Annotated in this window: 49 protein-coding genes and 1 pseudogene (2 of these 50 only partly in view); 34 read left to right on the forward strand and 16 right to left on the reverse strand. The window is 73.9% G+C overall.

The genetic code is table 11. The annotated features are described in order from the left end of the window. Positions 1-333: the 3' portion of an ArsR/SmtB family transcription factor gene (locus DMH08_RS00255; RefSeq protein WP_034517008.1), read on the forward strand. It extends 27 nt beyond the left edge of the window; only the last 333 of its 360 coding nucleotides appear in the window; its start codon lies off the left edge, out of view; its stop codon occupies positions 331-333. A 43-nt stretch (positions 334-376) separates the two neighbouring features. On the opposite strand, the gene DMH08_RS00260 is transcribed toward DMH08_RS00255, so the two are convergent. Together DMH08_RS00260 and DMH08_RS00265 are read right to left on the reverse strand one after the other, a co-directional pair. Further along, complete coding sequence (locus DMH08_RS00260) at positions 377-931, reverse strand: dihydrofolate reductase family protein (RefSeq protein WP_125610764.1); 555 nt, start codon at positions 929-931, stop codon at positions 377-379. Positions 932-1,058: 127 nt separating this feature from the next. Next, positions 1,059-2,006, reverse strand: coding sequence for an RNA polymerase sigma-70 factor (locus DMH08_RS00265; RefSeq protein ID WP_125610766.1), 948 nt, complete (start codon positions 2,004-2,006; stop codon positions 1,059-1,061). A gap of 200 nt (positions 2,007-2,206) precedes the next feature. Here DMH08_RS00265 and DMH08_RS00270 point away from each other — a divergent pair, with 200 nt between their 5' ends. Continuing rightward, positions 2,207-2,638 carry a hypothetical protein gene (locus DMH08_RS00270; protein ID WP_199747530.1) on the forward strand — a complete coding sequence of 144 codons (432 nt, stop codon included), beginning with the start codon at positions 2,207-2,209 and terminating at the stop codon, positions 2,636-2,638. A gap of 102 nt (positions 2,639-2,740) precedes the next feature. Next, on the forward strand, positions 2,741-3,571 hold the full coding sequence (locus tag DMH08_RS00275) for a phosphotransferase enzyme family protein (RefSeq protein WP_125610768.1): 831 nt from the start codon (positions 2,741-2,743) through the stop codon (positions 3,569-3,571). A 19-nt stretch (positions 3,572-3,590) separates the two neighbouring features. Here the strand turns inward: DMH08_RS00275 and DMH08_RS00280 are convergent, their stop codons facing one another. Further along, positions 3,591-4,316, reverse strand: a complete 726-nt coding sequence (locus DMH08_RS00280; RefSeq protein WP_125610770.1) for an SDR family oxidoreductase — start codon at positions 4,314-4,316, stop codon at positions 3,591-3,593. Between the two features lie 84 nt (positions 4,317-4,400). Here DMH08_RS00280 and DMH08_RS00285 point away from each other — a divergent pair, with 84 nt between their 5' ends. After that, entirely contained in the window at positions 4,401-5,261 is an 861-nt protein-coding gene (locus DMH08_RS00285; protein ID WP_125610772.1) for a LysR family transcriptional regulator, read from the forward strand. Positions 5,262-5,272: 11 nt separating this feature from the next. On the opposite strand, the gene DMH08_RS00290 is transcribed toward DMH08_RS00285, so the two are convergent. Beyond that, positions 5,273-6,106: a helix-turn-helix transcriptional regulator gene (locus tag DMH08_RS00290; protein ID WP_158642219.1), complete on the reverse strand. Its 834-nt coding sequence runs from the start codon at positions 6,104-6,106 to the stop codon at positions 5,273-5,275. A 128-nt stretch (positions 6,107-6,234) separates the two neighbouring features. Here DMH08_RS00290 and DMH08_RS00295 point away from each other — a divergent pair, with 128 nt between their 5' ends. The 3 genes from DMH08_RS00295 to DMH08_RS00305 all read left to right on the forward strand — a co-directional run bounded on the left by DMH08_RS00295 (position 6,235) and on the right by DMH08_RS00305 (position 8,849). Next, on the forward strand, positions 6,235-7,020 hold the full coding sequence (locus DMH08_RS00295; RefSeq protein ID WP_026401429.1) for a phytanoyl-CoA dioxygenase family protein: 786 nt from the start codon (positions 6,235-6,237) through the stop codon (positions 7,018-7,020). Between the two features lie 79 nt (positions 7,021-7,099). Next, positions 7,100-8,332 (forward strand): acetyl-CoA hydrolase/transferase family protein, encoded by a 1,233-nt coding sequence (locus DMH08_RS00300; protein WP_125610776.1) that lies wholly within the window; start codon positions 7,100-7,102, stop codon positions 8,330-8,332. Between the two features lie 160 nt (positions 8,333-8,492). Then, positions 8,493-8,849, forward strand: coding sequence for an STAS domain-containing protein (locus DMH08_RS00305; protein WP_125610778.1), 357 nt, complete (start codon positions 8,493-8,495; stop codon positions 8,847-8,849). A 126-nt stretch (positions 8,850-8,975) separates the two neighbouring features. Here the strand turns inward: DMH08_RS00305 and DMH08_RS00310 are convergent, their stop codons facing one another. Next, positions 8,976-11,177: a DUF4132 domain-containing protein gene (locus DMH08_RS00310; protein ID WP_158642220.1), complete on the reverse strand. Its 2,202-nt coding sequence runs from the start codon at positions 11,175-11,177 to the stop codon at positions 8,976-8,978. 138 nt (positions 11,178-11,315) lie between these two features. On the opposite strand from DMH08_RS00310, the gene DMH08_RS00315 reads away from it, so the two are divergent. Further along, positions 11,316-12,125, forward strand: a complete 810-nt coding sequence (locus DMH08_RS00315) for an RNA ligase family protein (protein ID WP_125610786.1) — start codon at positions 11,316-11,318, stop codon at positions 12,123-12,125. Between the two features lie 37 nt (positions 12,126-12,162). Here the strand turns inward: DMH08_RS00315 and DMH08_RS00320 are convergent, their stop codons facing one another. Beyond that, entirely contained in the window at positions 12,163-13,254 is a 1,092-nt protein-coding gene (locus DMH08_RS00320; RefSeq protein WP_125610788.1) for an alpha/beta hydrolase, read from the reverse strand. A 244-nt stretch (positions 13,255-13,498) separates the two neighbouring features. Between DMH08_RS00320 and DMH08_RS00325 the strand changes: the two genes are divergently transcribed. The 5 genes from DMH08_RS00325 (at position 13,499) to DMH08_RS00345 (ending at position 19,927) form a co-directional block, all read left to right on the forward strand. Next, a complete protein-coding gene (locus tag DMH08_RS00325; RefSeq protein ID WP_125610790.1) occupies positions 13,499-14,731 on the forward strand; it encodes an acyltransferase family protein in 1,233 nt (410 codons plus the stop codon). 24 nt (positions 14,732-14,755) lie between these two features. After that, positions 14,756-15,382: a TetR/AcrR family transcriptional regulator gene (locus DMH08_RS00330; RefSeq protein WP_125610791.1), complete on the forward strand. Its 627-nt coding sequence runs from the start codon at positions 14,756-14,758 to the stop codon at positions 15,380-15,382. 73 nt (positions 15,383-15,455) lie between these two features. Next, positions 15,456-16,340, forward strand: a complete 885-nt coding sequence (locus tag DMH08_RS00335; protein WP_199747531.1) for an alpha/beta fold hydrolase — start codon at positions 15,456-15,458, stop codon at positions 16,338-16,340. A 149-nt stretch (positions 16,341-16,489) separates the two neighbouring features. Continuing rightward, positions 16,490-18,046, forward strand: a complete 1,557-nt coding sequence (locus DMH08_RS00340; RefSeq protein WP_125610793.1) for an FAD-binding oxidoreductase — start codon at positions 16,490-16,492, stop codon at positions 18,044-18,046. Between the two features lie 489 nt (positions 18,047-18,535). Beyond that, a complete protein-coding gene (locus tag DMH08_RS00345; RefSeq protein WP_125610795.1) occupies positions 18,536-19,927 on the forward strand; it encodes a GntP family permease in 1,392 nt (463 codons plus the stop codon). 8 nt (positions 19,928-19,935) lie between these two features. On the opposite strand, the gene DMH08_RS00350 is transcribed toward DMH08_RS00345, so the two are convergent. Then, positions 19,936-20,418, reverse strand: a complete 483-nt coding sequence (locus DMH08_RS00350; protein WP_026401421.1) for an Lrp/AsnC family transcriptional regulator — start codon at positions 20,416-20,418, stop codon at positions 19,936-19,938. A 90-nt stretch (positions 20,419-20,508) separates the two neighbouring features. On the opposite strand from DMH08_RS00350, the gene DMH08_RS39905 reads away from it, so the two are divergent. The 3 genes from DMH08_RS39905 to leuD are packed head-to-tail and all read left to right on the forward strand — an operon-like array spanning position 20,509 to position 22,661. After that, a complete protein-coding gene (locus DMH08_RS39905) occupies positions 20,509-20,646 on the forward strand; it encodes a hypothetical protein (RefSeq protein WP_158642221.1) in 138 nt (45 codons plus the stop codon). 12 nt (positions 20,647-20,658) lie between these two features. Then, positions 20,659-22,059 (forward strand): 3-isopropylmalate dehydratase large subunit, encoded by a 1,401-nt coding sequence (gene leuC, locus DMH08_RS00355; RefSeq protein ID WP_125610797.1) that lies wholly within the window; start codon positions 20,659-20,661, stop codon positions 22,057-22,059. Next, the gene (gene leuD, locus DMH08_RS00360) at positions 22,059-22,661 is read left to right on the forward strand and encodes a 3-isopropylmalate dehydratase small subunit (protein WP_026401419.1); all 603 of its coding nucleotides are present in this window, start codon (positions 22,059-22,061) and stop codon (positions 22,659-22,661) included. Before leuC ends, leuD begins: the two co-directional genes overlap by 1 nt. Positions 22,662-22,697: 36 nt before the next feature. Here leuD and DMH08_RS00365 read toward each other — a convergent pair whose 3' ends face one another. After that, positions 22,698-23,888 carry a serine hydrolase domain-containing protein gene (locus DMH08_RS00365; RefSeq protein ID WP_125610799.1) on the reverse strand — a complete coding sequence of 397 codons (1,191 nt, stop codon included), beginning with the start codon at positions 23,886-23,888 and terminating at the stop codon, positions 22,698-22,700. A 25-nt stretch (positions 23,889-23,913) separates the two neighbouring features. On the opposite strand from DMH08_RS00365, the pseudogene DMH08_RS42710 reads away from it, so the two are divergent. Together DMH08_RS42710 and DMH08_RS00375 are read left to right on the forward strand one after the other, a co-directional pair. Next, positions 23,914-24,507: pseudogene (locus DMH08_RS42710) on the forward strand (aldehyde dehydrogenase family protein); the annotation flags it as partial. A 17-nt stretch (positions 24,508-24,524) separates the two neighbouring features. Continuing rightward, positions 24,525-24,743 (forward strand): hypothetical protein, encoded by a 219-nt coding sequence (locus DMH08_RS00375; protein WP_125610803.1) that lies wholly within the window; start codon positions 24,525-24,527, stop codon positions 24,741-24,743. A gap of 144 nt (positions 24,744-24,887) precedes the next feature. Here DMH08_RS00375 and DMH08_RS00380 read toward each other — a convergent pair whose 3' ends face one another. The 4 genes from DMH08_RS00380 to DMH08_RS00395 all read right to left on the reverse strand — a co-directional run bounded on the left by DMH08_RS00380 (position 24,888) and on the right by DMH08_RS00395 (position 30,388). Continuing rightward, a complete protein-coding gene (locus DMH08_RS00380) occupies positions 24,888-26,654 on the reverse strand; it encodes an ATP-binding protein (RefSeq protein ID WP_125610805.1) in 1,767 nt (588 codons plus the stop codon). Further along, complete coding sequence (locus DMH08_RS00385; RefSeq protein WP_125610807.1) at positions 26,600-27,106, reverse strand: hypothetical protein; 507 nt, start codon at positions 27,104-27,106, stop codon at positions 26,600-26,602. The genes DMH08_RS00380 and DMH08_RS00385 overlap by 55 nt, the downstream gene beginning before the upstream one ends. Positions 27,107-27,223: 117 nt before the next feature. Then, positions 27,224-28,777 carry a hypothetical protein gene (locus DMH08_RS00390; RefSeq protein ID WP_125610809.1) on the reverse strand — a complete coding sequence of 518 codons (1,554 nt, stop codon included), beginning with the start codon at positions 28,775-28,777 and terminating at the stop codon, positions 27,224-27,226. Positions 28,778-28,843: 66 nt separating this feature from the next. Next, complete coding sequence (locus DMH08_RS00395; protein ID WP_026401414.1) at positions 28,844-30,388, reverse strand: ABC transporter substrate-binding protein; 1,545 nt, start codon at positions 30,386-30,388, stop codon at positions 28,844-28,846. Positions 30,389-30,601: 213 nt separating this feature from the next. On the opposite strand from DMH08_RS00395, the gene DMH08_RS00400 reads away from it, so the two are divergent. From DMH08_RS00400 to DMH08_RS00415, 4 genes are read left to right on the forward strand one after another with little or no spacing between them, the layout of a single operon-like run. Then, a complete protein-coding gene (locus DMH08_RS00400; protein WP_233617333.1) occupies positions 30,602-31,681 on the forward strand; it encodes a D-2-hydroxyacid dehydrogenase in 1,080 nt (359 codons plus the stop codon). 50 nt (positions 31,682-31,731) lie between these two features. Beyond that, positions 31,732-32,565 (forward strand): alpha/beta fold hydrolase, encoded by an 834-nt coding sequence (locus DMH08_RS00405; protein ID WP_084549947.1) that lies wholly within the window; start codon positions 31,732-31,734, stop codon positions 32,563-32,565. Positions 32,566-32,589: 24 nt separating this feature from the next. Beyond that, entirely contained in the window at positions 32,590-33,456 is an 867-nt protein-coding gene (locus tag DMH08_RS00410) for a 2-hydroxy-3-oxopropionate reductase (protein ID WP_026401412.1), read from the forward strand. A gap of 47 nt (positions 33,457-33,503) precedes the next feature. Beyond that, positions 33,504-35,570 carry an alpha-amylase family protein gene (locus tag DMH08_RS00415; protein WP_125610811.1) on the forward strand — a complete coding sequence of 689 codons (2,067 nt, stop codon included), beginning with the start codon at positions 33,504-33,506 and terminating at the stop codon, positions 35,568-35,570. Positions 35,571-35,576: 6 nt separating this feature from the next. On the opposite strand, the gene DMH08_RS00420 is transcribed toward DMH08_RS00415, so the two are convergent. Next, a complete protein-coding gene (locus DMH08_RS00420; RefSeq protein ID WP_034517006.1) occupies positions 35,577-36,638 on the reverse strand; it encodes a LacI family DNA-binding transcriptional regulator in 1,062 nt (353 codons plus the stop codon). A 221-nt stretch (positions 36,639-36,859) separates the two neighbouring features. Here DMH08_RS00420 and DMH08_RS00425 point away from each other — a divergent pair, with 221 nt between their 5' ends. The 10 genes from DMH08_RS00425 (at position 36,860) to larB (ending at position 50,491) form a co-directional block, all read left to right on the forward strand. After that, positions 36,860-38,335 (forward strand): ABC transporter substrate-binding protein, encoded by a 1,476-nt coding sequence (locus DMH08_RS00425; RefSeq protein WP_199747533.1) that lies wholly within the window; start codon positions 36,860-36,862, stop codon positions 38,333-38,335. A 61-nt stretch (positions 38,336-38,396) separates the two neighbouring features. Next, positions 38,397-39,338 carry an ABC transporter permease gene (locus DMH08_RS00430; protein ID WP_026401409.1) on the forward strand — a complete coding sequence of 314 codons (942 nt, stop codon included), beginning with the start codon at positions 38,397-38,399 and terminating at the stop codon, positions 39,336-39,338. Continuing rightward, positions 39,335-41,206 carry a dipeptide/oligopeptide/nickel ABC transporter permease/ATP-binding protein gene (locus DMH08_RS00435; protein WP_233617320.1) on the forward strand — a complete coding sequence of 624 codons (1,872 nt, stop codon included), beginning with the start codon at positions 39,335-39,337 and terminating at the stop codon, positions 41,204-41,206. The genes DMH08_RS00430 and DMH08_RS00435 overlap by 4 nt, the downstream gene beginning before the upstream one ends. Beyond that, positions 41,203-42,054, forward strand: a complete 852-nt coding sequence (locus tag DMH08_RS00440; protein ID WP_125610815.1) for an ATP-binding cassette domain-containing protein — start codon at positions 41,203-41,205, stop codon at positions 42,052-42,054. The genes DMH08_RS00435 and DMH08_RS00440 overlap by 4 nt, the downstream gene beginning before the upstream one ends. Beyond that, on the forward strand, positions 42,051-43,259 hold the full coding sequence (locus DMH08_RS00445; RefSeq protein WP_125610817.1) for a family 1 glycosylhydrolase: 1,209 nt from the start codon (positions 42,051-42,053) through the stop codon (positions 43,257-43,259). The genes DMH08_RS00440 and DMH08_RS00445 overlap by 4 nt, the downstream gene beginning before the upstream one ends. Next, positions 43,256-44,614, forward strand: a complete 1,359-nt coding sequence (locus DMH08_RS00450) for an MFS transporter (RefSeq protein WP_199747534.1) — start codon at positions 43,256-43,258, stop codon at positions 44,612-44,614. Before DMH08_RS00445 ends, DMH08_RS00450 begins: the two co-directional genes overlap by 4 nt. After that, the gene (locus DMH08_RS00455; RefSeq protein WP_199747535.1) at positions 44,611-47,160 is read left to right on the forward strand and encodes an alpha-L-rhamnosidase; all 2,550 of its coding nucleotides are present in this window, start codon (positions 44,611-44,613) and stop codon (positions 47,158-47,160) included. Before DMH08_RS00450 ends, DMH08_RS00455 begins: the two co-directional genes overlap by 4 nt. A 10-nt stretch (positions 47,161-47,170) precedes the next feature. Further along, entirely contained in the window at positions 47,171-48,967 is a 1,797-nt protein-coding gene (uidA, locus tag DMH08_RS00460; protein WP_125610821.1) for a beta-glucuronidase, read from the forward strand. Continuing rightward, a complete protein-coding gene (larE, locus tag DMH08_RS00465; RefSeq protein ID WP_026401405.1) occupies positions 48,964-49,818 on the forward strand; it encodes an ATP-dependent sacrificial sulfur transferase LarE in 855 nt (284 codons plus the stop codon). Before uidA ends, larE begins: the two co-directional genes overlap by 4 nt. Next, a complete protein-coding gene (larB, locus tag DMH08_RS00470) occupies positions 49,811-50,491 on the forward strand; it encodes a nickel pincer cofactor biosynthesis protein LarB (RefSeq protein WP_125610823.1) in 681 nt (226 codons plus the stop codon). The genes larE and larB overlap by 8 nt, the downstream gene beginning before the upstream one ends. A gap of 15 nt (positions 50,492-50,506) precedes the next feature. On the opposite strand, the gene larC is transcribed toward larB, so the two are convergent. Both larC and DMH08_RS00480 read right to left on the reverse strand, forming a co-directional pair. Then, positions 50,507-51,742: a nickel pincer cofactor biosynthesis protein LarC gene (larC, locus tag DMH08_RS00475; RefSeq protein WP_026401403.1), complete on the reverse strand. Its 1,236-nt coding sequence runs from the start codon at positions 51,740-51,742 to the stop codon at positions 50,507-50,509. A 4-nt stretch (positions 51,743-51,746) separates the two neighbouring features. After that, positions 51,747-52,976 carry a lactate racemase domain-containing protein gene (locus DMH08_RS00480; RefSeq protein WP_125610825.1) on the reverse strand — a complete coding sequence of 410 codons (1,230 nt, stop codon included), beginning with the start codon at positions 52,974-52,976 and terminating at the stop codon, positions 51,747-51,749. Between the two features lie 100 nt (positions 52,977-53,076). Here DMH08_RS00480 and uxaC point away from each other — a divergent pair, with 100 nt between their 5' ends. Together uxaC and DMH08_RS00490 are read left to right on the forward strand one after the other, a co-directional pair. After that, on the forward strand, positions 53,077-54,483 hold the full coding sequence (gene uxaC / locus DMH08_RS00485) for a glucuronate isomerase (protein ID WP_125610827.1): 1,407 nt from the start codon (positions 53,077-53,079) through the stop codon (positions 54,481-54,483). Beyond that, positions 54,480-55,814, forward strand: coding sequence for a mannitol dehydrogenase family protein (locus DMH08_RS00490; protein ID WP_199747536.1), 1,335 nt, complete (start codon positions 54,480-54,482; stop codon positions 55,812-55,814). The genes uxaC and DMH08_RS00490 overlap by 4 nt, the downstream gene beginning before the upstream one ends. Before the next feature lie 49 nt (positions 55,815-55,863). On the opposite strand, the gene DMH08_RS00495 is transcribed toward DMH08_RS00490, so the two are convergent. Next, positions 55,864-56,829: the 3' portion of a PAS domain-containing sensor histidine kinase gene (locus DMH08_RS00495; RefSeq protein ID WP_051300373.1), read on the reverse strand. 273 nt of this gene lie beyond the right edge of the window; 966 of the gene's 1,239 nt are visible here — the last part of the coding sequence; its start codon lies off the right edge, out of view; it ends in the stop codon at positions 55,864-55,866.

The following is a 56,829-nucleotide window of genomic DNA, read 5'->3' on the forward strand; positions in this document are numbered from 1 at the left end:
GCATCCGAGCCGCACCTGCACAAACCGGGCGAGGAGCAGTTCGCCCTCGCCGCCGAGCTGCTGGCCCTCCTCGGCGACCGCACGCGCCTCGTCCTGCTGCACCGCCTGGCCGCCGGCGAGGCCGACGTGTCCACGCTGACCGAGGTCTGCGGCGCCGCGCGTCCCGCCGTCAGCCAGCACCTGGCCCGCCTGCGGCTGGCCGGCCTGGTCACCACCCGCAAGGAAGGCCGCCGGGTCGTCTACGCCCTCCGCGACGGCCACCTGCGCCGGCTGGTCGACGAAGCGCTCAGCGTGGCCGACCACCGCCTCACCGACAGGCCCGCACACGAGTGAGCACGCGTGAACGCCGCCCCGGCGGCGCTCCCGTCCCCGCCGGTCAGGGCCGTGCGTAGCGCCGGTACATGATTCCCGATGCGAACGAACGGTGCTCGACCAGGCGCAGCCGCAGTTTCTTCTCCACGGGCAGATACGGCTTGCCGCCCCCGACGATCACCGGCAGGGCGTACACCCAGAACTCGTCGACCAGGTCCAGCAGCGACGCGGCCAGTTCGGCGCCGCCGAGCTGGAGCGTGCCGTCGATCTCCCGCTTGAGGCGCGCCACCTCGGACACGGCGTCCGCGCGGCGGACGAGCGTGACCCCGTCGGGGACGGTCCGGAGGGTGTCGGAGAAGACGTACCGCGGCGTCTCCTTGTAGAGCCGGGCGAACTCCCGCTCGACGGCCGGGGCGCCCTCCTTGCCGAGGTCCTGCGTCCAGGGCTTCTCCATGGCCTCGAACAGCCGCCGCCCGAACAGGAACGCCGAGATGCGGCGGACATTGTCGTTCGCCGCCTCCTGGAAGTCCTCGGACGGCTCCAGGAAGTCCATCCCGCCGTCGCGGTCCTCGATGTAGCCGTCGATCGAGGTGTTCATCCAGTAGATGACCTTGCCCACGAACTCCTCCTCCGGTCCTAGGGGTCGCCCGGAGTCGAGACCCGACGCGGCACCGGAATTCATCGCGGGCCGAGCGACAGAATGTGGGACCGGGCCGATCCCCCGACCGCACCCGTGACCACGCCGGTCAGCGGCTCAGGGCGTTCTCCTGCCGCACATGCGACAGCTTCTCGGGGTTGCGCACGTGGTAGGCGCCGGTGACGTATCCGCTGTCGACCCGGACCGCCACCACGCCGTCGATCTCCCCGTCGACCCGCACCAGCAGGCCCGGCCCTCCGTTGACCTGCACCGGTTCGACCGACCTTGCGGCGTCGCGCTTCCACCAGCCGGCGGCCAGGAGGCGGGCCACGTTGTCCGCGCCCACGACGGGCCGCAGCAGCGCGTGCTTGATGCCGCCGCCGTCGCTCAGCGCGACGACGTCCGGCGCGAGGATGTCGAGCAGGCGCCGCAGGTCGCCGGTTTCGACCGCCCGCTGGAACGCCCGGAGCGCCGCCCGGGTCTCGGCCGGGGAGACCGGGCCGCGGGGCCGCCGCGCGGCGACGTGCGCCCGCGCCCGGTAAGCGAGCTGGCGGACCGCGGCCGGGCTCTTGCCGACGGCTTCGGCGATCTCGCCGTAGTCCACGCCGAACACCTCGCGGAGCACGAACACCGCCCGTTCGGTCGGCGCGAGGGTTTCCAGCACCAGCAGCATCGCCATCGACACGCTGTCGGCGAGCACGACGTCCTCGGCCACGTCCGACGCGGTCAGCAGCGGCTCGGGCAACCAGGGGCCGACGTAGGACTCCTTGCGCCGGGCGAGCGCCCGCAGGCGGTCCAGGGCCAGCCGGGTGACGATCCGCACCAGGTAGGCGCGCCGCTCCCGCACGGCGGCCAGGTCGACGTCCACCCAGCGCAGCCACGTCTCCTGCAGGACGTCCTCGGCGTCGGCGGCCGACCCGAGCATCTCGTACGCGACGGTGAACAGCAGGTTGCGGTGGGCGACGAACACGTCGGTGGCGGAGTCCATCGACGCCGCCCGGTCGGGACGATCGAGCGGCTCGGCCGTGCCCGTGGTTCGTCCGCTGCGTTCACTCATACCCGGCTCCCGCCTGCTGGTTCCAAGCCCTGATCCACCCACTGGACGCCGGTCCCCGCCGTTTTGTCACACCCGTGGCCGGGTGGCGTAGGTCACTTGTCCCGGCCGTTACGGGTGCCGGGGCGCCGACGTCTCGTGCCCGTCGGGCAGCACCTCCGAAAGGGAGCAGACATGGTGCCGACAAGGCCACCGCCGGTTTCGTGGCCGCCAAGAGAGCGCACGAGGAATTCCTCCTCGACGGCCCGCTCCCCGTCCGCATCCTGCGGGCCGCGCAGTTCCACGAGTTCGTCGGTCGGCTCCTGGAGTGGCGGGAGGGCGATACCGCCTACATCCCCGACCTGCCCACTCAGCTCGTCGCCTGCCGCACCGTGGCCGAGGCGCTGGTCGACCTGGCGTCCGCCCCCGACGCACCCGCCCCGGGGGCACCGATCGCCGAGGTCGCCGGCCCCCGCACGGAGACCCTGGCCGGGGCGGCCCGGCTCCTCGGCGCCCGCCGCGGAATCGAGGTCGTCGCCGTCGACGGCTCCGGCATGCCCGATGCCGAGACGGCGGCCGAGGGCGGGTTCCTGCCCGGCCCGCACGCCGCGCTCGCCGGCCCCACCTCCCAGGAATGGCTCGACACCCGCCCCTGATCGGGAGCGGGCCCGCCGGGCGTGTGTCCGCGATCAACCGGGGCCAATACTCTCGGTGAGGAACGCTCCGCCCGGCGCTACCCGGAAGCCCTGAGGAACGGCATGCAAGGTGAACACGGAGTCCCGGCCGAGGAGCCTCTCGACGGGGACGGGGTGACGCCCGGCATCGTCCGCGTCGCCGACACCGTCCGCCGTCCGGTGAGGCCCTTCACCGGGACGATCCACGCCTACCTCTCGCACCTTCACAGGGCCGGGTTCTCGGACGCCCCCGAGCCGCTGGGAATCGACGAGCAGGGGCGCGAGGTGCTGTCCTTCGTGCCGGGCGACGTCCCGCGAGAGCCGCTCCCGCCCTGGGCGACGGGCGAGCGCGTCCTGGCCGCGCTGGCCCGTCTCGTCCGGCGGCTGCACGACGCCGCGCAGGGCTGGGCGCCGCCCGAGGACGCCGTCTGGGCGACGCTGCCCGGGACGCGGCACATCCCGCTCGTCGACGCCGGCGCCGAACTGGTCGGCCACCGCGACTACTGCCCCGGCAACGTGGTGTTCCGCGACGGGCTCCCCGCGGCTCTCATCGACTTCGACCTCGCCCGGCCGACCACCCGGGTCTATGACATCGCCAACGCGCTCTACTGGTGGGCACCGCTGCTGCACCCCGAGGACCGGCCCCCGGGCCTCACGGACGCGGACATCCCCCGCCGCGTGGCCGTGTTCGCCGACGCCTACGGGATGTCGGAGCGGCAGCGTCGCGACCTGGTCCCGCTGGCCGGGCGCATGGTGCACCGCTTCCACCTGACCAGCCGTGCGGCCGCCGAGGCCGACCCGGTGTTCCGGCGCTTCTGGCACCGAGGCGTCAAGGACCGGATGCCGCGGGCCGAAGCGTGGCTCGCCCGGGAAGGACCCGCGATCACGGCCCGGCTGCTGCCGGGACCTGGATGAACGGGCCGCCCGTCGTGGATCACCAGGGGACGGGGCCGTCGTCGTCGAAGAACCCGCCGCGCGGTCCGTCGTCCGGCAGGGTGGCGAGGCGGATCGCGATCGCCGCGCCCTGCTCGGGCGTCCTGGGCGCGTCGAAGCCGGTGAAGTCGGTCGCCACGTAGCCGGGGCAGGCGGCGTTCACGATGATGCGCGTGCCGGCGAACCGGCGGGCGTACTGGGCCGTGATGCTGTTGAGCATCGACTTCGACGGCGCGTACGCGGCCATGACCGGACCGGTCCGCAGCGTCAGCGAACCCATGTTGCTCGACATGTTGACGATGCGCGGCGAGTCGGAGCGGGCGAGCAGCGGGAGCATCGCGTTCGTCACCCGGACGACCCCGAACACGTTGGTGTCGAGGACGGTGCGGACGACGTCGAGGTCGAGCGTCGTCGGGTCCTGCGCGCCGCCGTCCGTGCGGCCGGCGATGCCCGCGTTGTTGACGAGCACGTCGAGCCGTCCCGCCGTCCGCTCGACGGCCGCCGCCGCGGCGGCCGCGCTGCCGTCGGACGTGACGTCCAGCTCGACCCCGAACGCGTCGACGCCGTCGGCGCGCAGGCGCTCGACGGCCTCCGCGCGCCGGGCGCCGTCGCGGGCGCCCACCGCCACCGTGAAGCCGACCGCTCCGAGGCCGCGCGCGATGGCGAAGCCGATTCCCTTGTTCGCGCCGGTGACCAGCGCGGTCCTGGTGTCGTTCACACGAGCCATCCTCGGCGGGCCGCCCGGCCGCCGTCCAAGATCGATTCGGTGGGCTGTGATACCCGCCGGGTATCAGGCGGGTAGGCTCGGTCCGTGCACGATCTCGAGACCCGCGAACTCCGCTACTTCGTCGCCGTCGCCGAGGAGCTGCACTTCGGACGCGCCGCCGACCGGCTCGGGATCGCGCAGCCGCCGCTCTCCCGCGCGATCCGTCGGCTGGAGCAGCGGCTCGGCGTCCGGCTCTTCGACCGGAACCGCCGGGGAGCGGCGCTCACCGACGCCGGCGAGGTGCTGCTCCGCGAGGCGAGGGCGGTGCTCGACGCGGTCGGCGCCGCCGCACGCCGGACGCGGCGGGCCGCGGACCCGAGCCGGCCGCTGGTGCTGGCGACGAAGGCGGGGGCGTCCCACGCGCTGCTGCAACGGCTCCTCGACGCGGTCGCCGCCGACCCCGGCGCGGCGCCGGTCGAGGTCCTGCTCTGCGAGGTCGGCGAGCAGGCGGGGCTGCTGCGGGACGGGCGGGCCGACGCGGCGCTCATGCACCGCCCGTACGACGACCTCGCCGGGTTCGACACCGAGGACCTCTGCGTCGAAGGCCAGGTCGCGATCCTCCCTGCGGCGCACCCGCTCGCGGCCCGCGAACGGCTCGCGCTGGCGGACGTCCAGAACGTCCCGGGCCTGCCGATCGCCCGCTGGCCCCGGCTCGACGGGACCTACCCGGACGGGCCCGGACCGGAGGTGCGCACGCAGTCGCAGCTCGCCCAGCTCGTCGCGCTCGGCAGGACGCTGCTCGTCATCCCCGCCTCCAGTCGGGCCTGGCAGTGGCCCGAACACGTCGCGGTGCCGGTCGTCGACGCGCCGCGGGTCACCACGGTGATCGCGTGGCCGCCGAGCAGCCGCTCCCGGGCGGTCGCGTCACTCGTCCGCTCGGCGGCCGGCCTCCGCGGAGAGCCGTAGGGGCACACCGGTCAGTGCTCGCCGGGGCGGAAGCGGGTCCGGTAGGCGGCCGGGCCGAGGGCGAAGAAGCGCCGGAAACGGCGGCTGGCGTAGTTCGGGTCGTGCCAGCCCACCAGCCTCCCGATCGCCGCGACGGGCAGGTCTGTCTCGATGAGCAGCGCCGCGGCGCGTTCGGCGCGCAGCCTGCCCAGGAAGGTCATGGGCGGGACGCCCAGGTGCGCGGTGAACAGGCGGGCCAGGTAGGGCGGCGACACGTTCACCGCGCTCGCCAGTTCGTCCAGGGTCCAGGCGTGCTGGACGTCGTCCTCCAGCAGCCGCGCCGCGGCCGGCACCGCCGGATGCGCCCGCCTGGCGGGGGCGGCGGGAAGGGACGGCGCCATGCCGCCCAGCAGGCAGAGCAGCGCTCCCACCCGCACGGCGTGATCGGTCGTCGGCGGGGGCCGGTCGCTGATCGCCGCCAGGGCCGCCTCGACGGCGTTCAGCATGGCGGGGTCGAGCCGGAGCGCGTGCCCGGCGCCGTGCAGGGCCGGGCCGAGCCGCGGGTCGGCGCGCAGCCAGGCCAGTTCCCGCCGGAACACCTCGGGCCCGACGTACAGGTTGTGGACGGTCAGCCTGCGGCAGTCCCGGTAGCCGTGCCAGTCCCCCGGCCGCAGCATCGTCACCGAGCCGCGGTCCAACTCCCGCTCGCCGGCGGACGAGAGATGCGTCGCGGTTCCGCCGGTCACCACGGCCAGCTCGATGAAGTCGTGGCTGTGGGCGGAGGTCCCGCTGCTCAGCTCGTACCGCTCGGCGATGATGGGCGGCCCGTCCGGCGGGAAGACCTCCGCTCGCCGTACGCGGTGCACGGAAGCTCCCTTCACGAGGTTCTCGTCAAGATTGTGCTACAGGTGCCTGGCTCGTGTGCTAGCCGGGCCGGCGGTCCGAAGGCGATCGTTGCCGCAAGAGAATCCTCTACGAGGCGAGGAAGACGAGCATGAACGCTGGAACCGCACGTCCCCGAACGACGCCGGAGAACCTTTCCGAGGAGGCCGTCTCCGCTTACCGCCGTGATGGTTTCGTCCACCTGCCCGGGGTGCTCTCCCGGGCCGACGCCGACAGGTTCGCCGAGGCCGCGCTGGCGGTGCGGCACACCGTCCGCGACAACCACGAGGGGAAGATCTTCACGCAGCTGCTCCAGCTGTGGCGTCAGGACGCGACACTGCGCGAGCTCACCCTGCACCCGGATCTGGCGGCCGTCGCGACCCGGCTGGCTGGGGTCCCGCTGCGGTTGTGGCACGACCAGCTCCTGATCAAGGACCCGCACAACGGAGCCGCCACCGAGTTCCACCAGGACCAGCCGTACTGGCCCCACGCCGGTTCCCGCCACGCGCTCTCGGCCTGGGTGGCGCTGGTGGACGTCCCGGTCGAGCGCGGCTGCATGACGTTCATCCCCGGTTCGCAGCGCCTGGACGGGCTCCGGCCGCAAGATCTGTCCGACCGCGCCGACATGTTCGCCGTCGCGCCCGAGCTGGCGTGGGAGCGCCGCGTCACCGTCCCGCTGCGGGCGGGCGACTGCACCTTCCACGACTCCCGGCTCGCGCACAGCGCCACGCCCAACCTCACCGACGATCCCCGCATCGCCCACGTCGTCATCTACGCGGACGCCGACCTGACCCTCGCGGCCGGACCCGCGCACCCCGTCACCGACCCGCTCGGCCTGAGCGCGGGAGACCCGCTGCCCGACGAGCACTTCCCGCGCTTCGCGGACCACCGGCCCTGACCGGCCGCACGCCGGCACCCGGATCTCTCCGGGCCGCCGGCGGTGCGATGATCGGAGGGACGACTCGGAGGGGGCCGGGATGCGGGTGGTCTCGGAGGACGATCTCGCCGCCGTGCTGGGCGGGGTGCCCGGCGTCCCGCGCGTGGTGGCCAGCGGCAACTTCGCGACGCCGTGGCGGGCGCTGGCCGCGGTCGACGCGGCCCTCGCGGAGTACCGGCTGTTCATGCTCAACGCCCAGCCGGGCGTCCCCGACCGCGACGGCGTGGTCCTGGAGACGCCGTTCGTGGGCGCCGGGATGCGCGGGCGCCCCGGCCTCCGCTACTTCCCCTCCCGGCTCTCGCTCGTGCCGAACCTGCTCAAGGGCGCCCTGCCGCCCGACGTCGTGCTCGTCCAGACGTTCGGGCCGGTGGACGGGACGGTCTCGCTGGGCATCGAGGTGAACGTCCTGCCCGCCGCGATCGAGGCCGTGCGGGCCCGCGGCGGCCTGGTCGTCGCCCAGGTCAACGCCCGGATGCCGTACACCTACGGCGACGCGGTGATGCCGCTGGACGAGATCGACTTCGCGATCGAGTGCGACGAGCCGCTCGCCGCGCCCGCGCCGCGCCCGCCCGGCGACGCCTCCCTGGAGATCGGCGCCCGGGTGGCCGCGCTCGTCCCCGAGCACGCCACGCTCCAGCTGGGCATCGGCGGCGTTCCCGACGCCGTCCTCGCGGCGCTCCACCGGCGGCGCGGGCTCGCGATCTGGTCGGAGATGTTCAGCGACGGGGTCCTCGACCTGGAGCGGGCCGGCGCCCTCGACCCCGCCGCGCCGATCACGGCCTCGTTCGCGTTCGGCGGGCAGGAGCTCTACGACTGGGCCGACCGCAACGAGCGCATCCGGATGCTGCGCACGGAGAAGACCAACGACCCCGGGCTCATCGCCCGGCGGCCCCGGCTGGTCTCCGTGAACTCCGCCCTCCAGGTCGACCTGTTCGCCCAGGCCAACGCGGGCCGGGTGCGGGGCGCCGTCTACTCCGGATTCGGTGGCCAGACCGACTTCGTGGTCGGCGCGCTGCACTCCCCCGGCGGCCGCGCCGTCATCGCCCTGCCGTCCTGGCATCCCCGCGCCGACGTCTCCACCGTCGTCCCGCGGCTGTCCGGGCCGGTCACGTCCTTCCAGCACAGCTACATCGTCAGCGAGCAGGGCACCGCCACCGTCTGGGGCAACGACGCCGCGGCCCAGGCGCAGCAGATCGTCGACAACGTCGCCCACCCCGACGCCCGCGACGAGCTGCGCCGCGAGGGCCGCCTCCTCGGCTTCCCGCTCCGCTGACCGGGGGACCCGTCGACCGGAGGCCGATCGGACGGCCCGGTGGGGACCTTTGTCCCTGACCTCCTCCGGCGGGAGCTGCGAGGCTCGAAGAGTGACGACGACGCGGTCGTCCGCGTACCGAACGCGGTCACCCGCGATGCCGACGACTAAGGACTGATACATGCGACCGAACCGAGCGGCCGAGGAGACGCGCCACGAAGTGGCCGCCACCGTGGAGGCCGTCTCGTCCGCGTCGACGCTGATGCGCGTGACCGGGCACCTCGACCTGGCCACCGCCCGGCACTTCGCCGCGGCCCTGGCCGAGGTGATCACCACGCGCCGGCCGAACGTGGTGATCGACGCGTCCGGACTGGGCTTCTGCGACTCGGCCGGGCTGGCGGCCCTCCAAATGGCCGGGGCGCTGGCCGAAACATGCGGCGGCACCGTCACCGTGACCCGGCCCCGTCCGGGCGTGGCCCGGCTTCTGCGCATCACCGGGCTCGACTCCCGGTTCCTGCGCGCCGCACCGGCCGCCTGAGACGCCGATACCGATCCGCGAAGCGATGACGGCGCCCTCGCCGACATGGTGAGGCGAGCGGGACGTCTGCTCGCCCGTGCCCTCCTTCCGGCTGTGCGCGGAAACCGCTCCGGTGCGGGCGTCGTCTCAGGACTCGGCGGCGTCCCGCAGGACGGCCAGGTCGCGGAGCAGCTCGGACGCCGTGACCTCGTCGAGGTCGCCGAGCCGGGCTTCGCCTCCGAACACCGACCCGAACCGGTCGTCCGATACGAAGACGTGCACGAGCGTGTGCTCGTCGAACGCGTGCGTCTCGGCCGCGACGAAGCCGGGGTCGAGGTGGAGCAGCGCGTACCGGTCGCCGGGCAGGGGGCGCAGGAAGGCGTGCTCGATGCCCGCGTCCTGCGGGTCGCCGCGCTCCCACCCCCGGTTCGTCAGGCCGAGGATCACCCGCGTCGGGACGGTCAGGCCCTCGAACCGCTCGAGCCGGAAGCCCTTCGCCTCCGCGTCGGTGAGGCGGTGGACGTCCCGGGCGAGCTGCGGGAACGGCTGCAGGATCTCGTAGTCGGCGAAGACCTGGCTCCAGACCGCGGCCTCGCCGCCCAGGTCGAGGGGGTGCGCGATGCCGATCCGGGCGCCGCCGGGCAGGACGAACGCGTCGTCGGCGGCGTCCGCGAGGGTGCGGTCCTCGGCGAGCCGGAACGTGCGCGCGTCCCCGTCGGTGACGGCGAGCCAGACCAGCCGGCGGGCGAGGTGCCGCGTCAGCGGATGCCGGACGAACTGGTCGGTGAACTCGTCCGCGCTCCACCGGCGCCGGTCGACCATGGCGCGTTCGAGCCGGTGGACCAGGTCGGACGCGACGGTGCGGGCGTCCTTCCTCAACCGCGAGAACCGCTGGTAGGCGGCGGGCGCGAGCTCGGGATCGTCCTTCGCTCCCGGCTTGGGGAGGGACTTGCGGAGCTTGCCCGCCTGGTCGGTGACCTGCGGCTTGAGCGTCTCGTCGAAGACGATCGCGAACGCGCGGGGCCCGTAGTCGAGGGTGAGGGCGCCGTCCTCGTCCAGGTCGAGCGTGGGAACGAGCCGGTCGGCCAGCTGGTCGGCGGTGAGCCCGCGCTGCTCGGCGATCCGGTCGATCCGCTCCCGGGCCTGCGCCTTCAGCCCCTTGTACCGGACCCGCTGCGCGATCTGGTTGAGGCAGGTCAGCGCGGTGTCGGTGCCGATGGCGGCGAGCACGTCCAGGCCGATGACGGCGCGGGCGTGCCCGCCCTCGCCCGGCCACTTGCGCAGGAGCGGGGTGAGGTCGCGCGCGGCGTCGTCGTCGCCGAGCAGGCCGAGCTGGACGAACGCCCAGTTCGTCCGCGCCGGCATCCCGTTCGCCAGCCACGCCTGGAACACCGCCCGGGAGAACGCGGCCAGCGACGCCGGATCGCAGGTCTCGCGGACGACCCGCAGCCCCGGGTACGGCGCGTCGAGCGGCGACAGGGCCAGGATCGTGAGCACATGCGCGACCGAGCCGTCCGGCAGGCGGGCGCTCCGGTCGCGCAGCAGGACGGGCGGGAGCGCGGCGGCGTCGAGCCAGTCGGGCGTCTCGGGCACGGTCGGCGGGACCACGTCGAGGGGGTCGGTGGCCACGAACCCCTCCAGCGCGGCGGCGGCCCGGTCGCCGTACTCGCGAGCGGCGGCCAGCACCGCCTCCGCGCCGTGGACGGCGGCGACGTGCCGCAGCGCGGCCTCGGCCGCCTGCCGGGCCGGGCCCGCCGCGCCGAGCGCGGCGGGCACCAGCAGCCGCGCGGCGCCCGTGCCGTGCCATTCCAGCCATGTGGCCGCGACCTTGCGCATTGACTTGGTCCGGACGAACCAGTCCGCCATGAGCGCGGCGACCTCGGCGCTGAGGAACGGCAGGAGGAACTCGCCGTAGGAGCGGGCGTTGCCCCGGGCGCCCGGCAGCAGGTGCGGGTGGACCCGCGTCCCGAACCGGGCCACCGTCCGCTTGATCGCGTTGCCGACCCGGTGCGTGTCGGTGGTCTCCCACCGGGCGAGCAGCGGCTCCGCCACCTCCAGGGGAGCCTGCGCGAACACCAGGGGAAGGACGATCCCGCTGGTGCGCCAGTCGCCCGGAAGCCAGATGTCGTCCCAGTCCGGCTTGACACCGTACAAACCGGCCCACTCCTTGATGTCGGCCTCGGCCCAGGCCGCGTGCGCGCCGTCCGGCCAGTGGATCGCGACCTCGTCGGGGGCCGTCAGGCCCGGGACGGTGACGGGTGCGGAGATCTCGGACGCGCGGGTCCAGGCGGGCGCGACGAGCACGCGGGGCAGGGAGTCGGCGGCTTCGGGGAGGTTCGGGAAATTCATGATCGAACAGACGGACCCCGCTCTCCGCCGGTTCCACGCGAACGCGTCCCGCATCGGCGCCGGCCGACGGGCCGAGACGGAGTCGAATTTCTGTTATGCCAATTGACACAAGATGATGATCGGCCTTACCGTCCTCCCATGAGTACGGCCAGAGGTCGTGGACGTCCGCGGAAGGACCCGAACAGCCTGGCGCGATGGACGCCCCCCGAGGGCTGGTCCCGGCTGGTCGCCTGGGTGTCCCCCGAGGAGAAGAGGGCGCTGAAGCACGTCGCCGTCGACGCCGGGGTGCCGGTCGCCGACCTGATCCGGGCCCTGGCCGGCGGTCTGGCCGGCGGAGCCATCACTCATAAGGAACTGCTCGGCCAGGTCCGGAAGGGAAGGCAAGTGATGGAGAAGATCCCCACGCTCTTCGAACGCGATGACCGCTTCCGGGTGGTCGACAGCCCCCGGCCCGAATGCGCGTGGGTCTTCGACGGCTACGGGGTGGGGACCGAGAAGCTGGACGGCACCAACGTCCGGCTCACGGTGCGCGCGGGCCGGATCGTCCGGGTGGAGAAGCGGCGCAATCCGAGCAAGGCGCAGAAGCAGCAGGGCATCGTGGACGGCTGGTACGTCGACACCGCGGAAGACGCCCCCGAGGACAAGTGGACGCTGGAGGCGGCCCGCAACACCGACGTCTCCGGGTGGCCGGACGGCGAGCACTCCTGCGAGGCGCTCGGCCCCCGCATCCAGGGCAACCCGCTGAACCTCGAAGAGCACCGGTGCGTCCCGTTCGACCTGCACGTGCCGACCTACGAGGAGGTGCCGCGCAGCTACGGGGAGCTGCGGGACTTCCTCACCGAGCTGGAGAGCCGGTTCGCGCCCGGGCATCTCGCCGAGGGCATCGTCTTCCACCACCCCGACGGCCGCCGCGCCAAGATCAAACGGAAGGACTTCCCGCGCCGGTGACCGCTCCGACGCGGTTCGCCCCGGACGGCCCCGCTGCTCAGGGCCGGGCGTCCCCGTCCGGCCGGTGCGGCCCGCCGAGCCGCTCGAGCAGCATCGGCAGGGAGGCGAGCAGTTCGCGCTTCCAGTACCGCGGGTCGTGGGTGCCCCGGTAGAAGTGCGCGGTGACCGGGGCCCCGACCTCGCGGAGGCGGTACGCCACCGCGCGGGACTCGTCGCCCATGACCGCCTCGGTCAGCGAGACGACCTCCGTCGGGAACAGGACGGCGAGGTCCTGCAGGCCGGGGATCACCGGATCGGGTTCGGCGTCCTGGTCCAGCTCACCGCGGGTGCCGTCGCCGCTCGCGATGTAGACGGGCGTGCCCCGCAGCCGCTCGGCCAGGTGGTAGGGGTCGTTCCGCTCCCAGATGCGGCGCTGCTCGACCGGGTCGCCCCAGATCCTGCGCCAGTCGATGCCGACGAACTCCGCCCCGCCGATGACCGCCTCGGGGTACTTGAGCGGGTTGAGGAACCCGCTGTAGCTCGCCGCGGCGCGGAACATCCCGGGGCGCAGCGCCGCGTACTTGACCGCCCCGTAGCCGCCCTGGGACTCCCCCGCGACGGCGCGGCGCGCGCCGGCGCCGTAGTCGCGCTCGAGCAGCGGCCGCACCTCGTCCAGGTGGAAGGTCTGCACTCCGGGCGCCCCGCCCCCGCCGCCGTTCCACCAGTCGCTGTAGAAGCCGAAGAACGGCATCTCCGGCATCACGACGAGGGTGTCGCGCAGCTCGGGAACGTCCTGGAGGCGGTACTCGCGAGTGAAGGTGCCGTAGTCGCCGTCCCCTCCGGCCAGCAGGTACAGCACCGGCCAGCGGTCGCCGGGGCGGCGGCCGTCCCACCCGTCCGGGGTCAGCAGCCGGACCCGGCCGGTGCCGCCCAGCGCGGGCGACCGGACGGTCAGGTCGACGACCCGCGGGCCGATCCGCTTCTCGCCGACGACGACCGCGCCGCCCGCCGCTCCGGCGGTTCCGGCGGGGCCCGCCGGGGCCCGCCGGTCACCGGCCGCCGGTGACGCGCCCGCGGTGGCCGAGACAGCCACCACCGCCACCACGACCACCGCCGCGCGGCGCTTCCAGTGGACCGTCCTCCGGGACATCATGCCTCCTCGCATCCGGCTTCGACCTCCGCCAAGTTAGGGACCCGCCGACGTGGTCGGCCTCCCGCCCGGGAACCAGAAACCCGGCTAGCGCTCCGGTAGCGGTGCGGCCTCCGGCGCTCGCCCGGTTCGTCGGGCAACGCCCCGCCATCTGGATCGACGACGTCCACAGCCCGGAAGCCCTCACCTCTCCCCTTCCTGTCCAATTGGACAGGAAGGGCGTTCGGTGACTACCTTCCTGTCCATGTGGACAGGAAAGGTCTCGGCGCCGGAGGCGCCTCCGGAGGACGCGCCCCGGCGGACCGGGCGGCTGCACTACATCGACTCGATCCGGATCGCGCTGTCGGCGCTGGTGATCCTGCATCACGCCGCGCAGCCGTACGGCCCGGTGGACTGGTGGTACGTCGAGGGACAGCCCAAAGCGCAGTGGATCGAGGACTTCGCGGTGCTGAACGCACCGTTCAAGATGAGCCTGTTCTTCCTGATCGCCGCCTACTTCCTGCCGGCGGCGGTCGACCGGCGGCGCGAGCGGTCCTATGTCGGGCCGCGGCTGAAGAAGCTCGGCGGGCCGATCCTCGTCGGGTTCTTCCTGGTGATCCCGGTTCTGATGTACGCCTACTACCTGGAGTTCCGGGACTACGGCCCCATCGGGTTCGGCGACTACTACTGGAACATCTACCTCGGCGAGGGCCGGGAGCCGGCCGATTGGAGCGGTCCGATCTGGCCGGACCGCCAGTTCGGCCACCTGTGGTTCATCCAGCACCTGCTCGTCTACTCGCTGGTCTACCTGGCCTGGCGGGCGGTCGCCGATCGGGTGCGCTCCCGGCGCGGCATGGCGGTGCCGCCCGGTACCCGGGCCGCTCCGGAGCGCGTGACCGGGCTCGCCGTGGCGGGCTTCGCCGCGGTGGTCGCCGTCGGCACGGGGGTGCTGCGCATCCGGTACCCCGTCGACGAGTGGGTGCCGGTCGCCGAGATCATCCAGACCGAGCCGGCCGACCTCGCCCAGCACGTCCCCTTCGTGGTCGCGGGCGTCCTGGCCTACCGGCGCGGCTGGTTGCAGACCTTCCCGGCCCGGGTGGCCTATGGCTGGTTCGCGGCAGCGGTCGTCCTGAGCGTCGGCTACGTCGCTTTCCGGAGCGACCTGACCGGATTCTTCGCGTTGAGCGGCGCCGACTCCGGGCAGTTCGCGTGGGCCGCGTACGAGACCGTGCTGTGCGTCGGCTACACCCTCGGCATGCTGGTGTTCTTCCGCGACCGTGTGCCCGGCACCGGCAAGCTGCAGCGCTCGGCCGCCGACGCGACGTTCGCGATCTACCTCATCCACCTGCCGATCGTCGTCGGCCTGCAATACCTGGTGCGGGACGTTCCGCTGGGCGCGAGCGGACGATTCCTCCTGGTGGCGGCACTCGGCTTCGTGCTCAGCGTGGCGGCCGCGCTGCTCCTGCGGCGCACACCCGGTGTCCGGGCCATCCTGTGACGGACTCCGGCTAATGTCGCCGACATGTCACAGGAACCGTCCGAGCCGCCGTCCAAGCCGGACCGGGGGCAGGCCCGGGAGGCCCTCATCGCCGCGGGCCGCCGGCTGTTCGCCGAGCAAGGCTTCCGAGCGACCACGACCCGCCGGATCGCGACTGAGGCGGGCGTGTCGCACGCGCTGCTGCGCTACCACTTCACCTCCAAGGAGGGGCTGCGCGACGCGGTCGACGAGGACGTGCTCGGGAGCTTCGAGCGGGCCTTCGCCTCGGCCGGCGAAGAGGGCATCGAGAGCGGGACCCTCGCCGAGGCCGGGCGGGCGGCGGCTCTGGTGTTCGGCGCCGACCAGGAGCGGCGCCGCTACATCCGCCGGGTGCTCGTCGACGGTGACCAGCGGGCGGCCGCGCTCCTGGGGCAGCTGGTGCAAGGCGCCGAGCGCGAGGTGAACCGGCTCATGGCGGAGCCCGATGCGGTGCCCGCCGAGGAACGGCGCTGGGCGCCGTACCAGGTCCTGTTCCTCATCCTCGGCCCGCTGCTCCTGGAACCCGCGCTGGAGACCGTTCTCGGCGGCGACCCGTTCGCCCCCGCCACCTTGAGCGAACGCAGCGACGCCAACCAGCGGCTCCTCCGGCGCGGGCTGTTCGACCGGCACTGAGCCGCCCCCGTCGGCGTCCCCGGCGCCGGTGCGCTCGGCGAGGTATCTTTCTCGCGAGATCTCTTGCCGAGTGATGGTGCGGGGGCGGGTCATGGTCGACGGCAGCCACGACGCGAAGGCGGCCTTCTTCGCCGCCTACGACACCGTCCTGGAGAGCTGGCCGGTCCGGAAAGAGGCCATCGATCTTCCGTCGGTGTACGGCACGACCCGGGTGTACGGGTGCGGACCCGCGGACGCACCGCCGCTGGTGCTCCTGCACGGCGGGGGCACCACCGCGGCGGTGTGGTACGCCAACGTCGCCGAACTCGCGCGCCACCACCGGGTGTACGCCGTGGACCGCATCGGCGAGCCGGGGCGGAGCACCCGTGGGAAACGCGCGCCCCGCACCGTCCCGGACCTTCTCGACTGGCTGGACGGGGTCCTCGACGGGCTCGGCGCAGGCGACGCCGCCGTGTGCGGACACTCCTATGGCGCCTGGGCGGCGCTGCACTACACCCTTCACGCGCCCCATCGGGTTCGCCGGCTCGTCCTCCTCGACCCGACGCAATGCTTCGCCGGGTTCCGGGCCGGATACCTGCTGCGCGCGCTGCCGTCCCTCATCCGGCCGACCGCCGCGCGCACACGTGCCTTCATGACCTGGGAGACCGGCGGAGTGGAACCCGATCCCGCGTTCTCCCGCCTGTACGGGCTCGCCGCCGAGTTCCCCGAGACGAAGGTCGTCACCGGCAGACGCCCCAAGCCCGAACGGTTGCGCACCCTCACCACCCCGACCTTGGTACTCCTGGCCGAGCGCAGCAGGACCCATGATTCCCAGCGCGTCGCGTCCGCCGTGACGCGCGTCCTGCCGCACGCGTCGGCCGAGATCCTGCCCGGCCTGTCGCATCACGCGATGCCGTGGCACGAGGCCGCGGAGACCAACAGGCGCATCATCGGTTTCCTGTCCCCGTCCGACGGCTGAGCGGCCGCCGAGGGACCGTCCCGGCCGTTGCACCGACGGCTCGTGAGACTCATGGGGGAGCCGCCGGTTGGCTCGGCGGTGTGGCGACCGTTCGGCTCACTCGTTCCTAGCGTGCGACTGGACATTCCCTCCCATCAAGGAGGCCGCCTGTGGCCGGACACACGAGACGGACGATCCTGCGGGGCGGTGCGGTGACCGCCGCATCGATCCCCCTGGTGCAAGCGGCCTCGCCGCCCGGGGAGGCGTCGGTCCGGGGGCCGGTCAGCGTGAAACCGGGTGATCCGCGCTATCTCTCGCTGGCGCGCCGGGGCTACAACAGGCGGTTCGAGGGGCGGCCGGAGGAGATCCACGTGGTGCACTCCGCCGAGGACGTCGTCCGCGCGGTGGACGACGCGGTGCGCACCGGCCGGAGGCTCGCCGTGCGCGGCGGAGGCCACTGCTTCGAGAACTTCGTGGACGACCCGGACGTCCGGGTGGTCGTCGACCTCTCCGAGATGGCGGCCGTCCGCTATGACCGGCGCCGCAGGGCCTTCGAGGTGGAGGCGGGCGCCACATTGGGCGAGATGTACCGGAGGCTGTACGTGGGGTGGGGCGTGACCGTCCCGGCCGGAACGGCGGCCTCGGTGGGGGTCGGCGGCCATGTCAGCGGCGGCGGTTACGGTCCCCTGTGCCGCCTTCACGGCCTGTCGGTCGATCACCTGTACGCGGTGGAGGTCGTCGTCGTCGGACGGTCGGGCAGAGCCAGAAGGGTGGTCGCCAGCAGGGAGCGGTCGGACCCCAACCGGGACCTGTGGTGGGCCCATACCGGAGGCGGCGGAGGGAACTTCGGGATCGTCACCCGCTACTGGTTCCGGTCGCCGGGCGGCGGCCCGCTGCCGGCCCCTCCTGCCACGGTCCTGGACTTCACCCTGTCCTGGCCGTGGGAGCGACTCGACCGGGAGACGTTCGTCCGCCTGCTGCGCAATTACGGCGAGTGGGGCGAGCGCAACTCGGCGCCCGGGTCGGCCGCGTGCGCGCTGTACGGCGAGTTCCTGCTGAGCACCAGGTCCGCCGGGCACCTCGCCCTGAGCGGCCAGGTCGCCGCCGACGGCGGCGCCGAGCGGCTGCTGGACGGCCTGACCGCCGCGCTCGGAGGCGGCGTCGACGTACGGCCGACGCGCCGGGCGTCCACGCTTCCGTGGCTGACCGCCGCGATCCACGGTCTGGACGACGCGCCGGGCCCCTTCTACAGCACCAAGATCAAGTCGGGCTATCTGCGGCGGCGCTTCACCGACCGGCAGGCCGCCGTCCTCCACCGGCACCTGACCAGGTCCGACTACGACCGACCGGGCGGGAGCGTCTTCGTGAACACCTACGGCGGCCGGGTCAACACCGTGCGGCCCGGCGCGACCGCGACCGCCCACCGCGACTCGATCTTCAAGGTCGGTTTCATCGCCGGCTGGGAGGACGCGGCCGAGGAGGCCCGGCACCTGGCGTGGCTCCGCGAGCTCTACCGCGACGTCTACGCCGACAGCGGCGGCGTCCCGGCCGACGGCGCGTTCATCAACTACCCCGACGGCGACCTGGCCGACCCGAGGTGGAACGGCTCGGGCGTCCCGTGGCACGACCTCTACTACAAGGACGGCTACGCCCGGCTGCAGCAGGTCAAGCGCCGCTGGGACCCGCGAGGCGTGTTCCGCCACGCCCTCTCCGTCCGCCCTTCCTGAGCGAAGCTCCGTCGCGCCCCCGGCCGCTACAGGTTCGCGGGCCCGTAGCGGCGCCACGTCGCGAGGCGGCCGCCGCCGCATCGTGTCCCACGGCGACGCGTCCGGCCGATGTTCAGGAGCGCTGGTAGGCGCGGAGACGCCACCAGGGACAACCGGTCGATCCGAGACATGTCGCCCGGCTCGACGATCGGGCGGGGGGCGTGTTCCGATGCGGCACGCAGGGCGCCCGGCCGCTTACGCGGCATCGCCCTTTCGGTGGGGCTTCGTCATGGCGCCATGGTGCCATAGCCGCGCGAACGACCGGCCCACACTGGACCAATGGCATCTCATGGTCACCTTGACGGCGTTTCTCATAGGCCATTGGTACAAGCAATAACGCAAGTATTTACACATTGGGCGTCGAAGGCTACGTTTCTGCGCCAACCGGTCCACCCCACCGACAGCGACACCCGACCGCTCGCTCGAGCGCCACCCCCGGGATGTGCCTTCATGTCCGACTCCCTGACCCTGCTCAACACCGCCTTCGCGATCGTCGCGACGGTCCTGCTGATCATCCGATTCCGTGTCGACCCCGTCATCGCGCTGCTGCTCGGCGCCTCCTACCTCGGCCTGACCGCGGGGCTCGGCGTCGACGGCACCATCGAGGCCGTCACCGTGGGCTTCGGCGACCTCATGGCGGAGATCGGCTTCCTCGTCGTCTTCGGTGTCCTCGCGGGGTCGCTCCTGCGGAGATCGGGCGCGATCGAGCGGCTCGTCGAGGCGCTGCTGCGCCGCGTCGGCCCGAAACGGATGCCCTACGCGCTGTCGATCAGCGTGGCGACCGTGCTGCAGTCGATCTTCCTCGACGTGCTCGTCGTGATCGTCGCGCCGCTCGCGCGCGGGCTGGGCCTGCGGATCGGCAGGAACGGGACGGCCCGGATGATCACCGCGATGGCGATCGGCATGGAGGTCGGCGTCGTCATGGTCGTGCCGGGCATCGCGACCCTGGCCCTGGCGGGCGTCCTCGGCGTGCCGCTGGGCACCATGCTGCTGCTCGGCCTGCTCGTCGCCGTCCCCACCACCGTCATCTCCGTCGCCGTCATGCAGTTCGTCTTCCGCCGCGGCTGGTGGGACGAGGAGAAGGACGAGTTGCCCGACGCGGCCCCGACCGGCGACGCCGGCGCGTCCGACGCCGCGGGCACCGGGGCCGCGGGCGCCCGCACCGTCGCGACGGCGACCGCGGAGGCGGTCGGGCAGACCCGGCTCCTCCTGCTGTTCGCACCGATCCTGGCGGCCCTCGGACTGATCGCGACCGGTGCGATGCTGGACATCGCCGAGGTGCGTTTCGCGCCCCTCGCCTTCGTGTGCGACCCGGTGGTCGCCCTCTTCCTGGGGCTCATCGGCACCATCCTCGTCACGCGGCGCGCGGTCGGACGGCCGGCGGTGGACGAGGCGCTGCGGGACGGCTTCCGCGACAGCGGGCAGATCCTCGTGCTCAACGGGGTCGGCGGCTCGCTGGCACTGACGATCAAGAACATCGGCCTCGGCGACATCCTCGGCCAGCACTTCTCCGCGAACACCGCCGCGCCCCTGCTGATGGTCTGGGTCATCGCGGCGATCCTCCACGTGGCCGTCGGCTCCGTGTCCATCTCCGCGATGACCGCGGCGGGCATCCTCGCGCCGCTCGCCCCCGTGATCGGCCTCGACCCGGTGTGGATCGCGCTGGCCGCCGGCGCCGGCTCGCTGTTCGCGATCCACGTCACCAGCAACACGTTCTGGCTGCTGCAGTCCCTCACCGGCCTCTCCACGCGCGGCACGCTGAAGACCTTCTCGGGCGGGGTGTCGGTGGCCTCGGTCGTCGCGATCGCGGTGATCATCCCGCTGTCGATGGTGCTGGGATGAGCGCGCGCTCAGCGGCGGAGCTCGTCGTGCATCTTCTGGATCAGCGGCGAGATCCGCGGCATCAGGCGGCGGCTGAGGACGACCTCGGTGGAGGTCCGCTCCACCCCGTCCACCGCGATGATCCGGTGAAGGACCTCCTCCAGCCCCGCGTTGTCCTTCGCGACCACCCGGCACAGCAGGTCGGCGTCGCCCGCGACCGCGTTGGCCTCGATGACCTCGGGGATCCGGCTGAGCCCCTCCAAGGTCTCCTCCAGCATGCCCTGGGCGAGCTGCAGCCGCACGTAGGCCAGGCCCCCGTAGCCCATCGCCGCCGGATCGAACTGGGGCCGCCAGCTGATCAGGACGCCGAGGCGCTGCAGCTTGTCCACCCGCGCCTGGACGGTCGCGCGCGCCACGCCGAGCCGGCGCGCGTACTCGCGGACCCCGGCGCGGGGCTCTTCCGCGATCAGCCGGAGCACGGCCATGTCCAGCGGCTCGAAGGTGGGTGCCATGCGGTCTCCTCGCTCTCGGGTCGTGCGGCCGGTCGCGCATTCGCACCGCCTCCGGCCGGGCAACCGGCTCAGTTAAGCACCATTGGCCGCTTGAAGGCCACGGTTTCTGAGCCAAGTGCTCAGCTGTGGACGGAACAGCACCCTTACGACGTCCGCACGGTGATCGCCGAGGCCGCCGGCCTCGCCGTTCCCGTGCGCCGCTCCCGCTCCGTCGCCGATACCGCCTGAAAGGAAACCCCGTTGGGACGAACGCTGGCCGAGAAGGTCTGGGACGCCCACGTCGTCCGGACCGACGGTGAGCAGGACCTGCTCTACGTCGACCTGCACCTGCTCCACGAAGTCAACACCCCGATCGCGTTCGACGGGCTGCGCGCCGCCGGGCGGACGGTCCGCAGACCCGACCTCACCCTCGGCACCGAGGACCACCTGGTCCCGACGCGGAACCTGTTCGGGCGCATCGAGGAGCCCGCGATGCGGCGGCAGGCCGCCCTGCTCGCGGAGAACTGCGCCGAGTTCGGCGTCGAGGTGTACCGCCGCGGCGACCCCGAGCGGGGCATCGCCCACGTCATCGCCCCCGAGCTCGGGCTCGTCCACCCCGGCATGACCGTCGTCTGCTGCGACTCCCACACCACGACGATGGGCGCCTTCGGCGCACTGGCCTTCGGCATCGGCACCTCGCAGGTCGAGCACGTCCTCGCCACCCAGACCCTGCCCATGGCGCGGCCGAAGACGATGCGCGTCACCGTCACCGGCACGCTCGCCGACGGCGTCACCGGCAAGGACCTGATCCTCGCGCTCATCGCCCGGATCGGCACCGCGGGCGGGCAGGGCCACATCATCGAGTACCAGGGGCCCGCCATCGAGGCGCTGTCCATGGAAGCCCGGATGACCGTGTGCAACATGACCGTCGAAGCCGGCTCCCGCGCCGGGATGATCGCACCGGACGACGCCACCGTCGCCTACCTTCGCGGCCGCCCCCACGCCCCCGCCGAAGCCGACCGGGACACCGAAGAGACGTACTGGCGGTCCCTGCGCTCCGACGACGACGCCGTCTTCGACACCGAGGTCGTGCTCGACGGACGCGAGATCAGCCCGTTCGTCACCTGGGGCACGAACCCGGCGCAGGGCGTCCCGCTCGACTCCGCCGTGCCCGACCCGTCGGGCTTCGCCGACCCCGGTGAACGCGCCGCCGCGGAGAAGGCGCTCGCGTACATGGGGCTGCGGCCCGGCACGCCGCTGCGCGATGTCGAGATCGACGCCGTGTTCATCGGATCCTGCACCAACGGGCGCATCGAGGACCTCCGCGCCGCCGCCGACGTGCTGCGCGGCCGCACCGTCGCGCCCGGCGTCGAGGTCTACCTCGTCCCGGGCTCCGACACCGTCCGGGAGCAGGCCGTCGCCGAGGGCCTCGACGACGTCTTCGCCGCCGCGGGCGTGCGGTTGCGCACGTCCGGGTGCTCGCTGTGCGCCGCCGTCAACGAGGACCGGCTGCGTCCGGGACAGCGCGCCGCCTCCACCAGCAACCGCAACTTCGAGGGCCGCCAGGGCAAGGGCGCGCGCACGCACGTCGTGTCCCCCGCCGTGGCGGCGGCCAGTGCCGTCGCCGGACGCCTGGCGGCACCCACCGACCTGGAGCGATGATGGAGCGATTCACCGTCCACACCGGGCAGGCCGCGCCGCTGCGCGCGAGCGACGTCGACACCGACCAGATCATCCCCGTGCGGTTCCTCACCCGGCTGACCAAGTCGGGCTACGGGCGGGACCTCTTCGCCGACTGGCGCGACGACCCCGGCTTCGTCCTCAACCGGCCGCCCTACACCGAGGCCACCGTCCTCGTCGCCGGGCCCGACTTCGGAACGGGCTCCTCCCGGGAAGGCGCCGTGTACGCGCTCACCGACTACGGGTTCCGCGCCGTCATCGCGCCCCGCTTCGGCGACATCTTCACCGGGAACGCCCACCAGAACGGGCTCCTGCCCGTCGTCGTCCCCATGGCGGTCGTCGAACGGCTCTGGGAGCTCCTCGAGAACCGGCCCGCCGCGCCCGTCACCGTGGACCTCGTCGAACGGCGCGTCCGCGCGCACGGCATCGACGTCCCCTTCGACGTCCCGGCCGACGTCCGCCGCCGCCTCCTCGCCGGACTCGACGACATCGGCACCACCCTGCGGCACACCGACGACATCGCCGCCTACGAAGCCCGGCGCCGCCCCGCCCTGCCCACCACGGCGCGCCGGAGGCGGCCGTGACGGGCCCGCCTCCCGCCCCGGCGGGCCGCGGCGATGTCAGGTCCGCCCGGCCGCCGCGGCGGCGACGGCGCGGAAGGCCGGGAGGGCTTCGGCCATGTGGATGTCGGCCTTGAGGTCCTGGCCGGTCTTGACGATGACGACGTCGTGCTCGGGCGAGACGTAGACGAACTGGCCCAGGATGCCGATGGCGGTGTAGTCGCCCTGGTCGCCGATCCACCACTGGTAGCCGTAGCCGTACGCGTTCTCGGCGCTGTCGGGCTCGTCCGGTCTGAGGCCGCCGGGCCGGAGGTGGGGCTCGGCGGCCCGGGTCGCGTCGCCGATCCACTCCGCCGGGACGACCTGGACGCCGCCGGCGCGGCCGTCGCGCAGGTAGAGCAGGCCGAAGCGGGCGAAGTCGCGGACGGTCGCGTGGTAGCAGCCGTAGGCGATGTCGTTGCCCCGGTAGTCGCGGCCCATCAGCAGCGGGGTCTCCATGCCCGCGGGCCGCCAGATCTTGTCGCGCACGTAGGCGGCCAGCGGCATGCCGGCGGCCTTGGCGACGAGCCAGCCGAGGACGAACGTGTTCAGGGAGTCGTAGTTCCAGCGGGTCCCCGGCTCGAAGCCGCGGCGGGCCCTGCGGGCCTGGCCGGTGAGGGACGCCCCGAGCACCATCCGGATCGTGGTGGAGGTCGCTCCCTTGAACGGGTTGGTGTAGCAGGTCTCGTCGTAGTCGTGCCCGGAGGACATCTGCAGGATGTCGCGGATCGCGACGCCGTCGTAGCCGCTGCGGCGCAGTTCGGGGATGTACGCGGTCACGGGGTCGCGGACCGAGTCGATCCGGCCGTCGGCGACGGCCGCACCGACGGCGGTGGCGGTGATGGACTTGCCGACCGACCAGGAGTTGAAGCGGCTGGCGGCGTCGAAGCCGGCGAAGTACCGCTCGTCGACGATCGTCGCGCCGTGCAGGACCAGGTAGCCGAGCGTGGAGGACCGGGCGAGGAAGCCGTCCAGGGTGCGGGTCCGCCCGCGGAAGTCGTAGGACGGGTTCAGCGGCCTCGTCTTCACGGCGAGCGGCTCGGGGCGGCCGGAGGCCGGAACCGCCGTCCTCGGATAGAACGGCACGTGCGGAAGGAGCGGCAGCGGCAGCGGGCCCTCGGCGGCGCGGGACGGCGCCGCCAGAGCCGACGTCACGGCCGACGTCACGAGGCCGGCGACCGAAGCCGCCGCGAAGGCGCCTCGCTTGAGCATCGCTCTCTCCGATCGGTGGGGTGGCGTGATCGAAACATCGGGCACCGGCGTTGTCAACGCCGGTGCCCGCGGACCGCCGCACCGCTCATTCCACGGCGGAGTCGCAGCTCGCCGCGGCCTCGGCGGACCGGGTGTCGATGAGGTTCGCGGAGTCGAGCGGCTCGTCGTACTCCCGCAGGCGAGGACCGCGCCCGGCTGCGGTCCGGCGAGTCCGTGCTCGTCACCGGCGCGGCCGCCATCGGGCTGGACGATTCATCGCCGACGCCTCGGTGCACGACGACCTCGTCGGACGGCCGCGCACCGCCCTGGACGGCATCGTGCACGGCGCCCCACGGGTCCCCGCGACGACTACCGTCCCGCTGATCAGCGGGGTCCAACGCGACCGCGTCGCCGCGCAGGTGGCCAGCGCCCCCGCCGACGGCGGCACGGTGCACGCCGCGGCGGACGTCCCCGACCGCGGCTACTTCCACCCCGCCGCCCTCGTGACGGACGCGGCCCGGAGGCGGCGGTCATGCGGGAGGAGGCGTTCGGGTCGGCCGTCTGTGTCACTCCGACGTCCTCGGACGACGAAGCGGTCGCCGTCGCCGACTCCACGCGCTACGGGCTGACCGGCGCGACCTCGACGCGGCGCACCGCGTGGCGGCCAGGCTGGCCGCCGCGCAGGGCGACATCAACACCTGCGCCCGGCGGGGGGACTTCCCCTTCGGTGAAGCCAAGGCCAGTGGCATCGGCCGCGCCTACGCGCTCGGCTCATTCGCCGACCTCCGCGCGACGGTGCATCCGGCCGGGCATGTGCAAAGAACCGGGGGCGTGGCCGAGGTCAGGAAGCACGGCCTTCGGCGAACGCCCCGGTGAAGGCGCCGTCGCCGAGGGCGGAGCGGGCCGCGGCCGCGATGCGGTCGACGTCCCCGCGTTCCTCGGGCGGCAGGGGCGCGCCCGCGGACTCGCGCAGGGCGGCGGCTTCGCCGAGGAGCCGCGCCGCTTCCGCCGGGGCGCCCGTCAGCGCCGCCGCGCCGGCCAGCCCTTCGAGGGCGAGCGCGACCGCCCTGGGGTCGCCGATGTCCCGTGCGACGGCGAGGGCCTCCTGGTGGAGTTCCCCGGCCGCCGCCGCGTCTCCCCTCGCTGCTCGGCGGTGAAACCGAGCTCGGCCAGGCCGAGCGCGATGCCCGGCGCGTACCCCACCTCGCGTGCCCGGGCGAGGGCGTCGCGCATGCAGACCTCGGCGTCGTCGAGGCGGCCCGCGCGGCGGGCGGTGAGGGCGAGGCCGGTGAGGGCGAACGCCTCGCCGGGACGGTAGCCGTGCTCGGCGGCGAGGGCCCTGCCGCTCTCGTGGTGCCGGTGCGACGCGGCGTGGTCGCCCGCCAGCAGCGCGATCCGGCCGAGCCCGGACCGGAGCAGCGAGACCTGCAGCCACAGCCCGAGCTCCTCGGCCGGCCGGAGGCCGGCGCGGCAGAGGTCGGCGGACCCGCGATGGTCGCTCCGGATCTCCGCGAGCCGCGCGAGCAGTTCGACGGCCCGCACCTGCCCCCACCGGTCGCCCAGCTCCTCGAAGATCGCCAGGCTCTCCTGCCCGGACCTTTCGAGCGTGCCGAGGTCGCCGCGGACCAGCGCGTGGTTGGCCTCGGTGGCCAGGTCCCGGCTGTGGTCGAGGTCGCCGGCGCCGAGCAGCACGTCGCTGAGGAACCACTCCGCCCTGGCGCGTTCGCCCGGGTCGGCGATGGCCTCCGAGGGCGTGCGGACGTCCGCCGCGCGCTCGCCCAGCAGGTCCAGGCCGGTCCGCCAGGCTTCGGTCCGCGCCCTCGCCGCGGCGGAGGCCGCCGCCCGGACGCCCAGCGCCATCGCGAACGCGCGCCGCCCCTCGCCGATCCTGCCGCGCAGGTACCAGTACCAGGCCAGCGCGTTGACCAGGCGCAGCGCGAGGCCGGCGTCGCGCCGCCGCACGGCCTCCTCCAGCGCGCCGCGCAGGTCGGCGTGCTCGGCGTCCAGGCGTCCCAGCCGGCGCCGCTGGTCGGAGCCGCGCAGTCGCGGCTCCGCGCGTTCGGCCGGTGCGGTGTGGAAGGTCAGGTGCCGGAGCCGGACCCGCTCGGTCTCGCCGGCCTCCTCCAGGCGTTTCAGGGCGTAGGCGGCGACCGATTCCAGCAGCCGGTAGCGGGTCCGGCCCGGGCTCGCGGCCCGCACCACCATCGAGCGGTCGACGAGGCGCGCCGGCAGGCCGAGGACGTCCTCGGGCGCGACGTCCGCGCCGTCCGCGCAGACCTCCTCCGCCGCCTCCAGCGTGCAGCCCTCGTGGTGCGCCGCGAGCCGGCGCAGGACGACGCGTTCGGGCCCGGACAGCAGCTCCCAGCTCCAGTCGATCATCGCGCGCAGGGTCCGCTGCCGCGCCGGGGTGCCGCAGTGTCCCGAGGAGAGCAGCCGGAACCGGTCGTCGAGCCGCTCGGCCAGCTCCAGGGCGAGCGGGACGCCGTCCAGCCGGCGGCAAACCGCGCGGGCGTTGGCGGCGTCGACCGCGAACCCCGGAACGGCGGCCGCCGCGCGCGCCTCGAACAGCCGGACGGCGCTGAACCTGCGGAGCGCCGCGGGCCCGTGGTCGCCCGGGGAGTGCGGTGACTCCAGCGGCGGCACGGGCCAGACCGACTCCCCGGCGAGCCGCAGGGGCTCCTGGCCGGTGGCGAGGATCCGCACCCGCGGCGCCGCCCGCAGCAGCCGCTCGCTCAACGCGGCGACGTCGTCGACGACGTGCTTGCAATTGTCCAGGACGAGCAGCATCCGGCGGGTCCGCAGCGCGTCGGCGAGCCGTGCGGCCGGATCGGCGGGCGCGCCGGAAGCGGCAGGCCGGGGGCGGTGTCGTCGCGGACGCCGAGCACGGCGATGACCGTCTCCGCGAGCCGCTCGACCCCCGGTGCCCCGGCCGTCCGGTCGAGACCCGCCAGCTCGACGAGCCACACGCCGTCCGGATGGTCCGCGGCGGCCCGCGCGGCGGTCTCCAGGGCCAGGCGCGTCTTGCCGACACCACCGGGTCCGGTGAGGGTGACCAGCCGGGCCGACTTCAGCAGCGCCCCGACCCGGGCCAGCGCCTCGTCGCGCCCGCAGGACCCCGCGCTGGCCACCGCGCCCGAAACGGCGCCGCAGACGAACCTCCCCGCGCAGATCAGCGAGCTGGTACGCGGCTGCGTGACGAGCTGGGCCTCGACCCCGGACCGGAGATCGCCGGACTGCACCGGCGGGTCCTCCGCTGAACGAGCGTGCCGGGGAGGGCACCGCGCCTTGCCGGACGCGATGCCCTTCCCGGCAGCCGTCCCGATCGGGCGCTCGGCGCGGCGATGCGGGAACCGCGATCAGGCGGGTTCCAGGAGGATGAGGTAGAGGGCGTTGGGCTTGAGGTCGATGGTCTCGCTATGGCGCGTGCCGGGCCTGACGATCTTTTCGGAGACCTGCCGCAGGCCGGCCCCGGCCGGGTCGGCGAAGTAGTTGCTCGTGTTCTGGTCGATCCTGAACATGCGCTGGCGCACCGGCCTGTGCCTGAAATGCCGCGGCAGCCCGGACATGTCGACGGTGGTCCGATGGCTCCGGTCGTTGGTGTGCTGCCAGTTCCAGACCATGAGCGACGCCCCCGTCCGGTCCTTCGAGGCGGTCGCGTAAACGCCGTTGTCGTCCTTGCGGCTGCCCGAGACGGCGGCGGACACCTCGATGTCCTTCATCCTGGACTGCATCAGCATCATGTTGCCGTAGGGGGTGAAGACCCCGGTGGGGACGGGCCCGTCGTCGACCCGTGTCACCAGCTGGTCCTTGCGTCCCTCCGCGAAGTGCCGGACGACCCAGTTGAACATGTAGGTGTCGGGCTGCCGGGAGTACAGGTAGGTGTAGGTGGCCATGCCGGCCGCCTGCCGGAGGTAGTCGGCCGTGCCGGTCCGGTCGTCGAAGGACGGGCCGGGGTAGATGCCCGTCTCGGTGATGAAGCTGGGGATCCGCCCTCGGATGCGGCGTTCCCTCAGCCACTCGAGGATGTCGCCGCGCTCCGACGAGACCTGCCGCAGGTCGGACTTGTAGAAGGTCGGCACCTGGTAGTCGTCGTCCCACTTCAGGTAGGAGTGGTGGCTGATGAAGTCCAGCCGCTTGTGCGGGTCGCGGTCGGCGGCGTAGTCGTCCAGGAACGGCTCCATCCACTCGGGGTCCATGACGCTGAGCGCCGGGCCGCCCACGCGGAGCCGGTCGGCCGCCCGCACGCCCTTGTCGGCCTTCCTGGCCGCCTTGTAGAACGGCACGTAGAAGCGGTACAGGTCACCGGGTCGCAGCGTGACCTCGTCCGCCGGGCGGCCATCGTGGCGTTCATGCCCGTGGTACTGCCAGTCCGGCTCGTTGAACACCTCGACGTACTTCACGGCCGGGTACTTCTTCTTGAGGTCTCCGAGCATCACCTCGAGCAGGGGCTGCAGGTCCTCGAACGGCCGCTCGCCGCGGATGAACTCGCTCGGGTTGAGGTTCACGAGCACCGCGTCGGAGAGGTTGCTCGCATCGGTGAGGTAGGCGTCCGTGTTACCGGAGAAATCGCACGTGCGGGTCTCGATGCTGCACTGCTCGAACACGTAGTCCAGCCACACCCGGTGGACCTCTTGATGAAGGCCCTGCTCGTTGAGGAACCGGACGTCGGCGGACCGCTGTTCGACGAACGCGTTCTCGTTGGGGTAGTTGTTGTAGCGCTCCGAGCGCCGAAGCCGGCCCTTCTCGTCGCCGAAGTCGACCGAGACGGTCGCCGGAGCGGGCGCCGGGGCGGGCGCGTCGGCACGCGCGGCCACCTCGGACGGCCCGGCGGAGAGGGCGATCGGCATCGCGAGCGCCGTCGTGACGACGACGGCCCGCACGATACGGGGGCGGGCGAATCTTGTGATCATTCTCCTCCTTGGGAAGAAGCCGGGCCGCACAGCCGGGAGTCGCGGCGACCCTGCGTCTGCTTCGCGCTAATCCGAGACGCCGAATGCGCGGATGCTGTTGAAGAGGTTGGATCCGTCGCCGAGGAACTCGACCCCGTCGGCGGTCACCCAGTTGCGCCCGCTGTAGAAGATCGGCGCGTACCAGGCGTTCTCCACCAGGAACGCGTTGATCCGCTTGTACAGCGCGGCCGCCCGCGTGGGGTCTCCCACGGCGTTCGCCTGGTCGAGCATCTCCGTGAGCCCGGGGTCCCGGGTGCCGAACACGTTGCGCGGCCCCTTCGGATCCAGCGAGTTCTTCACCTCGATCGGAGCGGCGTTCAGCCCTTCGATCTGGAGGAGCATGCCGTACTTCTGCGAGCTGATCGACGACGCGCTGTTCTGCGGAGGCGTCGGGTCCCAGGCGACCTCGATACCGATCTCTCCGAGCGCCTGGGCGACCGTCGGCTCGAACGGCTTGGTGAAGAACAGGCTCGGCATGCGCACGGCGAACCCGTCCGGATAGCCGGCCTCCGCGAGCAGCTTCTTCGCGGCCGCCGGATCATAGGTGTACGCCCGCTCCAGCGCGGGATCGTACGCCTCGCCCTTCGGGCTGAACACCTGCCGCGTCGGCTCGCCCGCACCGCGCAGCAGCTGCTCGACGATCTTCTCGCGGTCGAAGGCCATGTTGATCGCCCGGCGCACCCGCACGTCCGACAGGGGTTCCAGCACCTTCCCGCCGCGGTCGGACAGGCTCAGCATCCCCACCACGACCGCGTCGATGTACGTCACTTCGAACCCGCCGGCCTTGAACTGGTCGACGTGGGTCGGCTCCACGCTGGCCGCGTTCAGGCTTCCGGACCGCAAGGCGTTGACGATCGCCGTGCGGTCCTTCATCACCCGCATCCTGACGGTCTCGAACGGGTACGCCTTCGCGTTCCAGTAGTCGTCCCGCTTCTTCAGGACGTACTCCGAGCCGTTGACCGTCGACCCGTCCAGGACGTACGGGCCCGACCCGACCGGGTCGAGCGCCGTCCGCTCGGCGTCCAGCGTCTCCGGGTCCCCGATCACCCCGGCCGCCGCCGCGAGCGAGCGCAGGAGCGCACCGTCCGGTGCCTTCAGGTGGAGGACGACCGTCCGCGCGTCGGGGGCGTCGACCGAGTCGATCGAGGCCACCGTGAAGCTGTTCGGTCCTGGGGTCGACAGCGTCCGCTCGAGCGTCGCCTTCACCGCCGCGGCCGTCACGGGAGCCCCGCCGCTGAACGTCATGCCTTCCCGCAGCGTCAAGGTGAGCGTCTCGCGGTCGTCGGAGTACGCCCAGCTCTCGGCGGCGTTCGGCTTGAGCTCGCCCTTGTTGTCGACGGTGAGGAGCGTGTCGTAGAGCGCGCTCCACACGTAGGACTGCGTCCCGCTCAGGAGCTGCGCGGGGTCGAACGAGTTCGGGGTGTTCTGCACGGCCAGGGAGAGCGTCCCGGCGTCCGCCGGCGGCCGTCCGCCCGAGGCGCCGCAGGACGCCGTCGCCAGCAGCGCGGCCACGGCCGCCACGGCCGCGGGGAGCCGTAGCGGCGGCCGCTGTCCTGTGGGTCGAATGAGCATCGCGCACGTTCCTTCGTCCTGGACGCACGGTTCCACCGCCGCCATCCCGCCGGGGTCACCGAGCATCAGACGTGCGGCCCGCGACGAGCGGCAAGCGGTTGCCACGGGTTGCCGCAGCGTCCCCTCCGCACGACTCCGCCCGCCGCGCGCGGCGTTTCGCCGTCATGGCAACAGATGGCAAGCGATTGCCGGACGGATCTTCGGACCGCTGTGATGAACCAGCGATCGGCTCGGCGCCCGCGCCCGGCCCTCGCCATTGGAGGTAGGCCACAACCCATGCAGCCGAATCATCGGAACCCCAGCATCCGCTCGGTGCTCGCAACGGTCATGTTCGAACCGGACCAGGTGGAGCAGCTGCGTCGGGCGTTCGCTCCGGCGGAGTTCGTCCATGTCGCTCCGTGGGACAACGCCGGGATCGCCGGTGCGCTCGAGGACGCGGACGTCGCCGTCATCACGGGCGACCTCGACGACCGGTACCTCGCCGCGCCGCGCCTGGCGTGGGTGCACTGCGACCACTCCGGTCTCACCAGATCCGCGAGACCCGAGGTGTTCGAGCGGGGGCTGATCGTCACCGGGTCCGCCGGCCGTTCCGCCCCCGCACTGGCCCAGCACGGTTTCTACTTCGCGCTCGCGCTCACTTTCGATGCCCGGGGGCTGTTCGAAATGCAGGACGCGCACCTCTGGCGCTTCATCGACGGCTACGAGAAGAAGCTGGCGCTGTGGGGGAAAACGCTGGGCATCATCGGATTCGGTCACACGGCCCGGGAAATGGCGCGCCTCGGCAAGGCGTTCGGCATGCGCGTGGTCGTGTACCGGCGCCGCCCCGCGGAAAAGGACCCGGACGTGGACGTCATGCTGTCCTCGGACGACGGAGACCACCTGGGGCCGCTCCTCGACGAGGCCGACGTCATCATGATCGCGGCGCAGCTGACCGACGCCACCCGCCACCTCTTCTCGACCCGCGAGTTCGCGCGGATGAAGGGCACCGCGTTCGTCATCAATATGGCACGCGGCGGGATCATCGATCAGGACGCCCTCGTCGAGGCCCTGCGGGCGGGAGAGATCGCAGGCGCCGGACTCGACGTGGCCACGCCCGAGCCGCTTCCCCCGGAGTCCCCGCTCTGGGACTTCCCCAACGTCATGATCACACCCCACGTGACTCCGGCCGTCCCGGACCGCACCCAGCGCTCGATCGACATCATCGTCGAGAACATCGGGCGCTACCGCGCCGGCGAGCCCCTCCTCAACGCGCTGACCGAGCGCGACGTCTACACGGGGGACCGGCGCGGTTGAGACGACCGGGCACCGACACGACACCGCTCCCCCGACAGTCAGGACGTCCCATGTCAGTACGTGACGTGCCACGGACCGGCCGCCGCGATGCCGTGCCCCCGGGCATCGTCCTGGACCGGGCGACCGGTCCGCATGGCGCCCTCGGCACGATGGTCCTGCTGAACTCGCTGGGCACCACCACCGCTTTGTGGGACGGCGTCGTCCCGTTCCTGACCGATTCGTTCGACGTGGCGCGCTTCGACCAGCGCGGTCACGGCGACGCCGCGGACCGCGCGGCGCCCCGGGGCATCGACGAGCTCGTCGACGACGTGCTGCGCGTCGTCGACGGCCTCGGTACCGGACCGGTCCATCTCGCGGGCATCTCGATCGGCGGCATGATCGCGCTTCGCGCCGCGCGGCTGGCGCCGGACCGTGTCGCGTCCCTCGCCGTCATGTGCTGTGCCGCGGTGCTCGACCGGCGGAGCTGGGTCGAGCGGGCGGGCCTCGTCCGGCGGGAAGGAATGGCGGCGATCGTCCCTCCCGTGCTGGACCGCTGGTTCGCGCCGGAGTTCCGGCGCGACCGGCCCGAGGTCGTGCGGGCCTACGCCGACATGCTGGGCTCGACGGACCCGGAGGGCTACGCGGTCGGCTGCGACGTGCTCGCCGAGGCGGACGTGCGGGACGACCTGGGCCGGATCGACGCCCGCACGCTGGTTCTGGGCGGCGCGGAGGACCCGGCCACTCCCCCGCACGAGCAGCGCGCCATCGCGCGCGCGATGCGGCGGGCGCGGCTGGAGATCCTCCCGGGTGTCGCCCATCTCGCCCCGGCGGCGGCGCCCGGGGAGGTCGCGGCGGCTTTGCGGGCGCACGCGCTCGACCGTCCGGGCGACGCGGCCCGGACCTGACGACGAGTACCCGAGGAGATGGACATGGACATCGGCTTCATCGGCCTGGGCGTGATGGGACGGCCGATGGCCGCCAACCTCATCGCGGCCGGCCACCGGCTCACCGTCTACCGCGACAGCGCGGCGGCCCGCGAAGCGCTCGGGGACCGGGCACGGTTCGCGGGGTCCGTGGCGGAAGCCGTGCGGGACAGCGACGCCGTCGTCCTCATGCTCCCGGACACCCCGGACGTCGAAGCGGTGATGCGCGGAGAGGACGGCGTGCTCGCCGCGCTGCGGCCGGGCACGCTCGTCATCGACATGAGCTCGATCTCGCCCTCCGCGGAGCGCGCGCTCGCCGCCGAGGTCGCCGAAGCCGGCGGCGACCATCTGGACGCCCCGGTGTCCGGCGGCGAGGTCGGGGCCCGCGACGGGACACTGTCGATCATGGTCGGCGGCGACCGCGCGGCCGTCGAGCGGGCCGCGCCGCTCTTCGAGGTCCTCGGGGGGCGCGTCTCCCACATCGGCGCGGCCGGCGCCGGCCAGGTGGCGAAGGTGGCGAACCAGATCGTGGTCGGCGTGACGATCGAGGCGGTCGCCGAGGCGCTGCGCCTGGCCGAGGCCGCCGGCGTGGACCCCGGCGCCGTCCGCGACGCCCTGCTGGGCGGGTTCGCGTCGTCGCGCGTGCTCGAGGTGCACGGCGCCCGGATGATCGAGGGCGAGTACGAGCCGGGCTTCCGCATCGCGCTCCACCGCAAGGACCTGGGACTCGCCGTGGAGGCGTCGGCCCGGCTCGACGTGCCGCTGCCCGCCTCCGGACTGGTGCACCAGTTGATGAACGCGGCGGTCGCCACCGGCCTGGGCGATCACGACCACTCCGCCCTCGCACTGCTCCTGAACGGCCGGACGGGCTGAGCCGCTCGCCCCGCTTCACGCGCCCGTCGACAGAAAGAGACCCCCGCATGCCGAGCAGATGGCAGAGGCCGTTCACGGTCTTCCAGACCAACCTACAAGAGATCGACGCCGGCATGGACGTCGAGGCCGCGCTCGACGTCATCGAGGACCACGGCGCGGACACCTGGCTGCTCAACGCCGGGGGGATCGTCGCGTTCTATCCGACCGATCTGCCGTTCCACACGCGGAACCCCTTCCTCGCCGACCGCGCCTCCGGGGACCTGCTGGGCGACGCCGTGGCCGCCGCCGCGCGGCGGGGCGTCCGGGTGATCGCGCGGCTGGACCTCTCCAAGGTCGCCGCCGCGGTCGCCGCGGAGCACCCCGAGTGGCTGTTCGCCTCGGCCGCGGGAGGGCCGCAGATCTACAACGCGCTCTACAGCACGTGCCCGTCGGGTGAGTACTACCAGGAGCGCGCGCTGGAGATCATGGACGAGATCCTCGACCGGTACGCCGTCGGCGGCTTCTTCGTCAACTGGTTCAATTTCAACGAGCGCGACTACAGCGAGGTCGTGCACGGCGTCTGCCACTGCGCCTCGTGCGCCGAGCGGTTCGCCGAGTTCGGCGACGGCCGCGCGCTCCCCGACACCCACGAGACGCGTGACCTTCCGCTGTGGCTGCGCTTCACCGCCGCCACGCTGGAAGAGCTCGGGCGGAAGTACACCGCCCACGTGGCGTCGCGCGACCGCGACCTCGCGCTCGTCCTCTCCAAGGGCGCCCCGGTGCTCTACTGCGAGGGCAGCAACGCGTTCCGGCACCTGCCCGGCAAGGAGCTGTGGCCCCATGCGACCGCCGAGACGGTGAGCGCCCACCTGTCGGCCCGGCCGGAAGCACCGCTCGTCCTCAACGCGGTGGCGCACGTCGACTCGACGTACCGCATGGGCGCGGAACAGCCCGAACACGTCGCCCAGCACCTGGTCCAGGCGATCGCGCGCGGCGGCAACCCCTCGACCTACATCCTCGGCGCCCCGGGACGGCTGCCGATGGCGAGCGTCTCGCTGGCCCGGCAGGTGACCCGGTTCCACCGCGAGCGGCACGGCCTCTACGCGTCGCTGCGGCCGGCCGCGACGATCGCCCTGGTGCGGCCCGCGGGCGGACGCGGCGGCGGTGCGGCTCTCCACGGGACGCTCGAAGAATTCCGGGGGGTGTACCAGGCCCTGCAGGAGAGGCACCTGCCCTTCGACGTGGTCGGGCTCCGCGATCTGGCCGCGATGGGCGCCGACCGGCTGGACCGCTACCGGCTCGTCGTGCTGCCCGACGTCGGGCCCCTCGGAGCCGAAGCGTCCGCCGCGGTGGACGCGTTCGTGGAACGCGGCGGGAACCTGCTCACCACCGGCGGCAGCGGAACCACGCCGGAGGGCGGCGTGGAACCGGCGGCGAGCCCGGCGGCGCGGCGTATCGGCGCCCCGATGTCCGGCGCGGAGGTGTGGTCGACCTACGCCACCCTGGACGAGCAGCCGCACGCCGGCGAGAACCGGTTCGTGGGGTCGGTCGTCCCCGTGTACGGAAGCAACGCCCGTTACGTCTGGAAGCCGGGCGGCGAAAGGGCGGGCCGCCTCCTCGCCCAGGCCCCCTGGGGGCCGCCGGAGCTGAGCTACGGCCACACCCCCGGCGGCGATCCGGCGGTCGCCTCCATCCGGTACGGATCCGGCGTGTCGTCCATGATCACGTGGACGATCGGCCGCACGTACCGGGAGTTCGCCAAGACCGAGATCCGCGAGCACCTGCTGCGCGTGGTGGAGCCGCTGGCGGACGTCCCGGTCGGCGCGGCGCTGCCCGAGCAGGTGGAACTCGTCCTGGGACGGGACGAGGAAGGCTACGTGGTCCACCTGATCAACCAGACGGGAGCACGGCGACGCTCCTTCGGTCCGCACGTGCCGGTCGGCGGCGGCCGCCTGGTGCTGCACCACGCCACCGGCGACGAGTCGGCCGTCTCGCTGGTCGCCCGCCAGGAGCTCGGCACGCGCATGGAGGGAAGTTCTCTCGTCATCGACCTCCCCGTCATCGACCTGTTCGACGTGATCAGCATTCGGTCGGCGAGGGCGCGGGCGGACACGGGAGAGGCCGCCGCCTCCTGACGGGCGTCACAGGCGCCGCGTGCCGCCCGGGCCGTTGCGGCCCGCGGCGGCGTGCGTGCGGCGGCGCCGGGCCGTCGAGTCCCGCACGATGAGGCGGACGGGCAGCGGCATCGGCCGCGCGGGCGGGCCCGCGGGCTCGCCGCGCCCGGCGAGCACGGCGTGGACCGCCGCCCTGCCCTGGGCTCGCAGCGGGGCGGCCACGGTCGTCAGTCCGGGAGAGACGATCCGGGCGGGGAAGATGTCGTCGAAGCCGATCACGCTCATGTCGTCCGGCACCCGGATCCCGGCCGTCCGGAGGGCGAGCATCAGGCCGATCGCGAGCTGGTCGTTGTAGGCCACGACGGCCGTCGGCGGGTCGGCGTGCAGGCGGGCGGCCGCCGCGCGGCCGCCCGCGACCGTGGGCGGGAACGGGCCGACGCGCTGCGCCCGGCGGCCGAGGTCCGCGGCCGCCTCGCGGAGCGTGCGCCAGCGCATCCCGTCCGCCCACGACGCCTCCGGCCCGGCGACGTAGGTCAGCGCCCGGTGCCCCAGCCCGGCGAGATGCTCGGCGGCCCGGCGCATGCCGTACGCGTCGTCGAGGACGATGCTCGGGACGTCCGCGACGTCGCGGTTGAGCACGACCGTGGGGCGCCGGCCGGCGACCACGCGGATGGCGGAGTCGGGCAGGCGGGTGCCCGCCAGGACGACTCCCTCGACACCGGGCAGCGCGCGCCGGAGGCTGTCGCGCTCGAGCGTGTCGGACTCCTGCGCGTCGATGAGCAGCAGGACGTAGCCCGCTTCGGCGGCGGCCGACTCGGCGCCGCGGATGATCTCGGCGTAGAAGGCGTTCGTCACGTCGGACACGACGAGGGCGAGCATGGACGTGCGGGTGCGGGCCGGCGCCGGGGACGCCGGCGCCGTGCGGTACCCGAGTTCGGCCGCCACCCGCCGGATGCGCTCGGCGGTCTCGGCGTTGACCCGGCCCGGCCGGGAGAAGGCGCGCGACACCGTGGAGGCCGCGACACCCGCCGCCTCCGCCACGTCGTAGATCGTCGGCGGCCTGCCGGAACGGTTCGCTGCGGTGGTCATCGCTCCTCGCCTCCCCATGATGAGAATGTCGTTCTCGTGTGATGGAGACAACATATGGCAACTGCTTGCCGTCATGCACGAGGCGAACGTCTGATGGGGCCGTAATCCAGGCGAAACGTCCCGTCCACCCCACCGTTCACCAGCATGAAGGAACCCCCACGATGCGTAATCGATCCTCGGGCCGGCGGATGCGACCGCGGGTGCTCACCTCGGTCGCGGCCATGGCCGCGATACTGGCGACGGCTTCCTGCGGCGCGTCGGACGGGCGGTCGTCGGCGGACGGCCGGACGCTGACCCTCGCCGTCCAGGGCGCACCCAACTCGTTCGACCCCGTGGAACTCACGGACGGGACCCAGGCGTACGTCTGGAGCTCGGTCTACGACACGCTGCTGACGTACGACAACAAGGGCGAACTGCGGCCGAACGCGGCCGAGAGCTGGAGCTACTCGGACGACCGCGAGACCCTCACCCTGAAGCTGCAGGACGGGATGACGTTCAGCACCGGCGACCCGGTGGACTCGGCCGCCGTGAAGGCGACCCTGGAACGGACGATGAAGGAGCCGGGCCCGAACCGGTTCAAGCTGGCGGCGGTCGAGTCGGTGGAGGCGCCGGACGCGAGCACGGTCGTGCTGAACCTCGAGAAGCCGGACGCGACTCTGCTGCACGCGCTCACGATGGCGGTCGGCGTGATCGGCGATCCGAAGACCCTGGACTCCGAGCGCACGGCCCTGGACCCGGTCGGCTCGGGACCGTACGTCCTGGACGGGGCGACGGTGAACGCCTCGAAGTACGTGCTGAAGAAGCGCGACGACCACTGGAACGCGAAGGCGTACCCGTTCGAGACCGTCGAGATCCGGGTGATCAAGGACCGCACCGCCACCGTGAACGCCCTGCGGTCCGGCGGGCTCAGCGCGGCCAGCGTCGAGACCACGCAGGTCGACCGGCTCAAGGCGGCCGGATTCGACGTGAAGTACATCGAGGCGGCCGCCTTGGCGGGGGTGGCCCTCGTCGACCGGGACGGGACGCGAGTGAAGCCGCTCGGCGACGAGCGGGTGCGGCGGGCGATCAACATGGCGTTCGACCGCCATAAGATCGTCGAGCAGTTGCTGCGCGGCGCCGGCAAGCCCACGCAGCAGGTGTTCAACCCCAAGAGCGATGCGTACGACCCGGCCCTGGAGCAGACGTACTCCTACGATCCGGCCGCGGCGAAGAAGCTGATGGCCGAGGCCGGATACCCGAACGGGTTCGAGGTTCACATGCCGAGCCTGTTCTTCACCAAGCCGTTCGAGCCGACGATCGACCAGTCGCTGGCGGAGATCGGGATCAAGGTGACCTGGGACCCCACTCCCCCGCAGAACAGCGTGTCGGCGACCACCTCGAAGGAGTACGGCATGTTCCTCTTCGTCGAGGGGATCACGTCCACGCCGGGTGAGGTGCAGGCATACCTCGGCTCCCGCAACGTGTTCGACAGCACCGACCCCGAGCTGACGACGTTGCTGGAGCAGGTGAACGCCGAGTCCGACCCCGCCGAGGCCGCCGGACTGTACAGGCGGATCAACGCCTTCACGGTCGAGAACGCGTGGTTCGCGCCGCTCTTCTTCACCCCCCGGTCCTGGGCGACCGACGGCGACGTCGAGTTCCTCGGCGACGGGTCGAACGTGTTCTCCACCATCCGGACGTTCGGCCCCACCGGCTGACCGGATCCGTCGCCGTCCGCGACCGTTCGAGCCACTCCGCCCCACCCCTGAAGGAACCCTCATGCTCCTCTACGCGCTGCGCCGGTCCTCCACGGGCCTGCTGCTCGCGGTGCTGGTCACGCTGATCACCTATCTGCTGCTGAGCCTGTCCTTCGACGACATCGTCCGCGGCAGGCTCGGCCCGGCCGCGACGCCCGAGACCGTGCGGGCGATGAAAGCCGACATGGGCCTGGACCGCCCGGTGCTCGTCCAGTACCTCGACTGGTTGTCGCGGGCGGTGCGGGGCGACTTCGGCGTCTCGTACTTCACGAGCGAGCCGGTCGGCCCGGCGGTGTCCGCCCGCCTCGGCGTCACGCTGTCGATCGTGCTCGTCGCGCTGGCCTTCACGGTCCTGATCAGCGTGGCCCTGGGCGTGTTCGCCGCGACGCGCGGCGGCGTCATGGACCGGGTCGCGCAGGGCGCCTCGCTCACCGGCTACCTGGTGCCGAACCTGCTGATCGCGATTGTGCTGGTCGTCGTCCTGTCGATCAACCTCGAGCTGCTGCCGGCCACCGGGTTCACCCCGATCGGCGAGAGCCCGGCGCGCTGGGCGCAGACGATCCTCATCCCGGTGCTCGCGCTGCTGGTGTCCGGGGTGGCGTCGCTGACCGCGCAGATCCGCGGATCGATGATCGACGAGCTGCGCCGGGACTACGTCCGGACGCTGCGGACGCGCGGCATCCGGACCCGCTCGGTCGTCCTGCGGCACGCGCTGCGCAACGCGGCGGGGCCCGCGCTGACCGTGCTCTCGTTCGAGTTCATCACGATGCTGGGCGGCGCGCTGGTGATCGAGCAGGTGTTCGCGCTGCCGGGGTTCGGCTCGTACGCGTTCGAGGCGTCGCTGCAGGGCGACGTCCCGATCATCATGGGCGTCAGCGTCTTCGCCGTCCTCCTCGTGGTGGGTCTGAACCTCACCGTCGACCTCGTGAACGGCTGGCTCAACCCGAAGGCGAGGGTGCATTGAGCAAGAATCCGACAGGCGCCGAATCCGCGGACGCGACGGCCGGTCCCTCCGAACCGGGCATCGCGGGCACCGGCAAGGCGGCGCCCCGCCGCAGGTCGGCGGCGCGACGGCTGCTGCGGGATCCGCAGGCCGCCGTCACCGCCGCGCTGCTGCTGGTGATCGTCCTGCTGGGGCTGCTGGCGCCGCTGCTGGCCGAGCACGGCCCGAACGAGGCGTCGCTCGACGCGATCAACGCCGATCCGGGGACGCCCGGGTACCCGCTGGGCGGCGACGGCAGCGGGCGCGACATCTTCGCCCGGCTGCTCCACTCGATCAACACCAGCGTCGTGTCGGCGCTCGTCGGGACGTCCATCGCGCTGGCCATCGGCGTCACGGCGGGCCTGATCGGCGGGTACTTCGAGCGGCGGATCCGGGGCGTCACCGAATGGGTGTTCAGCCTCATCATGACGCTGCCCGGCCTGCTGCTGCTGATCGTGCTGATGCCGGTGACCGGCGGCGACTTCCGGGTCACGATGGCGATCTTCGGGGTGCTGCTGTCGCCGGGCGTGTACCGCCTGGTCCGCAACCAGGTCCTCGGGGTGAAGAACGAGCCGTACGTGGACGCCGCGCGCGTCGCGGGGCTGACGGGGCGGCGCATCATGGGACGGCACATCCTGGTCGTCGTCCGGGGGCCGGTCGTCATCGCGGCCGCGTTCCTCGCGGGGCAGTCCATCGGCGTGCAGTCCGGGTTGGCGTTCCTCGGCGTCGGGCCGGCCACCACCCCGAGCTTCGGCGCGATGATCTCCGAGGGATTCCTGAACCTGTACCAGGAGCCCCTGCAGTTCGTCTGGCCGAGCCTGCTGCTCGGCGTGATGACCGCCGCGCTGGTGCTGTTCGGGAACGCCCTGCGCGACACCCTCCAGGGCGCGCGGCCCAAGCCGTCGAAGGTCGTTCCGGCGCCGGCCCGCCGCGCAACCCCGGCGGCGGGCGCGGACGCGGCCCCGGCGGCGGGCGGGCTGCTGACGGTCGAGGACCTCGCGATCGCCTACCCCGCGCCGTCGGGCGAGCTGGACGAGGTCGTCTCCGGGGTCACGCTGAACCTGTCCTCCGGGGAGACGCTCGGGCTGGTCGGCGAGTCGGGCTCGGGGAAGACGCAGACGGCGTTCGCGGTCCTCGGCGTGCTGCCGGCGGAAGCCGTGGTCACCCGCGGCTCGATCCGGCTGGACGGGCGGGAGCTGCTGGGCCTCGGCGAGGGCGAGCTGCGCAGGGTCCGGGGCCGGTCGATCGCGTACGTGCCGCAGGAGCCGATGTCGAACCTCGACCCGTCGTTCACCGTGGGCGCCCAGCTCGTCGAGGGCGTCCGCGCGGCGGCGACGTCCCGGATCTCGCGGCGGGACGCCCGCGCGCGGGTGCTCGCGCTGCTGAAGCGGGTCGGCATCCCCGACCCGGAGCGGACGTTCCGGTCGTATCCGCACCAGATCTCGGGCGGGATGGCGCAGCGCGTGCTGATCGCGGGCGCGGTCGCGAGCCGTCCGCTCCTGCTGATCGCGGACGAGCCGACGACCGCCCTGGACGTGACCGTGCAGGCGGAGATCCTCGACCTGCTGCGCGACCTGGAGAAGGAGCTGAACATGGCGGTGCTGCTGGTCACCCACGACTTCGGGGTGGTCGCCGACATCTGCGACCGGGTCGCGGTGATGCGGCGCGGCGAGATCGTCGAGACCGGGACGACGGCCGAACTCTTCGGCGAGCCGCGGCACGCCTACACGCGGATGCTGCTCGACTCCCTCCCGGGCGACGCCGGCCGGTCCGACCCGCCGCCGCCCGGCGGCGCCGCCGCACGCGGCCCGCGCCCGTCCGGCGAGAGCGTCGGGAAGGACGCGCGATGACGGCGCCGCTCCTCGACGTGGCCGGCCTGCGCGTCGCCTACCCCGGGCGCGGCTTCCGGGCGCGGCCGGTGGAGGTGCTGCACGGCGTCTCCCTGACGGTCGGCGAAGGCGAGACGCTCGGGGTCGTCGGCGAGTCCGGGTCCGGGAAGACGACGATCGGACGCGCCGTCCTCGGCCTCGTGAAGCCGAGCGGCGGCCGCATCCGGTTCCGGGACCGGGACGTCACGCACGCGCCGGCGCGGGAGCGCCGCGCGCTCGCCCGGGACCTCCAGGTGGTGTTCCAGGACCCGTACGGCTCGCTGAACCCGGCCCTGACGGTGGGCGACATCCTGAGCGAACCGCTGGTGGTGCAGGGGGCCTCCCCGCGGGACGCGCGCGCCCGGGTGCGCACGCTGCTGGACCAGGTCGGGCTGCCGGCGGACGCCCCCGAGCGGCTCCCCCGCGAGTTCAGCGGCGGGCAGCGCCAGCGCGTCGCGATCGCCCGCGCCCTCGCCCCGGAGCCGCGGCTGATCGTCTGCGACGAACCCGTGTCGGCGCTGGACCTGTCGACGCAGGCGCGGGTGCTCGACCTGTTCGTCGACATCCAGCGGCGCACCGGCGTCGCCTACCTGTTCGTGTCGCACGACCTCGCGGTCGTCCGGCACGTGAGCCACCGGGTGAGCGTGGTGTACCGGGGCGACATCGTGGAGACCGGACCGGCGGGCGCGGTCACCTCGGCGCCCGAGCACGCCTACACCCGCCGGCTCCTGCTGGCCGCGCCCGTCGCGGACCCGGACGAGCAGGCACGGCGGCGCGCGGAGCGGCGACGCCTCCGGGACGCCGAGGCCGGACGGGAGGAGCTCGGATGACCCGCGACGTTCCCGGCTTCCTCTGGGGCGCCGCCACGGCCCCGCACCAGGTGGAGGGCGGCAACGTCAACAGCGACTGGTGGGCGCGGGAGGAACGCGTCCCGGGGATGGAGCGCAGCGGGGACGCCTGCGACAGCTACCACCGGTACGCCGAGGACATGCGGCTGCTCGCCGGCGCGGGCCTGAACGCCTACCGGTTCGGCATCGAGTGGGCGCGCGTCGAGCCGAGCCCCGGCCGGTTCTCCCGCGCGGCCCTGGCGCACTACCGCCGGATGATCGACACCGCGCTGGGCCTCGGGCTGACGCCCGTCGTCACCCTGCACCACTTCACGCACCCGCGCTGGTTCGCCGAAGAGGGCGGCTGGACGGGCGACTCCGGGGTCGAGCGGTTCGAGGCGTACGTCCGGGCGGCGTGCGGCATCCTCGACGGCGTCGAATGGGTCTGCACGATCAACGAGCCGAACATGCTCGCGCTCATGGCCGGTGCGGGCCGGGCCGCGCGGGCGGCCGCGGGGGCGGGCGCCGCGGAGAAGTGGATGAGCCCGACGGTCGAGGGCGCCGCGCGTCCCGTCCTGCCCGACCCGGACCCGGCGATCGGGCGGCGGCTGGCCGACGCGCACCGCGCCGCCCGCGCCGTCCTGGCGGAGTGCACCGAAGCGAAGGTCGGCTGGACGGTCGCCAACCAGGCGCTCACCGCGACGCCGGGGAACGAGGAGCGGCTCCGCGAGATCCGGTACGTCCGCGAGGACCTGTATCTGGAGGCCGCGCGCGGCGACGACTTCGTCGGCGTGCAGTCGTACTCCGGCCAGGCCGTGGACGAGCACGGCATCGTGCCCCACCCCCAGGGTCCGGACACCACGCTGACCGGCAACGCCTACCGGCCGGACGCGCTGGGCATCGCCGTCCGGCACACCTGGGAGGCGACGGGCGGAGTGCCCGTCCTCGTCACCGAGAACGGGATCGCGACCGCCGACGACGAGCGCCGCGTCGCCTACACCTCGGAGGCGCTCCGGCACCTGTTCGACGCGATCGACGACGGCGTCGACGTGCGCGGATACATCCACTGGAGCGCTCTCGACAACTTCGAATGGGGGCACTGGAAGCCGACGTTCGGGCTCATCGAGGTCGACCGGGAGACGTTCGAGCGGCGTCCCAAGCCGAGCCTGGCCTGGCTCGGGAGCGTCGCCGGGCGCGGACGTCCGTGAGAGCCGCCCCCGCGGCGTCCGGCACCGGCGAGGAGGGCGGCGGCACGGTCGGGCGCCGGTTCGTCGCGCTGCTCGTGACGGCGAGCTTCGGCCTGTCGATGGCCCTCGTCGTGCCGATGGCCTACTCGCTGGCGCTGCGCGTCGACCGGCTCGCGCCGGGGCGGGAGGAGACGCTCGGGTACATCCTCGGGTTCGGGTCGGCGCTCGCGCTCGTCTCCGGCCCGCTCGTGGGGACGCTCAGCGACCGCACCCGGTCGCGGCTGGGCCGCCGCGCCCCGTACCTGATCGGCGGCGCGGCGCTCGGCCTGGCCGCCGTCCCGGTGATGGCGGCGGCGCCGAACGTCGCCGTGCTGGGGCTCGGCTGGGGTCTGGCGAGCCTCGGGTGGGGCACGGCCATGGGCGCGCTGGGGAGCGCGAAGGCCGACCGGGTGCCGCACCGCCTGCGCGGGAGGGTCTCCGGGCTCACGGGGTTCACGATGCAGGTCGCACCGGTGGCGGGCGTCCTCATGGTGGGCGCCGTGAGCGGCAGCGGCCTGCTGGTGTTCCTGCTGCCGGGAATGGCCGGGGCCGTCCTGCTCGTGCCGTTCCTGCTGTTCGCCCGGGAGCCCGACGGGCGCACGCGCCCCGTCCCCGGCCGGCTCGGCGCCGCCGGGCTGCTCCGCTCGTACCTGTTCTCGCCGCGCGCGCACCCGGACTTCGCATGGAACTGGCTGGGCCGGTTCGCGTTCTTCTTCGGCCAGTCGTCGTGCACGACGTACCTCACGTTCCTCATCGCGCAGCGCCTGGAGAGGCCGCTCGCCGACGTCGCCGGGATCGTCGCGGTCACCGGCGGGATCGGCGTCGCCGCGACGACGGCGGCGGCGATCGGCGGCGGGTTCCTGTCGGACCGGCTCGGACGCCGCCGCCCGTTCGTCTTCGCGGGCGCCGCGGTCTTCGCCGCGGGCGGGATCGTCCTGGCGTTCGCCGGTACCCTTCCGGTCCTGCTCGCCGGGTCCGCGCTGACGACCTTCGGCATCGCGCTGTTCACGGCGGTCGACCAGGCCATCGTCCTGGACGTGCTGCCGGAGCGGGAGACCGCGGCGGGCCGGTACATGGCGATCAACGCGTTCTCCCAGAAGGCCCCCGGCGCGCTGGCGCCGCTCGCCGCGCCCGCGCTGCTCGCCGTCGGCGGCGGCGCGAACTACACCGTGCTGTACGCGGCGTCCGCGCTCCTCGCTTTCCTGGGCGGCTCGCTCGTCCTCTGGCGCGTGCGGGAGGCGGGCCGGGGCAACTCGCGGCAACCCGTTGCCGCGCCGGCGCCGCGCCGCCGACCATTCCCATCAGCCGCGCGCCGACCACGCCGGGAGGATCCGTGAACGGGCTCGAGAACGGACGCACGACTGTGGGCCGCACCGTCGCGGGCCCGTCGGGGACGCGCGCGGGCGGGCCCGGCGGGGCCGGATTCATCGCCGCGCCCTTCCCCCTCGAACCCGAATCGGCCGCCCCCCACTTCCGGCGCGAGTTCACCGTGCACCGGGCGCCCGACCGGGCGACCCTGCACGCGACCGCGCTCGGCATCGTGGAACCCCACCTGAACGGGACGCGCGTGGGCGACGAGGTCCTCGCGCCCGGCTGGACCTCCTACCGGCACCGCGTCCCCGTCTCGGCCCACGACGTCACCGGACTGATCCGGCGCGGCGCGAACGCGGTCGGGGCGGTGGTCGGCGAGGGCTGGGCCGCGGGGCGGCTCGGCTGGAGCGGGAACGGCGGGGCCGCCCGCCACCACTACACCGACAGGCCCGCCCTCTACCTGCGGCTGGAACTGGCGTACGGGGACCGGACCGAGGTGATCGGGACGGACGGGACGTTCACGTGCGCCACCGGCGCGGTCCTCGCGCACAGCCTGTACGACGGCGAGACCCACGACGCCCGGCTGGAGCCGGACGGCTGGGACCTCCCCGGGTTCGACGACGCCGCCTGGGCCCGCGCCGTCCCGTTCGACTGGGACGAGCGCACGCTGGTCCCCCGGACGGCGCCGCCGGTCCGCCGGATCGAGGAACGCGCGCCGGTCGCCGTCTCGACGGCGCCGTCCGGCACGACGGTCATCGACTTCGGCCAGAACATCGCCGGGCGGGTCCGGCTGACCGTCACGGGCGAGGCCGGGCGGACCGTGACGGTCCGGCACGCCGAGGCGCTCCTGCCGGACGGCGGGCTCGACGTCCGGTCCCTGCGCTCGGCGAAGGCCACGGACCGCTACACGCTGCGCGGCGGCGGAGCGCCGGAGACGTGGGAGCCGCGCTTCACCGTCCACGGCTTCCGCTACGCCGAGGTCGACGAGCCGTTCGACGCCGCCACCGCCGTCGTCCTGCACAGCGACATGCCCCGGACCGGCCGGTTCGAGACGTCGGACGACCTGGTGAACCGGCTGCACGCCAACACGGTGTGGTCCATGCGGGGGAACTTCGTCGGCCTGCCCACCGACTGCCCGCAGCGCGACGAGCGCATGGGCTGGACCGGCGACATCAACGCCTTCGCGCCGACGGCCGCCTTCCTCTACGACGTGCGCGGGGTGCTCGGCTCCTGGCTGGACGACCTCGCGGCCGAGCAGCGGGAGCGGGGCGTCGTGCCGTTCACCGTCCCGGACGTGCTGCCCCACCCGTCCTCCCCGACGGCGCTGTGGGGCGACGTCGCCGTCGGCCTCCCCTGGACGCTGTACCGGGCGTACGGCGACCTCGGGATCCTGCGCCGCGCCTACGGCTCGATGGCGGCGTTCGTCCGCGACGTCGAGTCCCGGCTGGACGGGGACGGGCTGTGGAGCGGCGGGTTCCAGTTCGGCGACTGGCTCGATCCGGACGCCCCCGCCGACGACTCCGCGGGCGCCAAGACCGACCGGTACCTGGTCGCGAACGCGTACCTGTGCAAGACGGCCCGGGAGGCGGCGGAGGCGGCGCGGCTCCTCGGCCGGGACGCGGACGCGGCGCGCTTCGCGGCACTGGACGACCGTGTGCGGGCGGCGTTCCGCCGCGAGTACGTGAGCCCCAACGGGCGGGTAACCGGCGAGACCGTCACCGCGTACGCACTGGCCGTCGTGTTCGGCCTCCTGGCCCCGGAGCAGGAGCGGCGGGCCGGGGACCGCCTCGCCCGCCTGGTCGCCGACTCCGGCTACACGATCTCCACCGGGTTCGCGGGCACCCCGCACGTCCTGCCCGCGCTCACCCGGACCGGCCATCTGGACGACGCCTACCGGCTGCTGCTGCAGACCGCGTGCCCGTCGTGGCTGTACCCGATCACCATGGGGGCGACGACCGTCTGGGAGCGCTGGGACGCGGTGCGGCCCGACGGCACGCTCAACCCGTCCACGATGTGCTCGCTCAACCACTACGCCTTCGGCGCGGTGGCCGAATGGCTGCACACGACCGTGGGCGGCCTGTCTCCCGTCGAACCCGGCTACCGGACGATGCGCATCGCCCCGCGGCCGGGCGGCGGGCTCACCCGCGCCTCGCTCGCGCACCGCACCCCGCACGGCGAGGTGCGCGTGAGCTGGCGCCTCGCCGACGGCCGTATGGCGGTCGAGGCCACCGTGCCGGACGGCACCGCGGCGACGGTCGTCCTGCCCCATCACCCGGACGGCCTGGTGGCCGAGGTCGCGGGCGGCGACCACGCCTGGTCGTACGAGCCGCCCGCAGGGGTCCTGCCGGGAGCCGCCCGCGGCCCGGACACCCCGTTGCGGGCGCTGCTCGCCGACCGGGCGGTCCGGGACGCCCTGGAAGCGGCGTTCGCGAGGCATTTCCCCGACATCCCCTTCAAGCAGGTGGTCCGGCGGCTCGGCGACGAGCCGCTGCGGACCGTCCTGGACAGGATCCCCGGCACGGCGGGCGACGCGAGGGCCGACCTCGCCGCCGCCGCGCTCGGCAGGCGATAGGAGCAGCCCGATGCTGAGACCCCGACCCACTCCCACCCGCGAGCAGGTGAAGCTGGACGGCCTGTGGCGGTTCGCCCTCGACGGCGCCGCCGGGCCCGAACCGTGGAACGGTCCGCTCGACACGCGGCTGGAGGCGGCCGTCCCGGCGAGCTACAACGACCTGTTCACCGACCCCGCGATCCGCGACCACGTCGGGTGGGTCTGGTACCAGCGGACCGTCCGCGTGCCGCGCGGCTGGACGGACGAGCGCGTCCTGCTCCGGGTCGACGCGGCCACCCACGAGGGGCGCGTGTACGTCGACGGCGCGCTCGTCGCCGAGCACGTCGGCGGCTACACGCCGTTCGAGGCCGACATCACCGGGCACGTGCGCGCCGGCGGCGAGTTCCGCCTGACGATCGGCGTGAACAACGAGCTGACGAACGTGACGATCCCGCCCGGCACGGTCACCGTCTCGCCGAGCGGCCGCCGCGAGCAGCAGTACAAGCACGACTTCTACAACTACGCCGGGCTGGCGCGTTCGGTCTGGCTGCACAGCGTTCCGCCGGTCCACGTCACGGACGTCACGGTCACGACCGGCTTCGACGGCGCGGCCGGGACGGTCGCGTACTCGGTCGAGACGAACTCGGGCGCGCCCGTCCGGGTGCGGGCGCTCGACGCGGACGGCGCGGAGGTCGCGGCGGCGGACGGCGCGACCGGCGTCCTGCGGATCGACGGCGCGACGCCGTGGCGGCCGGGCGCCGCGTACCTGTACGAGCTGGTCGCGGAGGTGCTCGACGAGGACGGGGACGGCGTCCTCGACGTCTACCGGGAGCCGTTCGGCGTCCGCACGGTCGAGGTGCGCGGCACCCGGTTCCTGATCAACGGCGAGCCGTTCTACTTCACCGGCTTCGGCAAGCACGAGGACGGCCCCGTGCGCGGCAAGGGGCACGACGACGCCTATCTCGTGCACGACTTCCAGCTCCTGGAATGGATCGGCGCGAACTCCTTCCGCACCTCCCACTACCCGTACGCGGAAGAGGTGCTGGAGTTCGCCGACCGGCACGGCATCGTCGTCATCGGCGAGACCGCGGCCGTCGGGCTCAACCTGGCCGTCCAGGGCGGGCTCACCGGGCGCCCGCACGACCCCACCTGGGCGCCGGAGAGGTTCGGCGCGGCCACGCGGGACGCCCACGCCCGGCACCTCCGGGAACTGATCGCCCGCGACAAGAACCACCCGAGCGTCGTGATGTGGTGCCTCGCCAACGAGTCCTCGTCCGCCGAGGAGGGGGCGCGCGAGTACTTCGAGCCGCTGGTGGAGCTGGCCCGCGAGCTGGACCCGACCCGCCCGATCACCCACACCGCCTGGCTGGGCGCGACCGGCGACAACGACCTCATCGCCGACCTCTTCGACGTCGTGACCGTCAACCGCTACTACGGCTGGTACATCGCCAACGGCGACCTCGAGACGGCCGAGCGGTACCTGGAGCGGGACCTGCGCGGCTGGGTGGAGAAGTTCGGCAAGCCCGTCATGATGGGCGAGTACGGCGCCGACACCATGCCGGGCCTGCACTCGGTGTGGGACGTCCCCTGGACGGAGGAGTACCAGCGGGCCTACTTCGCCATGAACCACCGGGTGTTCGACCGGTTCGAGGCGTTCGTCGGCGAGCACGTCTGGAACTTCGCCGACTTCGCCACGTCCAACGGCATCCACCGCGTGGACGGCAACAAGAAGGGCGTGTTCACCCGCGACCGGCGGCCGAAGAGCGCCGCGCACGCCCTCCGGGCGCGCTGGAAGGGCCTGGACGGCCGGAAACCGACCGCGCCGTGACCCCGTTGCCGCCCGTGCCGAGCGCGGAGGACGCGCGGGCCGCCGACCGCGCGGGCGCGCTGCTGCGCACGTCCGGACGGCTCGCCGTGGCGTTCTCCGGCGGCGTGGACTCCTCGGTGCTGCTCGCGATCGCCGTCCGGGAGCTGGGCGCCGACCGGGTGCTGGCCGTGCTCGGCGTCTCGCCCAGCCTCGCCGCGGACGAGCGGCGCGCGGCGCACGAGGTCGCCGCGCACGTCGGCGCGGCGGTGGTGGAGGTCGCGACCCGCGAAGGCGATGCCCCTGCCTACCGCGCCAACGGCCCCGACCGGTGCTTCCACTGCAAGGACGAGCTGTTCGCGCGGATCTCGGCGGACGTCGCGGCGGCGCACGGCGTCACCGCCGTCGCCTACGGGGAGAACGCCGACGACGCGCGCCGTCCGGACCGTCCCGGCTCCCGCGCCGCGGCGGCGCACGGGGTGCTGCGCCCGCTCGCCGACGCCGGTCTCGGCAAGGCCGCGGTCCGCCGGATCGCCGCCGCGTTCGGCCTGCCGTCGGCGGACAAGCCGGCCGCGCCGTGCCTGGCGTCCCGGATCCCGCACTTCGCTGAGGTCACCCCGGAGAAGCTGGCGCAGGTCGAGGAGGCCGAGCGGGCGCTGCGGCGGCTGGGGCTGCGCGACTGCCGGGTCCGGCACCACGGCGAGGTCGCCCGCATCGAAGTCCCGGTCGGCGACATCGCACGGCTGGCGGGCGAGCTGCGCGCGGACGTCCTGGCGGCGGTGCGGCGGGCGGGGTTCCGCATGGTCGCGGTCGACCTGGCCGGCATCCAGTCCGGCGCGTTCACGCTGCCGCTGGTGGAGGTGCGGCATGGCTGACGGGTGGCGCCCCCCGGAGTCGTTCGCCCGGCTCGACCACGACCGGGCGGCGCGGCGCGGCTACCCGGAGGCGGTGTACTGCGAGGGCAAGACCCCGGAGCAGGTGCGCGCCATCGCCGCGCGGCTGCGCGGGCACGGGCTCGGGGGCGGCGCCGCGCTGTTCACCCGCGCCGGGCCGGAGCACGCGCGGGCGGTGGCCGCCGAGCTGCCGGACGCGCGCCACGACCCCGGCGCGCGGCTGCTGGTGTGGCCGCCCGAGCCGCCGGAGCCGTCCGGCGGGCGCGTGGCGGTGCTGGCCGCGGGCACGTCCGACCTGCCGGTGGCGCGCGAGGCCGAGCTGACCGCGCGCCATCTCGGGCGCGCGTGCGAGCTGGCCGTGGACGTGGGCGTCGCGGGGCTGCACCGCGTCCTCGGCCTCCTCGACACGCTCCGCGCGGCCCGCGCGATCGTCGTGGCGGCGGGCATGGACGGGGCGCTGGCGAGCGTGGTCGCGGGCCTGGTGCCCGCGCCCGTCGTCGCGGTGCCGACGTCGGTGGGGTACGGCGCGGCGTTCGGCGGGCTGGCGCCGCTGCTGTCGATGCTCAACGCGTGCGCCCCGGGCGTCGCGGTCGTCAACATCGACAACGGGTACGGCGCCGGGCACCTGGCCGCGCAGATCGCGGCGCCGCGCTGAGCCGGCCGCGGCGGGTCACGCGGACGGGCCCGCCGCCAGGCCGGGCGGTGCCGGTTCGCCGTGCGCGAGCCCGGCGGCGTGCGCGGCGGCGACGGCCGCGTCGAGGACCGCGCGGACGGGGACGCCGCGGTCGGCGGCGAGGCGGGCGGCGTCCTCGAACTCGGGGGCCGCCTGCACGATGCGGCCGTCCCGGTGCCCCACCTTGATCGGCAGCCGCGCGCCGAGGACGTCCACCCGCGCCCAGCCGCGCCGCAGCGCCGTCTTGCGGACGGTCCGCTCCCGGACGCCGAGCGTGCTGGTCAGCCGGAACACCGCCGTCCGCAGCACGGCCGCCCGCCCGGGCGGGCCCAGCACGCACAGCGTGTGCGCGGGGCGTCCCTTCTTCATCAGGACGGGGACGAGCCACGCGTCGGACGCCCCCGCCTCCAGCAGCGACGCCAGGACGCCGGGCCACACGCGGGGGTCGAGGTCGTCGACGTTGGCTTCCAGGACGACCTCCTCGGCCGTCCCCTCCCCCGGCCCCGCCGGCCCTTCCTCGGCCGCGCCGAGGAGGACGCGCACGACGTTGGGCCGTCCGGGGGTGTCGCGGGAACCGGCGCCGACGCCCGTCGCTTCCAGCCGCATGGGCGGCGGGCCGGGCGCCTCGCGGGCGAGCACGGCGAGGAGCGCCATGCCGGTGGGCGTGGCCAGTTCGCCGTCGCCGCCGGCGACGACGCGCCGCCCGGCCGCCAGTTCGGCGACGGCGGGGACGGGCACCGGAAGGTCGCCGTGCGCGGTCGCGACGCGTCCCGCGCCGACCGCGACGGGGCCCGCGGCCACGTCGGTCGCCGCCAGGTCGTCGAGGGCCGCGCAGACCCCGACGACGTCGGCGATCGAGTCCCACGCGCCGGCCTCGTGGAAGACGACGTCGCCGGCGGCGACGCCGTGCACGCGCGCCTCGGCCGCGGCGAGCCGCCCGAACACCGCCAGCGCGTCCTCGCGCACCCGGTCCGGGAGGCCGGCCCGGACGAGCAGCCGCCGCACGTCCCGCCACGTCCGGTGCGGGTGGCCGTCCTCGCCCGGGACCACCCGGACGCGCGCCGCCCGCATCCCCGCCCGCGCCACCTCCTCGCGCACGAGCCGGACCTCGCCCGGAACGACCGCGTCCACCGCGGCCCGGACGGGCGGCGGCGCGGCGCCCGCGTCGAGCAGGGCGGCCAGCAGCATGTCCCCCGCGACGCCCGCCGACGCGTCGATCCACGCGGTCCGCATCCGCTCAGCCGCGCAGCCGGTACAGCACCTCGCCCGCCTGCGGCACGACCAGCGTGCCCGGGTCGGCGGCGAACGCGTCGACGTCGACGCCGGCCGGGTCGAGGTGGTCGAGGTTCGCGCGGCGCACGACGTCCTCGGGGATGCCCGTGGCCAGCGTGACGGTGACCCGGCACCGCTCGCCGTGCTCCGCGTCGTAGGTGCCCGCGCCGCGCAGGTGGGTGGAATGGGCGAGAACGCCCCAGGGCAGGTGCCGGAAGCGGTCCCACTGCTCCGTGAAGTAGTCGCGGCAGTGGTAGCCGATCTCCTCGATCTCGGGGTGCATCGCCGAGATCGTCCGGACGTGCGGCGCGTACAGGACGACCTGGCCGCCGTCCGCGACGACCGGCTCGACCTTGTAGAAGCCCTTCGCGGCCGTCCACATGTCGTCGTACTTGGCGGGCAGCACCGACAGCACGCGCCGCACCGGCGCGTCGAGGTAGCGGACATGGACGCCGGCCGACACCTCGGCCGCCGCCGCCCACGCCTCCTCCGGCGGGCCGAACGCCAGCGAGTGCAGGTCGCCCGACCCGGACGCGACCACCGCGCACAGCGCGAACCTGCGGCCCGGGATCAGCGCGGCCGCCTCGTCGATCAGGGCCCGGACGGGCGTGACGCCGCGCGTGCCGATGATGTCCGCGCTGGTGATCAGGGCGCCCAGCCAGTGCGACAGGTCGATCACGTCGGCGTGCGCGACGCCCGGGAAGAAGTACTTGTTGCCGCCGGAGAACCCCACGACCTCGTGCGGGAACACCGGCCCGACGACGAGCGCGACGTCGTGCTCCACGACGGCCCGGTTGATCCGCACGTCCACCTCGCGGTGCAGCAGCCCGCCGGACAGCGCGCCCACCCGCGCGGCGCCGATGACGCCGAGCGAGACGAACGTCGACGGCTCCCACCACGCGTGGTTGAGCACGGTCATGCCGGGGAGCGCGGGGACGTGCGCGGCCAGTTCCGCGTCGCTCATCGGCGCGTGCGTCCCCAGCGCGACGAGGACGGTCAGCCGCGACACGCGGCCGTGCAGCGCGGCGTGCACGGCGCGCACCAGCAGCGGGAGCGGGCAGCTCCGGGTGCCGTCGGGCACCACCAGGCACACGCTGCGGCCGTCGAGGTCCTCCGCCGCGAGCCGTGCGGCGACGAAGTCCGCCGCGCGCTCGTCGGAGAGGACGCCGTGCGGGCCGCCGATCCGGTGCGTCATGGCGCCAGCGGACCACGCCCGCCGCCGCGCGGGCAACCGCGCGCGGCAACACATGGCAACCGGTTGCCCGGCGCGTCGGACGCCGAGGACCATTCGGCACATGCCGCTCCACCTGCATCCCGACCGGCTGCTGCCCGCCGACCCCGGCGTGCGCGCCCTGGCGCGGCGGCTCCACGACTCCGTGCGGGGACTGCCGATCCTGTCGCCGCACGGCCACGTCGACGCGCGGCTGCTGGTCGAGGACGAACCGTTCGCCGACCCGGCGAGCCTGCTGATCGCGCCGGACCACTACGTCACCCGGCTGCTGCACGCCGACGGCGTCCCGCTGCACGACCTCGGCGTGGGACGCGGCCCGCTCTCCGAGGACGCGGCCCGGACGGCGTGGCGGCGGCTGTGCGAGCACTGGCCGGTCTTCCGCGGCACACCCGTCCGGTACTGGCTGGAGGCCGAGCTCGGCGAGGTCTTCGGCGTCGAGGACCGTCCCGCCCCCGGCACCGCCGACCGGATCTACGACCGGATCGCCGAGCGGCTCGCGGAACCGTCCTTCCGGCCGCGCGCGCTGTTCGAGCGCTTCGGCATCGACGTCCTCGCCACGACCGACGACCCCTGCGACGATCTCGCCGCGCACCGCGCCCTCGCCGAGGACGCCGCCTGGCGGGCGCGGGTCGTCCCGACGTTCCGCCCCGACCGCTACCTGGAGCCGGACCGGGACGGCTGGGCCGACGCGGTCGCGCGGCTGGGCGAGGCCGCCGACACCGACACGTCCGGCTACGAGGGGTACGTCCGCGCGCTGGAAGCGCGGCGCCGCCACTTCGTCGAGCACGGCGCGACGTCCGCCGACCACAGCCACGCGGACGCCCGCACGGACCCGCTGCCGGCCCGCGACGCCGGCCGCATCTACCGCGCCGCCCTCGCCGGCGACGCGACGGAGGCGGAGGCGCTCGCGTTCCGGCGGCACATGCTGCTGGAGATGGCCCGCATGTCGTGCGAGGACGGCCTCGTCATGACGCTGCACCCGGCGGTGCGCCGCAACCACCACCCGCCGACCCTGCACCGCCACGGCCCCGACACCGGCCACGACATCCCCCTGCGCGCCGAGTTCACCGACGCGCTCCGCCCGCTGCTGGAGCGGTACGGGACCGCGGACGGCTTCCAGCTCGTCCTGTTCACCATCGACGAGACGGCGTTCTCCCGGGAGATCGCCCCGCTCGCCGGTTTCTACCCGTCGGTGTACGCGGGGGCGCCCTGGTGGTTCCTCGACGCGCCCGAAGCGATCCGCCGATACCAGCGGTCCGTCACCGAGACGGCGGGGCTCTCCCGTACCACCGGATTCGTGGACGACACCCGCGCCTTCTGCTCGATCCCGGCCCGGCACGACATGTCCCGCCGCCTGGACAGCGGGTTCCTCGCCGAGCTGGTGGCCGAGCACCGGCTGACCGAGGACGAGGCTTTCGAGGCGGCCGCGGAACTGGTGGCCGTCAACCCGCGCCGGGCGTTCAAGCTGTGATCCCGCCGCTGACCCGTGCCCGCGACGGCCGTCCGTCCGCCCCGGTGCGGATCCTCCACCTCGGCCTCGGCGGTTTCTTCCGCGCCCACCAGGCGTGGTACACCGAGAACGCGCCGGACGCCCCGGAGTGGGGCATCGCCGCGTTCACCGGCCGCAGCACGCGGACCGCGGACCGCCTGAACGCCCAGGACGGGATGTACACGCTGGTCGCGCGCGGCCCCGACGGCGACCGCTTCGAGCGGGTCGGCGCCGTCTCGGCGGCGCACCCCGGCGGCGACCACGCGGCCTGGCTGAGGTACTGGCGCGAACCCCGCCTCGCGGTCGTCACGCTGACGGTGACCGAAGCCGGGTACACCCGGACGCCCGGCGGCGCCCTGGACACCGCCCTCCCGGACGTCCGCGCCGACATCGCGGCGCTCCGCGCCGCCCCGCACGCCCCCGTCGGCACGGTGGCGGCCCGGCTGCTGGCCGGACTGGCCGCACGGCGGCGGGCCGGCGGCGGACCGGTCGCGGTCGTGCCGTGCGACAACCTCCCCGGCAACGGCCGGACGGCCGCCCGGATCGTCCGCGAGCTCGCCGAGGCGGTCGGCCCGGCCTGGGCGCGCGCGGCGGCGCACGCCTCCTACGTGGACACGGTCGCGGACCGCATCACCCCCTGGCCGACGGACGAGACCGCGGCCGCGGTGGCCGCCGCCACCGGCAGGACCGACGCCGCGCCCGTCGTGGCCGAACCGTTCGCCGAATGGGCGCTGTGCGGGGAGTTCCCCGCGGGACGTCCGCGCTGGGAAGCCGCGGGCGCCCGTTTCGTCCCCGACATCGCCCCCTACGAGCGCCGCAAGCTCCGGCTCCTCAACGGCGGCCACTCGCTCCTCGCCTACGCCGGCTCCCTGCGCGGCCACACCACCGTCGCCGAGGCCATGACCGACCCGCTCTGCCGGACGTGGCTCACCGAGTGGTGGGACGAGGCGTCCGCCGGGCTCGGCGCCGGCCCCGGCCCGGCCGCCTACCGCGCCGCGCTCGTCGAACGCTTCGCCAACCCGCGGATCGCCCACGCCCTCGCCAAGATCGCGGAGAACGGCGCCGACAAGCTCCTCGACCGCGTCGTCCCCGCCGTCCGCGCTGCGCGCGGGAGCGGGAGGATCCCCGCCGCCGCGGTCCGGATCATCGCGGCGTACCTGCTGTACGAGCGCGGCGGCACCGCCCGATCCGCGGCCGGCCCGCCGCGGGACGCGGCATGCGGCATCCTGCACCGGCTCGACCCGGCGCTGGCCCTCGACCCCGGCCTGGTGGACGCGGTCGCCCTGCAAGCCCACGAGCTGGCCCGGAGGTGACGAGCGGAACGCCCTTCCGCGTCCGGCCGTCCGGCGGGGCGGGTGCCGCTCATTCCGACGGCGGGCGCAACGGCAGACGCAGGACCATGCGGGTCCCCTCTGCTTGATCGGCGATGTCCAGGGTGCCGTGATGGGCGTGGGCGATCTGCCGGGCGATCGACAGCCCGAGGCCGGTGCCCTCGGGGTCGCTGCGGCGGGCGTCGGGCCGCCGGTAGAAGCGGTCGAAGACGGCCTCGCGTTCGGTGGCGGGGATGCCGGGGCCATCGTCGGCGATCTCCAGGACCGCCTGGTCGCCGGTGCTCGCCACCGAAACGCCGACGCGGGCGCGGGCGTGCCGCTCGGCGTTGGACAGCAGGTTGTTCAGCAGCCGCCGCAACCGGCGGACCGATCCCTCCACCATGACGCCCGGCGCCAGGTCGCCGGTCTCCTCCACGGCGGGCGAACGGGCCGCGAGCTCGTCCCGGACGAGGCCGCCGAGGTCGACCGCCTGGGTGGGCATCGGGCTGCCCGCCTCCAGACGGGCCAGCTCCAGCAGGTCGGCGACGATGTCACCGAGCCGTTCGGCATCGTGCAGGGCGGCGTGCAGCACCTCCCGGGAGTCGGCGTCCGGGTCGGAGAGGGCGAGTTCCAGGCGGGTCTGCAGGCCCGCCAGCGGGCCCCGCAGGTCGTGGGAGGTGTCGGCGACCACCTGCTGCTGGCGGCGCAGCGCCTGCCGCGCCGCGTCGGCGGCCCGGCGCTCGCGCGCCCGGGCGTCCTGCAGCCGCCGGTTGACCTGCTGCAGCTCCTGCCCGCGCACGAAGAGCTCGGCCTCCGCCGCCTCCACGCCGTCGGCGACCGTGGCGGCCTGCGCCGGAGCCGGGCCGCCGCTCCGGCTCCGGGCGTCGGCCTCCCGGATCCGCTGGACGAACTCGGTCACCTCCGACACCCGGTTCAGAACCAGGACGACGCGGCCGTCCCGGTCCTTCACCGGCGAGTTGACCGCGGTCCAGTACCTCTCCCGGAACACCCCGGGCCG

It is taken from the genome of Actinomadura sp. WAC 06369, assembly GCF_003947565.1.
GTDB lineage: Bacteria > Actinomycetota > Actinomycetes > Streptosporangiales > Streptosporangiaceae > Spirillospora > Spirillospora rifamycini.

Coding starts and splice junctions, on each gene's coding strand:
- DMH08_RS00265 (WP_125610766.1), bottom strand. CDS start 2,006: ATGAGTGAACGCAGCGGACGAACCACGGGCACGGCCGAGCCGCTCGAT.
- DMH08_RS00275 (WP_125610768.1), top strand. CDS start 2,741: ATGCAAGGTGAACACGGAGTCCCGGCCGAGGAGCCTCTCGACGGGGAC.
- DMH08_RS00280 (WP_125610770.1), bottom strand. CDS start 4,316: ATGGCTCGTGTGAACGACACCAGGACCGCGCTGGTCACCGGCGCGAAC.
- DMH08_RS00295 (WP_026401429.1), top strand. CDS start 6,235: ATGAACGCTGGAACCGCACGTCCCCGAACGACGCCGGAGAACCTTTCC.
- DMH08_RS00300 (WP_125610776.1), top strand. CDS start 7,100: ATGCGGGTGGTCTCGGAGGACGATCTCGCCGCCGTGCTGGGCGGGGTG.
- DMH08_RS00305 (WP_125610778.1), top strand. CDS start 8,493: ATGCGACCGAACCGAGCGGCCGAGGAGACGCGCCACGAAGTGGCCGCC.
- DMH08_RS00310 (WP_158642220.1), bottom strand. CDS start 11,177: ATGAATTTCCCGAACCTCCCCGAAGCCGCCGACTCCCTGCCCCGCGTG.
- DMH08_RS00315 (WP_125610786.1), top strand. CDS start 11,316: ATGAGTACGGCCAGAGGTCGTGGACGTCCGCGGAAGGACCCGAACAGC.
- DMH08_RS00320 (WP_125610788.1), bottom strand. CDS start 13,254: ATGTCCCGGAGGACGGTCCACTGGAAGCGCCGCGCGGCGGTGGTCGTG.
- DMH08_RS00325 (WP_125610790.1), top strand. CDS start 13,499: ATGTGGACAGGAAAGGTCTCGGCGCCGGAGGCGCCTCCGGAGGACGCG.
- DMH08_RS00330 (WP_125610791.1), top strand. CDS start 14,756: ATGTCACAGGAACCGTCCGAGCCGCCGTCCAAGCCGGACCGGGGGCAG.
- DMH08_RS00335 (WP_199747531.1), top strand. CDS start 15,456: ATGGTGCGGGGGCGGGTCATGGTCGACGGCAGCCACGACGCGAAGGCG.
- DMH08_RS00345 (WP_125610795.1), top strand. CDS start 18,536: ATGTCCGACTCCCTGACCCTGCTCAACACCGCCTTCGCGATCGTCGCG.
- DMH08_RS00350 (WP_026401421.1), bottom strand. CDS start 20,418: ATGGCACCCACCTTCGAGCCGCTGGACATGGCCGTGCTCCGGCTGATC.
- leuD (WP_026401419.1), top strand. CDS start 22,059: ATGGAGCGATTCACCGTCCACACCGGGCAGGCCGCGCCGCTGCGCGCG.
- DMH08_RS00365 (WP_125610799.1), bottom strand. CDS start 23,888: ATGCTCAAGCGAGGCGCCTTCGCGGCGGCTTCGGTCGCCGGCCTCGTG.
- DMH08_RS00380 (WP_125610805.1), bottom strand. CDS start 26,654: ATGCTGCTCGTCCTGGACAATTGCAAGCACGTCGTCGACGACGTCGCC.
- DMH08_RS00390 (WP_125610809.1), bottom strand. CDS start 28,777: ATGATCACAAGATTCGCCCGCCCCCGTATCGTGCGGGCCGTCGTCGTC.
- DMH08_RS00395 (WP_026401414.1), bottom strand. CDS start 30,388: ATGCTCATTCGACCCACAGGACAGCGGCCGCCGCTACGGCTCCCCGCG.
- DMH08_RS00400 (WP_233617333.1), top strand. CDS start 30,602: ATGAACCAGCGATCGGCTCGGCGCCCGCGCCCGGCCCTCGCCATTGGA.
- DMH08_RS00405 (WP_084549947.1), top strand. CDS start 31,732: ATGTCAGTACGTGACGTGCCACGGACCGGCCGCCGCGATGCCGTGCCC.
- DMH08_RS00410 (WP_026401412.1), top strand. CDS start 32,590: ATGGACATCGGCTTCATCGGCCTGGGCGTGATGGGACGGCCGATGGCC.
- DMH08_RS00415 (WP_125610811.1), top strand. CDS start 33,504: ATGCCGAGCAGATGGCAGAGGCCGTTCACGGTCTTCCAGACCAACCTA.
- DMH08_RS00420 (WP_034517006.1), bottom strand. CDS start 36,638: ATGACCACCGCAGCGAACCGTTCCGGCAGGCCGCCGACGATCTACGAC.
- DMH08_RS00425 (WP_199747533.1), top strand. CDS start 36,860: ATGGCCGCGATACTGGCGACGGCTTCCTGCGGCGCGTCGGACGGGCGG.
- DMH08_RS00430 (WP_026401409.1), top strand. CDS start 38,397: ATGCTCCTCTACGCGCTGCGCCGGTCCTCCACGGGCCTGCTGCTCGCG.
- DMH08_RS00440 (WP_125610815.1), top strand. CDS start 41,203: ATGACGGCGCCGCTCCTCGACGTGGCCGGCCTGCGCGTCGCCTACCCC.
- DMH08_RS00445 (WP_125610817.1), top strand. CDS start 42,051: ATGACCCGCGACGTTCCCGGCTTCCTCTGGGGCGCCGCCACGGCCCCG.
- uidA (WP_125610821.1), top strand. CDS start 47,171: ATGCTGAGACCCCGACCCACTCCCACCCGCGAGCAGGTGAAGCTGGAC.
- larB (WP_125610823.1), top strand. CDS start 49,811: ATGGCTGACGGGTGGCGCCCCCCGGAGTCGTTCGCCCGGCTCGACCAC.
- larC (WP_026401403.1), bottom strand. CDS start 51,742: ATGCGGACCGCGTGGATCGACGCGTCGGCGGGCGTCGCGGGGGACATG.
- DMH08_RS00480 (WP_125610825.1), bottom strand. CDS start 52,976: ATGACGCACCGGATCGGCGGCCCGCACGGCGTCCTCTCCGACGAGCGC.
- uxaC (WP_125610827.1), top strand. CDS start 53,077: ATGCCGCTCCACCTGCATCCCGACCGGCTGCTGCCCGCCGACCCCGGC.